Source organism: Duganella sp. sic0402, assembly GCF_019219065.1.
Lineage (GTDB): Bacteria > Pseudomonadota > Gammaproteobacteria > Burkholderiales > Burkholderiaceae_D > Rugamonas.
The window spans coordinates 228,174-285,844 of sequence record NZ_JAHUWK010000005.1 but is presented as its reverse complement, the minus strand read 5'-3'; the positions used below and the strand labels follow the sequence as shown (position 1 = coordinate 285,844).

Annotated in this window: 40 protein-coding genes (2 of these 40 cut by a window edge); 20 read left to right on the top strand and 20 right to left on the bottom strand. The window is 62.9% G+C overall.

Annotation, left to right across the window (positions count from 1 at the left end; all coding sequences use genetic code 11):
* Positions 1 to 1,739, bottom strand: partial view of a hypothetical protein gene (locus tag KW842_RS15180; protein WP_218304938.1) — the 5' portion only. 256 nt of this gene lie to the left of the window's left edge; the window shows 1,739 of its 1,995 coding nt (coding positions 1–1,739); the start codon lies at positions 1,737 to 1,739; the stop codon falls past the left edge of the window.
* Between the two features lie 189 nt (positions 1,740 to 1,928).
* On the opposite strand from KW842_RS15180, the gene KW842_RS15175 reads away from it, so the two are divergent.
* The 5 genes from KW842_RS15175 to KW842_RS15155 all read left to right on the top strand — a co-directional run bounded on the left by KW842_RS15175 (position 1,929) and on the right by KW842_RS15155 (position 9,116).
* Positions 1,929 to 2,282, top strand: a complete 354-nt coding sequence (locus tag KW842_RS15175; RefSeq protein WP_218304937.1) for a YqjD family protein — start codon at positions 1,929 to 1,931, stop codon at positions 2,280 to 2,282.
* Between the two features lie 81 nt (positions 2,283 to 2,363).
* On the top strand, positions 2,364 to 4,784 hold the full coding sequence (locus KW842_RS15170; RefSeq protein ID WP_218304936.1) for a catalase: 2,421 nt from the start codon (positions 2,364 to 2,366) through the stop codon (positions 4,782 to 4,784).
* 82 nt (positions 4,785 to 4,866) lie between these two features.
* Positions 4,867 to 6,489 (top strand): MFS transporter, encoded by a 1,623-nt coding sequence (locus KW842_RS15165; protein WP_218304935.1) that lies wholly within the window; start codon positions 4,867 to 4,869, stop codon positions 6,487 to 6,489.
* Positions 6,490 to 6,492: 3 nt separating this feature from the next.
* Positions 6,493 to 7,716, top strand: a complete 1,224-nt coding sequence (locus KW842_RS15160) for an HlyD family secretion protein (RefSeq protein WP_218304934.1) — start codon at positions 6,493 to 6,495, stop codon at positions 7,714 to 7,716.
* Positions 7,713 to 9,116: an efflux transporter outer membrane subunit gene (locus tag KW842_RS15155; RefSeq protein ID WP_218304933.1), complete on the top strand. Its 1,404-nt coding sequence runs from the start codon at positions 7,713 to 7,715 to the stop codon at positions 9,114 to 9,116. The genes KW842_RS15160 and KW842_RS15155 overlap by 4 nt, the downstream gene beginning before the upstream one ends.
* Here KW842_RS15155 and KW842_RS15150 read toward each other — a convergent pair.
* From KW842_RS15150 to KW842_RS15115, 8 genes are all read right to left on the bottom strand, one after another.
* Positions 9,113 to 9,571 (bottom strand): GyrI-like domain-containing protein, encoded by a 459-nt coding sequence (locus KW842_RS15150; protein WP_218304932.1) that lies wholly within the window; start codon positions 9,569 to 9,571, stop codon positions 9,113 to 9,115. The genes KW842_RS15155 and KW842_RS15150 overlap by 4 nt on opposite strands.
* Positions 9,543 to 12,665 (bottom strand): efflux RND transporter permease subunit, encoded by a 3,123-nt coding sequence (locus KW842_RS15145; protein WP_218304931.1) that lies wholly within the window; start codon positions 12,663 to 12,665, stop codon positions 9,543 to 9,545. Before KW842_RS15145 ends, KW842_RS15150 begins: the two co-directional genes overlap by 29 nt.
* 9 nt (positions 12,666 to 12,674) lie before the next feature.
* Entirely contained in the window at positions 12,675 to 13,784 is a 1,110-nt protein-coding gene (locus KW842_RS15140; RefSeq protein ID WP_218304930.1) for an efflux RND transporter periplasmic adaptor subunit, read from the bottom strand.
* Positions 13,785 to 13,799: 15 nt separating this feature from the next.
* A complete protein-coding gene (locus KW842_RS15135) occupies positions 13,800 to 15,272 on the bottom strand; it encodes a TolC family protein (RefSeq protein WP_218304929.1) in 1,473 nt (490 codons plus the stop codon).
* A complete protein-coding gene (locus KW842_RS15130) occupies positions 15,269 to 15,967 on the bottom strand; it encodes a CerR family C-terminal domain-containing protein (protein ID WP_218304928.1) in 699 nt (232 codons plus the stop codon). Before KW842_RS15130 ends, KW842_RS15135 begins: the two co-directional genes overlap by 4 nt.
* A 289-nt stretch (positions 15,968 to 16,256) precedes the next feature.
* Positions 16,257 to 17,612 (bottom strand): response regulator, encoded by a 1,356-nt coding sequence (locus KW842_RS15125; RefSeq protein WP_218304927.1) that lies wholly within the window; start codon positions 17,610 to 17,612, stop codon positions 16,257 to 16,259.
* A gap of 52 nt (positions 17,613 to 17,664) precedes the next feature.
* A complete protein-coding gene (locus tag KW842_RS15120) occupies positions 17,665 to 18,414 on the bottom strand; it encodes a 2OG-Fe dioxygenase family protein (protein ID WP_218304926.1) in 750 nt (249 codons plus the stop codon).
* Positions 18,415 to 18,419: 5 nt separating this feature from the next.
* The gene (locus KW842_RS15115) at positions 18,420 to 18,878 is read right to left on the bottom strand and encodes a MarR family winged helix-turn-helix transcriptional regulator (protein ID WP_218304925.1); all 459 of its coding nucleotides are present in this window, start codon (positions 18,876 to 18,878) and stop codon (positions 18,420 to 18,422) included.
* Between the two features lie 114 nt (positions 18,879 to 18,992).
* Here KW842_RS15115 and KW842_RS15110 point away from each other — a divergent pair, with 114 nt between their 5' ends.
* Complete coding sequence (locus tag KW842_RS15110) at positions 18,993 to 20,078, top strand: HD-GYP domain-containing protein (RefSeq protein WP_218304924.1); 1,086 nt, start codon at positions 18,993 to 18,995, stop codon at positions 20,076 to 20,078.
* Between the two features lie 3 nt (positions 20,079 to 20,081).
* Entirely contained in the window at positions 20,082 to 21,992 is a 1,911-nt protein-coding gene (locus KW842_RS15105) for a CHASE domain-containing protein (RefSeq protein WP_229223707.1), read from the top strand.
* On the opposite strand, the gene KW842_RS15100 is transcribed toward KW842_RS15105, so the two are convergent.
* Complete coding sequence (locus KW842_RS15100; protein ID WP_218304923.1) at positions 21,977 to 22,798, bottom strand: sugar phosphate isomerase/epimerase; 822 nt, start codon at positions 22,796 to 22,798, stop codon at positions 21,977 to 21,979. The two genes, KW842_RS15105 and KW842_RS15100, sit on opposite strands and share 16 nt — an antisense overlap.
* Positions 22,798 to 23,637, bottom strand: coding sequence for a phytanoyl-CoA dioxygenase family protein (locus KW842_RS15095; protein WP_218304922.1), 840 nt, complete (start codon positions 23,635 to 23,637; stop codon positions 22,798 to 22,800). Before KW842_RS15095 ends, KW842_RS15100 begins: the two co-directional genes overlap by 1 nt.
* A gap of 110 nt (positions 23,638 to 23,747) precedes the next feature.
* Here KW842_RS15095 and KW842_RS15090 point away from each other — a divergent pair, with 110 nt between their 5' ends.
* A complete protein-coding gene (locus tag KW842_RS15090; protein WP_229223706.1) occupies positions 23,748 to 24,689 on the top strand; it encodes a LysR family transcriptional regulator in 942 nt (313 codons plus the stop codon).
* Between the two features lie 146 nt (positions 24,690 to 24,835).
* Here the strand turns inward: KW842_RS15090 and KW842_RS15085 are convergent, their stop codons facing one another.
* On the bottom strand, positions 24,836 to 25,906 hold the full coding sequence (locus tag KW842_RS15085; protein WP_218304921.1) for a hypothetical protein: 1,071 nt from the start codon (positions 25,904 to 25,906) through the stop codon (positions 24,836 to 24,838).
* Positions 25,907 to 26,058: 152 nt separating this feature from the next.
* On the opposite strand from KW842_RS15085, the gene KW842_RS15080 reads away from it, so the two are divergent.
* Positions 26,059 to 26,514 (top strand): hypothetical protein, encoded by a 456-nt coding sequence (locus KW842_RS15080; protein WP_218305031.1) that lies wholly within the window; start codon positions 26,059 to 26,061, stop codon positions 26,512 to 26,514.
* A 99-nt stretch (positions 26,515 to 26,613) separates the two neighbouring features.
* Positions 26,614 to 26,949 carry an apolipophorin gene (locus KW842_RS15075; protein ID WP_229223705.1) on the top strand — a complete coding sequence of 112 codons (336 nt, stop codon included), beginning with the start codon at positions 26,614 to 26,616 and terminating at the stop codon, positions 26,947 to 26,949.
* Here the strand turns inward: KW842_RS15075 and KW842_RS15070 are convergent, their stop codons facing one another.
* The 4 genes from KW842_RS15070 to KW842_RS15055 all read right to left on the bottom strand — a co-directional run bounded on the left by KW842_RS15070 (position 26,950) and on the right by KW842_RS15055 (position 33,405).
* Positions 26,950 to 29,007: a diguanylate cyclase gene (locus tag KW842_RS15070; protein WP_218304919.1), complete on the bottom strand. Its 2,058-nt coding sequence runs from the start codon at positions 29,005 to 29,007 to the stop codon at positions 26,950 to 26,952.
* 171 nt (positions 29,008 to 29,178) lie between these two features.
* Positions 29,179 to 30,969: an ABC transporter ATP-binding protein gene (locus KW842_RS15065; RefSeq protein WP_218305030.1), complete on the bottom strand. Its 1,791-nt coding sequence runs from the start codon at positions 30,967 to 30,969 to the stop codon at positions 29,179 to 29,181.
* Positions 30,959 to 32,713, bottom strand: a complete 1,755-nt coding sequence (locus KW842_RS15060; protein ID WP_218304918.1) for an ABC transporter ATP-binding protein — start codon at positions 32,711 to 32,713, stop codon at positions 30,959 to 30,961. Before KW842_RS15060 ends, KW842_RS15065 begins: the two co-directional genes overlap by 11 nt.
* A gap of 77 nt (positions 32,714 to 32,790) precedes the next feature.
* Complete coding sequence (locus KW842_RS15055; RefSeq protein ID WP_218304917.1) at positions 32,791 to 33,405, bottom strand: phasin family protein; 615 nt, start codon at positions 33,403 to 33,405, stop codon at positions 32,791 to 32,793.
* A 184-nt stretch (positions 33,406 to 33,589) separates the two neighbouring features.
* On the opposite strand from KW842_RS15055, the gene KW842_RS15050 reads away from it, so the two are divergent.
* The 4 genes from KW842_RS15050 to KW842_RS15035 all read left to right on the top strand — a co-directional run bounded on the left by KW842_RS15050 (position 33,590) and on the right by KW842_RS15035 (position 37,663).
* A complete protein-coding gene (locus tag KW842_RS15050) occupies positions 33,590 to 34,864 on the top strand; it encodes an amidohydrolase family protein (RefSeq protein ID WP_218304916.1) in 1,275 nt (424 codons plus the stop codon).
* A gap of 80 nt (positions 34,865 to 34,944) precedes the next feature.
* The gene (locus KW842_RS15045) at positions 34,945 to 35,466 is read left to right on the top strand and encodes a GNAT family N-acetyltransferase (RefSeq protein WP_218304915.1); all 522 of its coding nucleotides are present in this window, start codon (positions 34,945 to 34,947) and stop codon (positions 35,464 to 35,466) included.
* The gene (locus tag KW842_RS15040) at positions 35,463 to 35,975 is read left to right on the top strand and encodes a GNAT family N-acetyltransferase (RefSeq protein ID WP_218304914.1); all 513 of its coding nucleotides are present in this window, start codon (positions 35,463 to 35,465) and stop codon (positions 35,973 to 35,975) included. The genes KW842_RS15045 and KW842_RS15040 overlap by 4 nt, the downstream gene beginning before the upstream one ends.
* Before the next feature lie 71 nt (positions 35,976 to 36,046).
* Positions 36,047 to 37,663 (top strand): methyl-accepting chemotaxis protein, encoded by a 1,617-nt coding sequence (locus KW842_RS15035; RefSeq protein ID WP_218304913.1) that lies wholly within the window; start codon positions 36,047 to 36,049, stop codon positions 37,661 to 37,663.
* Here the strand turns inward: KW842_RS15035 and KW842_RS15030 are convergent.
* Together KW842_RS15030 and KW842_RS15025 are read right to left on the bottom strand one after the other, a co-directional pair.
* Entirely contained in the window at positions 37,653 to 40,838 is a 3,186-nt protein-coding gene (locus tag KW842_RS15030; RefSeq protein WP_218304912.1) for an alpha/beta hydrolase-fold protein, read from the bottom strand. The genes KW842_RS15035 and KW842_RS15030 overlap by 11 nt on opposite strands.
* Positions 40,835 to 42,688 carry a glycoside hydrolase family 13 protein gene (locus KW842_RS15025; RefSeq protein ID WP_218304911.1) on the bottom strand — a complete coding sequence of 618 codons (1,854 nt, stop codon included), beginning with the start codon at positions 42,686 to 42,688 and terminating at the stop codon, positions 40,835 to 40,837. Before KW842_RS15025 ends, KW842_RS15030 begins: the two co-directional genes overlap by 4 nt.
* 509 nt (positions 42,689 to 43,197) lie before the next feature.
* On the opposite strand from KW842_RS15025, the gene KW842_RS15020 reads away from it, so the two are divergent.
* On the top strand, positions 43,198 to 45,933 hold the full coding sequence (locus KW842_RS15020; protein WP_218304910.1) for a TonB-dependent receptor: 2,736 nt from the start codon (positions 43,198 to 43,200) through the stop codon (positions 45,931 to 45,933).
* Positions 45,934 to 46,020: 87 nt separating this feature from the next.
* Positions 46,021 to 48,549, top strand: coding sequence for a prolyl oligopeptidase family serine peptidase (locus KW842_RS15015; protein WP_229223704.1), 2,529 nt, complete (start codon positions 46,021 to 46,023; stop codon positions 48,547 to 48,549).
* Between the two features lie 31 nt (positions 48,550 to 48,580).
* Here KW842_RS15015 and KW842_RS15010 read toward each other — a convergent pair whose 3' ends face one another.
* Entirely contained in the window at positions 48,581 to 50,395 is a 1,815-nt protein-coding gene (locus KW842_RS15010) for a M2 family metallopeptidase (RefSeq protein ID WP_218304908.1), read from the bottom strand.
* 160 nt (positions 50,396 to 50,555) lie between these two features.
* On the opposite strand from KW842_RS15010, the gene KW842_RS15005 reads away from it, so the two are divergent.
* The gene (locus KW842_RS15005) at positions 50,556 to 52,193 is read left to right on the top strand and encodes an ATP-binding domain-containing protein (RefSeq protein WP_218304907.1); all 1,638 of its coding nucleotides are present in this window, start codon (positions 50,556 to 50,558) and stop codon (positions 52,191 to 52,193) included.
* A 58-nt stretch (positions 52,194 to 52,251) separates the two neighbouring features.
* Positions 52,252 to 52,530 carry a hypothetical protein gene (locus KW842_RS15000; protein ID WP_218304906.1) on the top strand — a complete coding sequence of 93 codons (279 nt, stop codon included), beginning with the start codon at positions 52,252 to 52,254 and terminating at the stop codon, positions 52,528 to 52,530.
* A 9-nt stretch (positions 52,531 to 52,539) separates the two neighbouring features.
* On the opposite strand, the gene KW842_RS14995 is transcribed toward KW842_RS15000, so the two are convergent.
* Entirely contained in the window at positions 52,540 to 54,981 is a 2,442-nt protein-coding gene (locus KW842_RS14995) for a TIM-barrel domain-containing protein (RefSeq protein ID WP_218304905.1), read from the bottom strand.
* Positions 54,982 to 55,148: 167 nt separating this feature from the next.
* On the opposite strand from KW842_RS14995, the gene KW842_RS14990 reads away from it, so the two are divergent.
* Positions 55,149 to 56,468, top strand: coding sequence for an MFS transporter (locus KW842_RS14990; RefSeq protein WP_218304904.1), 1,320 nt, complete (start codon positions 55,149 to 55,151; stop codon positions 56,466 to 56,468).
* Positions 56,469 to 56,531: 63 nt separating this feature from the next.
* A protein-coding gene (locus tag KW842_RS14985) for an alpha-D-glucose phosphate-specific phosphoglucomutase (RefSeq protein WP_218304903.1) crosses the window boundary here: on the top strand, positions 56,532 to 57,671 show its 5' portion. It continues 492 nt past the right edge of the window; the window shows 1,140 of its 1,632 coding nt (coding positions 1–1,140); the start codon lies at positions 56,532 to 56,534; the stop codon falls past the right edge of the window.

Sequence of the window (57,671 nt, the reverse complement as noted above, 5' to 3'; positions counted from 1 at the left end):
GCGTTGGCGGCAGCCGCAGCCTGTTGCGCCGCATTGGCAGCTGCGGCATTCGCAGCCGCCAAGCTCGTCGCGGCCTCCTGCGCTGCGCTGGCTTGTTGTGCAGCGACGGCGGCGGCCGTGGTGGCGGCTTCGGCGGAAGTAGCGTTGTTCTGCGCCAGGCGCGCTTGCGCTGCGGCCGCAGTGGCAGCAGCGTTTTGCGCAGCCATCGCATCGGCCGCATTCTGCGCCGCCTGCGCCTGCGCGGCAGCCGATTGTGCGGCAGCGTTGGCGATGGCCACTTGCGCAGCAGCGTTCTGCGCCGCCTGTGCCTGTTGCGCCTGCGTGGCGTTGGCGGGAATACTGACGCTTTGCGCTGCGTTCTGCGCAGCGACCGCCTGCTGCTGCGCCTGCTGCGCGGCAGAGGTGGCGCTGTTCACCGTGACTGTAGCCTGCTGACGCGCAGTCTGCGCCTGCGCCGTCGCTTGCGCCTGCGCGCTGGCGGTCTGCGAATTGAGCTGCTGCGCCTCATCTGCCGCTTGCGCCTGCTCGGCTGTGGCCCGCGCGTTGGCTTGCTGGGCTGCCGTCTGCGCGGTGGTCTGCTGCGCTTCGTCTGCGGCCCGTGCTTCAGCGGCTTCCTGGGCTGCGGCCTGCTGGGCGGCGATGGCTTGTTGCGTGGTTTGCGTGGCCGAGGTTTGCTGCGTTTCTTGCGTCGCGGTCCGCTCGGCATTGGCTGCTTGCGCGCGCTCGGCGGCGGCCTGATTCAGTGCCTGCGTTTGCAGCAGCGACGATACGCCGGCCGCCTGCGCTTGCTGGAAGTTCTGCAACTGCGTGGCCGCTTGCTGAATCTGTGCCTGCTGATCGGTCTGCGCTGCCTGCAGCCGGTCATTCTGCGCCTGCTGCGCTTGTTGCGCCGCCAACTGCTGCTGGTTAACGATAGGCGATGGCGTCTCCGGCTGCTGTGCATTGGTCGCCTGCTCCAGCTGCGCGCGCTGGGCGGCAAGGCGGTCAGCGGCGGTTTCCCGAAGCGGATTCTGCGACAGATTGTCGAACTCCGCACGCGCCAGGTCCAGCCGCGCATTGGCCGCCAAATCAGCTGGCGTCAACGCTGGCTGCTGCACTTGCGTCAACAACTGGAAGGGATTGCTGTTCAAGCCCGCAATCTGCGAACTGCCGGCAGCGCTCAACTGCTCCGCGAACTGCGTGGCCTGCTCGCGGAAATTGTTCAGCGTGTTCTGCAAGGTCTGCGTGGTCTGCTGATTATTCGCATTGAACGCCGCACGCAACAGCTCCGGCTCCAGCGACAAGCCGCCAGTCAGATCCGACAGCAGCGGCGGCTGCAAGGTCACACCAAGCTGCGCCAGATTCTGCGCCTGCGTATTCACGCCATCACTGGTCTGCTGCGTCAAACTGTTGACCAGATTATTCAGCAGCGAAGCCTGCTGCGGCTGGCCCTGATCGAAATCCACCGACGGCAGCAAATTGAACGCATCCACCACATTCTGTACCGCGCTATTCACCGTATCCGCTTGCTGAGCGGGCGTGCCCTGTGCCTGCGCCAGCTGCTGCTGAGCATTCGTCACCGATAGCAGAAAACCCGCCACCGGCGACAGATCAACCTGCACCGACGCAGCAGGCGGCGCATCCAGCGCCGAGCCCACCGCATTGACGGTAGCACTATTGACCGCCGCCGCTTCGGCCGCGCGATTTACCGCTTGCAATTCCGTCGCTGCGGACGGCGTCAGGGATGAAATGGGAAACATGCCGCTCTCCAGGAGTGTCAGAATATGCCTCGGTTGTAGCATGCGCCTGGGACGGCGGCCGCGTCCGTGTGCCACTTCACATAGTAGAGCCATTTTTCACATTGTTAGCTTGCGCACGGTCAAGCGCGGCGGATGCGCCTATCGTGGCAGTTCCTACCCCGAACTCCCAACCAACGAGAGGATCTCATCATGGAAAACAGCATCGACAGCAAAATCAATAACACCCGCGACGGCGTCACCCAAATCGGTAAAGACCTGCGCGCCGACGCGCACGCCACCATCGACAAAGTCGCGCAAAAAGTACCACCAACCACCGACCGCCTGGCCGCACAAGCCCACACCGGCGTCGACAAAGTAGCCGACACCGTCGAAAGCACTTCCGACACGCTGGCTGCGCGCAGCAAGCAAGTCGTTGAAACCTACAAGAACCTCACCGAATCGAGCCGCAACCACGTGCGCGCCAATCCGGTGATCTCGGTACTGGTGGCCGCCGCCGCCGGCTACGGCATCTCCAAGTTGCTGGGTTCACGCAGCAGCAAATAATCCTGTCATGCCCGGCCGGTATCGCTGCGGGGAAGACCGGTAGTGTCCCGTACCGGGCTCTTCGTCTCACTAAGGATATCCATGGCTAACAGTAAAAAAACGCCGGCCTCCGTTTTGGGGGCTGGTTCCGTATTGAGTACCGTCTCGGGACCATCGTCGGCATCCACGCCGGACAATCTCGGCGGCGCCAGCCCGCAAGAGCAAGCCCTCATCAATAAGGTAGCAGGAGGCCAGCAGACCGCTGCAGGAATACCGTTCAACGCCAACAAGGCAGGCGAGCATGGCGAAGCAGCGCGCACGCCGCAACCGGGCAAGACCTGTCCGGTCCCGCATCCCGTGGTGACGGCAAGCACCGTTGCGGAAACCAACGCTTCGCCCAAGGTAGGCAGCGGCGTGCCGCCAGTGGGCGTCTGCCCTGCCGGCCATCTGGACCGCGTGCGCGCCGACGGCGGCGAGCAGCGCCTGACCACCAATCAGGGCGTGCCGGTAGCGGATAACCAGAATTCTTTGAAGATCGGCCTGCGCGGTCCCACCGCGATGGAAGACTTCATCCTGCGCGAGAAACTCACCCACTTCGACCATGAGCGGATTCCGGAACGCGTGGTGCACGCGCGCGGTTCGGCGGCGCATGGCTATTTCGAAGCCTATGAAGACCTGAGCGCCATCACCCGGGCCGCGCCGTTTGCCGCCGCCGGAAAACGCACGCCGGTGTTCGTGCGCTTCTCCACCGTGGCCGGTGAACGCGGTTCGGCTGACACCGTGCGCGATGTGCGCGGCTTCGCCGTCAAGTTCTATACCGATGAAGGCAACTGGGACCTGGTCGGGAATAATATGCCGGTGTTCTTCATCCAGGATGCGATGAAATTCCCCGATCTGGTCCACGCGGTCAAGCCAGAACCGCATCACGCCATGCCCCAGGCATCCAGCGCGCACGACACCTTCTGGGACTTTGTCTCGCTGATGCCGGAATCGACCCACATGCTGATGTGGCAGATGTCCGACCGCGCCATCCCGCGCAGCTACCGCACCATGCAAGGCTTCGGCGTACACACCTTCCGCCTGGTGAATGCGCAGGGCGAATCGGTATTCGTCAAATTCCACTGGAACCCGGTGGGCGGCACGCACTCGCTGGTGTGGGACGAAGCGGCCAAGATCGTCGGCGCCGATCCAGACTTCCACCGCCGCGATCTGTGGGAAGCCATCGAAGCCGGCGCCTATCCGGAATGGGAACTGGGCCTGCAAATCTTCACCGAAGAACAGGCCGAGTCCTTCCCGTTCGACGTGCTGGACGCCACCAAGATCGTGCCGGAAGAACTGGTCCCGCTGCGCATCGTCGGCAAGATGACGCTGAACCGCAACCCGGACAACTTCTTCGCCGAGACCGAGCAGGTGGCCTTCTGCACCGCGCACATCGTGCCCGGTATCGACTTCAGCAACGACCCGCTGCTGCAAGGCCGTATCCACTCCTACCTGGACACGCAGATCAGCCGCCTCGGTGGGCCGAACTTCCACGAGATTCCGGTCAACGCGCCGCTGGCACCGGTGCACAACAATCAGCGCGATGGCATGCATCGCCAGGCCGTGCATCGCGGCCGCGTGGCGTATGAGCCGAATTCGCTGGGTGGCGGCTGTCCGTTCCAGGCTGGCATGGCGGGCTTCACCACCGCCTTCAGCCGCATGCCGCAGCCGCCGGAAGACAAGGTGCGCGGCAAGCCGGAGCTGTTTGCCGACCACTACTCGCAGGCGCGTTTGTTCTGGATCAGCCAGAGCCCGGCCGAGCAGGCGCACATCGTCAACGCCTTCCGCTTTGAACTGACGCGCGTGCAGACGCCGGCGGTGCGGGTGCGGCTGCTGTCGATGCTGGCGAATGTCGATCCTATCCTGGTCGAAGGCGTGGCGCAGGGACTGGGGCTGGAAGTACCGCCGCCGATGCCGCTGGCGATTGATACGCCACCAGCGCATTACGAGCCATCGCCACCGCTGTCGCTGCTGGCGCGTCCTGGCGCCATCGGTCCGAAGACGCGCAAGGTGGCTATCCTGGCTGGGCATGGCGTGGAAGCGGACAGCCTGAAAGCCATCTACACTGATCTTCTGGCTGCGGGCGCCGCGCCGCGTGTGGTGGCGCCGCAACTGGGCCAGCTAGCGGCGACCGACGGCAGCCGGATCGACATCGAGATTTCCATCGATGCCGGTCCGGGCGTGCTGTATGACGCGGTGGTCATCGCCGACGGCGCCACCAGCGCGAACATGCTGGCGAACGACGCCGACGCGCGCGAGTTCGTGCGCCACCAGTATCGCCACTGCAAACCGATCCTGGCCGTCGGCGAGGGCAAGCAGCTGCTGCTGGCGGCCGGCATTCCGCCGGCGCGTCCGGACGGCTCGCCCGACCTGGCCTTGTGGACAGTGGAGGCGGACGCACTGGATGGCACGCTGGCGGCGTTCAAGCAGGCGCTCGGCGATCATCGCAACTTCCAGCGGGAAAACGACGCTGTGGCGGTCTAAAGGAGGCTATCACCATTGAAGTATGCACTGATGGCGGGCATAGTGATATGCTCGCCATAACGCATTTCAGGACTTTAGACGCATGGACGTTTACGCCCCTCAAGCCTGGCAGCCTCACGAGCGTCCTACCTTGCCCGGATCGCCATCCAATCCGCACCACTCGTTCGAGAAGCGGATTGCCTTTCTGGTGGTTGGTTTTATCGTCGCGATTACCGGCGGCCTCGGAAATGCGCTGGTGTCGGTCAACCTGCTGTACGCGCAGGGATCGCTGGGCGTGACCCTGACCGAAATCCAGTGGCTGCCGGCTGCTTACGTGATGACGAATGTCTCGATGAACCTGTTGCTGGTCAAATTCCGCCAGCAGTACGGGCTGCGGCTGTTCACCGAATTATTCCTGGTGTTGTACGCGCTGGTCACCGTGGCGCACTTGTTCGTGCACGGACTGGGTTCGGCCATCGCGGTGCGCGCCGCGCACGGCATGAGCGGCGCGGCGCTGACCACGCTCGGGCTGTATTACACCTTGCAGGCTTTCCCCGCGCAGCATCGCCTGAAAGGCGCGGTGCTGGGCATCGGCTTCTCGCAGCTGGCGACGCCGATGGCGCGGCTGTTCTCCTCGGAGCTGATGGAGATCGCCGAGTGGCGCGGGCTGTACTTCTTTGAACTGGGACTGGCGCTGGTGTCGCTGGCCTGTGTGCTGTGGCTCAAGCTGCCGCCAGGTGATCGCATCAAGGTGTTCGAGAAAATGGACTTCCTCACCTTCGGCCTGTTCGCGCCGGGCGTGGCACTGCTGTCGGCGGTGCTGGCGCTGGGGCGCACCGTGTGGTGGCTGGATGCGCCGTGGGTTGGCTATGCGCTGGCCGGAGCTATCTTACTGATTACCGCCGCGCTGGCGGTTGAGCATAACCGCGCGCGGCCGCTGATCAACACGCGCTGGCTGTCCAACGCCAATATGGCGCGGCTGGCTTTGTCGGTGCTGCTGATCCGCGTGGTGCAGTCGGAGGCCAGCGGCACGGTGGGCTTCATGCAGGCGCTGGGATTGAACAACGACCAGATGATGACCCTGTGGTGGATCGTCATGTTCGGCGCGGTGGCCGGGATGGTGGTCAGCGCGCTGACGATCACGCCGGCGCGCGGCACGGCGCAGTTGCTGTTTTCGCTGGCGGTGATGGCGCTGGGCGCGTATATGGATTCCAATGCCAACAATCTCACCCGTCCGGAGGACGTGTACCTGAGCCAGTTCCTGCTGGGCTTTGGCGGCGCGATGTTTGTCGGGCCGACCTTCATCTCCGGCTTTGGCGCGGTGATCGCGGCGCCGAATAATCTGATCAGCTTCTCGGTCATGTTCAGCATTACGCAAACGCTGGGCAGCCTGCTCGGCACGGCGCTGACTGGCACCTTCCAGGTGTGGCGCGAGAAGTATCATTCCAGCATTCTGGTCGAACACTTGTCGCTGCTGGACCCGCAGGTGGCGGCGCGTATCCAGTCCGGTGGCCTGGCGTCGCTGAGCGCTGCGGCGACGCGCGAGGCTAACATCCTGGCGTATAACGACGTCTTCCTGGGCATTACCGTGCTGGCGCTGCTGACCATGGCGTGGCTGCTGGCGCGCTGGATCTGGACCGAATGCGTGGTGTGCAAATCCCCATTAGGGCCAAACGCGCAGACGGGTATGGCCAATGTCTCTCTTAATAATTCTGGATCTCGCTAAAACATGGATAACAAAACGCCAGACAATGCATCCTCTTCTGACAGCCGCGTTGCGGCAGTGGCCGCAGCGGCGGCGGCAGCTGCGGTAGCGGCCTCCGCACCCACTGCACCGGCGCCGGACCGGCGCGCGCAGATTATCTCGGCCATCGTGTTCTCGCTGGTGGCGCTGGTCGGTGTGCTGATTGTGCTGTATGCGTGGCGGCTGCCTCCGTTCAGCAGCGCCATCGTCTCCACCGAGAATGCGCTGGTGCGCGGACAGGTGACGCTGATCGGCACGCAGCTGCCAGGCTATGTGGTGGATGTGAAGGTGCAGGACTTCCAGTATGTGAAGCAGGGCGACTTGCTGGCACTGATCGATGACCGTATCTATCAGCAGCGCTATGAGCAGGCGCAGGCGCAATTGGCCGCGCAGAAAGCGGCGCTGGAAAACTGGGCGCAGTCGCATCGGTCGGCCGAGGCGGGCGTGCTGCTGAATCAGGCCACGCTGGCCAATGCGCAGGCGCAGGCGGCCAAGTCGCAGGCGGATTTGACGCGGGTGGAGGCGCTGGCGGCGGATGGATCGTTGTCGCAGCGCGAGCAGGATGCGACCAAGGCGGCGCGCACGCAGACCGTGGCGGCGGTTGAGCAGGCGCGTGCGAATCTGGAGATATCGAAGCAGCAGGTGCGGTCGGTATCGGTCAACAAGCAGTCGCTGGCTGCAGCGGTGGCCAGCGCGGAGGCGGCGTTGAAGGCGGCCAAGGTGGATCTGGATAATACCCGCATCACCGCGCCGGAAGATGGCCAGCTGGGACAGGTTACGGTGCGCAAGGGCGCCTACGTGAATACTGGTGCGCAGTTGATGGGATTGGTGCCGAAGCAGCTGTGGGTGATCGCCAATCTGAAAGAGACGCAGATGAACAATGTGCAGGTGGGGCAGCCGGCCACCTTCAAGGTCGATGCGCTGGATGGCGCCAAGCTGACTGGCGTGGTGGAGCGGATATCGCCGGCCACTGGTTCTGAATTCAGCGTGCTGCCGGCGGATAATGCGACCGGTAATTTCGTCAAGATCGCGCAGCGCATTCCGGTGCGGATACGCATCGACCAGGGCCAGGCGAACGCACGTCGCCTCGCGCCGGGGATGTCGGTCATCGTCAGCATCGACACCTCCGTGAGAGTTCGCGAAACCAGCCAAACCGCCGCTCCGGCGCCCGCCACCACCGCGCCTGCCGCCGCCGAGGCCAAGCCATGAGCAGCCGCGTCGCAGCGCGCAATGCGGCTACTGGCGCCGCATTGGCGGCCGCCTTGCTGCTCGCCGGCTGCGCAGCAACCGTCACGCCACCGCCAGCATCCACCTTGCAGATCCCGTCCGCCTGGCGCGCGGCCGTGGAAGGGCAGGGCAGCGGCCCGGTGGCGCAGCAATGGTGGCAGCGTTTCGGCGACCCTGCACTGACCGCGCTAGTCAACAAATCCCTGCAAAACAACGGCGACCTGCGCATTGCCCGCGCCCGCGTAGCACAGTACCGCGCACAGATCGGCGTCGCGGAAGCAGCCCAGAAAGCTACCGCCAGCGTCGATAGCGCCCCATCCCGCGCACGCCAACTGGCCTACACCGGCGCGCCCTACGTCACCAATATCTACCAAGCCGAATTCCAGGCCAGCTATGAAATCGACGCATGGGGACGATTGGCCGCGCTGACCGACGCCGCCACTGCAAGCTATCAGGCGGAACGGGCTAACGCCGACGCGGTTGCGCTCTCCATCGCCGCAACGGCCGCATCGGGCTACCTCAACCTGCGCGGCCTGGACGCGCAACTCGCGCTCACCGAAGCCACGTTGAAATTGCGCGAAGAATCCGCCCGCCTGGCAAAAAAACAGTTCGACGTCGGCTACAGCTCACGCCTTGAATGGCTGCAGGCGCAAGCCGAATACCAAACCACCGCTGAACAAATACCGCAATTGAAGCGGCAGATATTCGAACAGGAAAACGCGCTATCAATCCTCAGCGGCGGCAATCCTGGCCCGATTGAACGCGGTGTTGCATTGGCCGACCTACAAGCACCGGCCGTACCGGAAGGCCTGCCATCCGAACTGCTGCGCCGCCGTCCCGATATCGCCCGCGCTGAATACAACCTGATTGCCATCAACGCCAACCTGCAAGCCACGCGCGACCAACTGCTGCCGTCGTTCAAATTGACAGCGACGGGCGGTGTCCAGAACCTCAAATGGCACGACTTCATTAACGCCCCGACAGCGCTGTGGCGCCTGAGCGGCGTAGCAGCCGCGCCGATCTTCGACGGCGGCCGCGTTCAAAGCCAGACCGACTCCGTGGCCGCACAGCGCGATCAAACCATCTACGCATATGAAAACGCAGTGCGCGCAGCATTCGCCGAAACCGAAAACGGCCTCGGCGCCATCGTGCGCCTGAAAGAGCAAGCCATCCAAAATGATGCGCGCCGCGCCACAGCAGCCGAAACACTGCGCATTGCCCACAACCGCTACCGCAACGGCTACGCCTCCTACCTGGAAGAGCTGGACGCCCAGCGCACGCTATACAGCGCCGACGTCGGGCGCCTACAGCTGAAAACACGAACACTGGTCGCCTCTGTAGACCTCTACCGCGCCATGGGCGGCGGATGGAGCAACCCCTAAATGGTGGGGATGCAGAGTTCGGCGGTGAAGACGCCGGTGGCCGGGTCCATCGCATAATCGGCCGGGTAGCGTTCGAAGCACAGGCCTTCGGCGATCTTGTTTTCCGCCGATAGCTGGCTGAAGAATTCTCCCCAGGCTTTTGGCACGTCGGCGGCGGTGCCCTTGAATGCTGCCACCGCGTAACGGCCGGCAGGCAGGTGCGTTTCTTTTGCCGGCGGCGCGATCTGGTGCTCCGGCGAGATTTCCACGCAAGCGTCGTAGCGGCACTCCGCCGCCGGCGTGGTGCCCGGATCGTCCTGCGCCACGCCGTAGGTGACTTTACCTAACAGTCCGAAGGCCTTCTGCCACGGCGTGAACACTTCTTTCCAGAAGTCGCCCAGCGCCGGCCCGAACGGGCCTTTGTAGCGCAGGTAAGCGACGCGGACTTCAGGCAGGTCTTTGATCTCGTACTGCATGCTCGTCTCCTTGTTGCTCCGGCTGGCGGCGCAGCTTGCGCATCATGCGCTTCAGCCAGTGTTCGAAGTCGTCGACATAAGTGAACACCGCCGGCACCACCAACAGGCTTAATAACGTTGAGGTAATCAGCCCGCCGATCACGGTGATCGCCATCGGTGAACGGAAGCTCGGGTCGGCGCCCCAGCCAAGGGCCAGAGGCATCATGCCCGCGCCCATCGCGATGGTGGTCATCAGGATCGGACGGCTACGTTTGTGGCAGGCATCGACCAGCGCATCGAAACGCTCCATGCCCGCCTGGCGCGCCAGAATAGCATAGTCAACTAACAAGATTGAGTTTTTGGTGACGATACCCATCAGCATAATCAGGCCGATCATCGACGGCATCGACAAGGCGCTACGGGTAATCAGCAGCGCCACGAAGGCGCCGCCGATCGACAGCGGCAGCGCCGCCAGAATCGTCGCCGGCTGCATGAAGTCTTTGAACAGCAGCACCAGCACGCAGTAGATACACAATACGCCGATCAGCATCGCCAGGCCGAAGCTGGCGAACAGCGCGGCCATCTCCTGGGTGTCGCCCAGCTCCGCGATTTTTACCGATGGCGGCAGGTTCTTCAGCGCCGGCAGTGCACGCGCTTCCTCGTTGACTTCACCCAGCGCGCGCTTGCCCAGTTCCACTTCCAGCGTAACGTTGCGGCTGCGGTTCAGGCGGTTGATTTGCGCCGGGCCGCTTTCCATGGTGATCTCCGCGACAGTGGCCAGCAGCACAGGCCCGTTCTTGCCGGGCACCGTCAGGCGGCCGATGGCGTCCAGGTCGGCGCGTACTGCGTCCGGCAGCTTGACGCGGATCGGCACCTGGCGTTCCGGCAGGTTCATCTTGGTCAGGTCGGTGTCGTAGTCGCCAGCGGTGGCCACGCGTACCGTCTGGCCGATCGACGCGGCGGTTACGCCCAGATCAGCGGCCTTGGCGAAGTCCGGCTTGACGATGATTTCCGGACGCACCAGCGAGGCGGTCGAGCGCACATTGCCCACGCCTTGCAGCGTGCGCAGTTCGCGTTCGGCCTTTTGCGCGGCTTCCTTCAGTGCCACCGGATCTTCGCTACGTAACACCAGCTGCATCTTGACGCCGTTGTCCGGTGGACCGACCTTGAAGCGGGCGCCGGGAATAGCGTCCAGCTTGTGGCGGATCTCGGCTTCCAGGTCGGCCATCGATTCTTTACGGTCGGTGCGGTGCACCGTGGTCAGCGTCAGCACGGCGCTGCGTGCCTCGGCTGCTGCGCCAGGCGCGAACGCATCGCCGCTGGAGCCGCCGCCGATGGAACTGAAGATGGATTTGATGCCTTTGATTTCCATCGCCGCTTTGCGCGCACGTTCGGCGACCACGCTGGTTTCCGCCAGTGTAGAACCAGGTGGCAGTTCCAGCGTGATCTGTGTTTGCGAGCGGTCCGCCGCAGGTACGAAACCAGTCGGCAGCAGGCCGGTGAGCATGATCGAACCGATGAAGAAGGCGCCAGCCGCCAACGCGGTAACCAGCCGGTGGCGCAGGCACCAGCGCATCACGGTCATGTAGCGCGACATCAGCCAGCCGTCTTTTTCCTCACGGTGGACGGCGGGCTTGAGCAGGTAGGCGGCCATCATTGGCGTCAGCAGACGCGCTACCACCAGCGAGGCCAGCACCGCGATCACGGCGGTCCAGCCGAACTGTTTGAAGAACAGGCCGGGGATGCCGCTCATGAAGGCGGTCGGCAGGAACACCGCCACCAAGGCGAAGGTGGTGGCGATCACCGCCATGCCGATTTCGTCAGCCGCTTCCATCGCCGCTTCCATCGGTGTTTTACCCATGCGCAGGTGGCGCTCGATGTTTTCGATTTCGACGATGGCGTCGTCCACCAGCACGCCGACCACCAGGGCCAGCGACAGCAGCGTAACGATGTTGAGCGTGTAGCCGAACAGGTAGATACCGAGGAAGGCCGGTAGCACCGACAGCGGCAGCGCGGCGGCGGCCACCAGGGTGGCGCGCCAGTCGCGCAGGAACCACCAGACCACGATCACCGCCAGGATCGCGCCTTCGTACAGCAAGTCCATCGAGCCCTTGAAATCTTCTTCGACCGGATGGGCGTTGTCGATCACCTGTTTCAGTTCAACGCGCGGATTGGTTTTTTGCAGTTCGGCGACAGCTTCGCGCGCCCCCTTGGCGACCGCGGTTTCGCTGGCGCCCTTGGTGCGGAAGATTTCAAAGCCGATCACCGGCACGCCGTCCTGCAACGCCACGGCGCGCGGTTCGGAGACGGTGTCCGTCACAGTGGCCACCTGGTCCAGCCGCACATGGCGGCCATCCAGCAGTGGCAGGTCCATGGCCGACAGTTCGGCGGCCGTCTGCACGGTGGCGATGGTGCGCACCGATTGCTCGGCGCCGCTGACGTCGCCGCGTCCACCCGGCGCTTCTTTCTGCACCAGGCGCAGCTGGCGCGACACATCCAGCGCCGAGACGCGCAAGGCCGCCATGCGGGCATCGTCCAGCTCCACACGGATCTCACGATACACACCGCCGACGCGTTTGACCGCGCCCACGCCAGGCACCGTCAGCAAGCGTTTGGCAACGGTGTTATCGACGAACCAGCTGAGTTCCTGGCTATCGAGTTTTTCACCCGGCGCTTGCGCCGCTGTGGCGGTAAAGGTCAGCACCACGCGGCCGGCGGTGGAGGCCTTGGTCACGCTCGGGTCGCGCAGCTCGGCCGGCATGTCGGCTTTGACGCGCGCCACGGCGTCGCGCACATCGTTGACCGCATCGGAGATGTTTTTCTCCAGGATGAATTCGACGGTGGTGGTCGACACGCCGTCCAGCACCGTGGTGTAGATATTCTTCACGCCTTGCAGCGTGGCCACCGAGTCTTCGATCTTGCGCGAGACTTCGGTTTCCAGCTGCGCCGGCGCACTGCCGTCCAGCGTGGCGGTGACCGTGACGATAGGCAGCTCGATGTCCGGGAAGTCCTGCACCGGATTGGCCTTGTAGGCCATGAGACCCGCCAGCGACAGCAATGCAAACAGCATGATTGCCGGGATCGGGTTCTTGATGGATAGCGCGGAAAAGTTCATGGGCTGTCCTTATTTGGCGACGACGTTGACCAGGTCGCCGTCGTTGAGGAAGCCGGCACCGCGCACCACGATCTGGGTGTTGGCGTCCAGCCCGCCCAGCACTTCGATGCGGTCGCCCAGGCGGCGGCCTGGCTGCACCTTGATCTGGCTGACATGCTTGTCGGCGTTGAGGCGGAACACGAAGCTGAAGCCGTCGCGCACCACGATGGCCTGCTGCGGCACGGTCATCGCCTCCGAGGCGCCCAGCTGGAACTGGCCGCTGGCGAACATGCCGGCCTTGAACGGCGCGTCCTTGCTGCCGGCGTTCTGCGGCAAGTCGACGTACACCAGCGCGGAACGGGTTTGCGGATCGACGGTCGGCGCGACCATGCGTACCTTGCCGGTGACTTCGCTGCCGTTGGCGGCTTTGACCACGGCGCTGATGCCTGGCTTCAGGCTGCGCAGGTCGGCGGCCACCACTTCGGCGCGCCATTCCAGACGGCCCTGGCGGATCATGCGGAACAGTTCCGTACCGGCGCCCGACACCGCGCCGACGGTGGCGCTGCGGGCCGAGATGACGCCGCTGTCCGGCGCCACCACCTTGGTGTATTTCAGGCGCAGCTGCTGGCTGGCCAGCGCCGCCTTGGCGGAGGCGATGCGTGCATTCGCGGTTTGCTCGGCAGTGTTGTACTGGCTGATTTGCTGCGCGCTCAGCGCGCCGGAGTTTTGCAGCGTGCGGGCGCGCGCGGCGTTGGCGACGGCGTCGGCGGCGTTGGCTTCGGCTTCGTGCAGCGCTGCCTGTGCTTGCGCCAGGTCGGCGTTGACGGTGTCGGCCGAGAATACCGCCAGCACTTCGCCGGCCTTGACGACATCGCCGACATTGACCCGTACTTCGGTCAGGCGCAGGCCATTGGATTCACTGGAGACGCTGGCTTCCTGCCAGGCTGCGACGTTGCCGTTGGCGGCCAGCTTGATCGGCAGGCTGGCGTTGCTTGGCTTGGTGATGGTGACGGTCAGTGCGGCTTTCGGCGCTTCGGTTTTCTTTTCGTCGGCGGCTTGCGAGTAGGCGGCAACGCCAGCGGCGGCGACGGCAAATGCTGCGGCCAGGACGTAGGCGAGTGGTTTCAGTTTTGCGTTCATGATGTGTGGAGATAGTTAGTTGGCGGCGGCTGGCGGCGTGTAGCCGCCACCGGCGGCGCGGTACAGTGCGACCCAGGCGGCGCTGCGTTCACGTTGCAGGCTGATGACGGTTTGTTCGGCGGTCAGGCGGGTGCGGCGTGCGTCTTCCAGTTCAAACAGGCTGGCCATGCCGTTTTTGTAGCGCTCGTCGACGGCGTTGTAATTGGCGCGGTAGCCGTCCAGCGCAGTTTGCGCATCGGTGGCGCGGGCGGCGGTGCTGTCCAGGTTGACCAGCGCCTGTTCGGTTTCGCTGACCGCCTGGCGCACCGTGGCGCGATAGCTGATGACTGCGGCGTCATAGCGGGCATTCGCGGAATCGACGTTGGCGCGGCGGCGGCCGGCGTCGAACACAGGCACCGACAAGGCGACCGGGCCGATGGTCCAGGTGTCGGTCTTGGTGTTCTCGCCGCCGGTGCGGAAGTTGGCGATGCCGACCGAGCCGGAAAGCGACAGGCGAGGATAGCGCTGCGCCTGGGCGTTGCCGACATCGGCGCTGGCGGCCGCCACTTCGCGTTCAGCGGTGAACACGTCCGGACGCTGGCTCAGTGTTTGCGCCGGCAGGCTGGCGATCGCCATGGCCGGCGGCGTGAACGATGCATAAGCGGCGGATGCCGGCGTCACGGCTGGCGTGGCGGCCTGCGCGCCGCTGGCGGGCGGTGTGGCGGTGATCGGCGCTGCGCCGGAAGCCAGCTTGCCGCGCAATTCCGGCTCGGCGATGGCGGTCAGCGCGGACAGCACTTTGACATCGACATCGCAGGCGGCGCGTTGTGCGATGTAGCGGCTGTTGCCGTCGGCCGCGCTGGCGCGCGCCAGCGCCAGGCTGGCTGGCGACTGGAAGCCAGCGGTGGCGCTCAGCTCCGTCAGGCGCGAGGTGTCTGCGCGCGATGTTGCGTCCTGCTTCGCTACTGCCAGCAGTTGTTCGCAGGCGCGCAGACCGTAATACTGGTTGGCGACTTCCGCCGCCACCGACACGCGCGCGTCGTGCCAGCCGGCGTGCGCGCTGTCGAGGCGCGCTTGCGCCGCATCGCGCGCGGCGCGGTTGGCGCCGAAGATGTCGATTTCCCAGGATGCGTTCAGCGCTGCTTGCGAGGTGGTGCCCATCGGCAGCGCCGACTGCTGGTTGGAGCGGTTCACCGATGCCGCCGCATCCACATTCGGCGCCAGCGCGGCGCCGGCCGCCACGCGTTCGGCGCGCGACTGTGCGATGCGCGACGCTGCAGAAGCCACAGTCGGGCTGACCGCCTGCGCCGATTCAATCAGCTGCACCAGCAGGCTGTCCGATTGGCCGCGCCACCAGCTGGCGAGATCGGCCTGGCTGCCGTTGTGCGGCAATGGCGCCTGCCACTGTGCGGGCGCCAATGAATCCACTTGCTGCGCCGGTCCCTGCACGGCGCAGCCGCCCAGCGTCGCCGCGACGGCCAACGCCGTCGCGCGTAAAAAGATACTCATGCTTTCCCTTGTTGAAGTTTGATTTTTTCTGCCAGCACCAGCGTCTCCGCAAACCCGGTCAGATGCTCGACCCAGGCGGCGATTGCCTCCGGGCTGGACATCAGACTGGGGGTGATCGCGTTGACCACATCGCGCCCGATCAGCATTTGCACGCACATGGCCGCGATGGCGTAGGCCAGCAGGTGCACGCGTTCATCCGGCGCAGGCAGATCCAGATGACGGCACAGCACACCGGCCAGCGCCATGTGCTCTGGCTTGATGTTGTTCTGGATTTCCTGCTGCCAGAAGCCGGTTGGCTCCAGCATTTCGCGGTAGAACAGCTTGAGCAGCACCTCGGCGTCGGCGCCCGCCATCAACGGCGCCGTCATTTGCCGGTAGAAGCCGTGCAGCGATTCGCGCAGCGTGAAGTGCGGCTGGTCGAACATGGCGATGTTGTTTTCGACCGGCGTGCAGATGGCGCTGAAGCAGGCCTGGTACAAGCCAGCCTTGTCGCCGAAGTAGTAGCTGATGGCGGCCACATTGGCGCCTGCCGCCTGGGCGATTTCCCGCGTCGAGGTCTTGGAGTAGCCCTGTTCGCCGAACAGCCGCATGGCCGCGTGCAGCAGGCGCTCGCGCGATTGCTCGCCGTCGGAACGGGGCTTGCGCGCGTCGTCGGCTGGCTGGCTGGGATCGTGGTGGGTAGGTTTAGCGTTCATGGCCGGATTACATCACACAATTCAAACAAATGATATAACTAAATCGCTTGTTTAATTTATTGCTGAAACAAGCGTTACAGCCTATGTAGACGTTAGCCGGATGAAAATATTGCAGTGCGAAGAAGAAATACAGGCAAAAAAAAACCCGCGACCAGACGGTGCGGGTTGAATTCCAATGTTCAGCGAACGGATTGGAGGAGACAGTTCAAACTATACCCCTCTTTATGTTGCAGTGCAATACCGTAGAATTACGTTGTTATTATAGTCATCTTCTGAATTGATTAAACCGTCATTTCGCCGGCAGCGCCAGCGTGAAGGTGCTGCCGCGGCCGAAGTCGCTCTTGAAGAACAGCGACCCACCGATCAGGTTGGCGAGGTTCTGGCACAGGTACAGGCCCAGGCCGGCGCCCTCGGCGTGGCGGGTCGAGGTCGAGTCCAGCTGCGAGAAGGCCTGGAACAGCTTGGCCTGGTCTTCCTCGCGGATGCCGGCACCGCTGTCGGCCACCGAGAATTCGATCAGGTTCGGGCTGCCGTTTTCGCCCGGCTTTTCCGCCAGCGTCACGCGCACCGTGCCGCTCTCGGTGAACTTGATGGCGTTGTTGCCGAGGTTGAGCAGAATTTGCGTCAGCGCGCGGCGGTCGGTTTCCAGCACGATGGCGGGATTGGCCAGCTCCATTTCCAGCGCCAGGTTTTTCTGTACCGCCAGCGGACGCAGCGTGTCCACCACATCCTTGACGATGTCCTGGCACTGCACCGTCTCCAGTTCCAGCGTGACCTTGCCCGCTTCGATCTTGGCGACATCGAGGATGTCGTTGATCAGCGAGAGCAGGTGGCGGGCGCTGGTGCGGATGGTGTTCAGCTGCTTGTCCTGCTCCGGCGTCAGCGGGCCGGGCAGCTTCATCAGCAGCGCGCCGGTGAAGCCGATGATGGCGTTCAGCGGCGTACGCAGCTCGTGTGACATATTGGCGATGAAGGCCGATTTCATGCGGCTCGCTTCCGCCAGCTCCAGATTCTTCAGCGCGATTTCGCGGTTGATGGTTTCCAGCTCGCCGGCGTGGTGCGCCAGCCGCATATTCAGTTCGATCACCTGGCGCTCGCGCGACTGCAGTTCGCTGTTGACCTGCACCGCCTGCTCGTAGGTAGAAATCAGCAGGTCGAGAATCTGCTGGCGGTCGGCGTTGATGAAGTGCTTTTGCTCGCCCAGATACAGAGCGATGCCGATCTCCATGTTCTGGTTCTTGCGCAGCTTCTGGTTCATCAGCATGTGGCCGATGCGGTTCAGCAGATAGTCTTCCGCATACGGCTTGCGGATGAAGTTATCCGCGCCGCATTCGATGCCGCGGATGATGTCCTTCGGGTCCATCAGCGAAGTCACCAGGATCACCGGGATGTCGCGCAGCTCCGGGTCGGCCTTGATGGCGCGGCACAGCGTGTAGCCGTCCATCTCCGGCATGACGATGTCGGACAGCACCAGGTGCGGCTTGTGTTCGCGGATCGCCTCCAGCGCCAGACGGCCGTTCGGCGCCACCCGCGCGCCATAGCGCATCGACTGTATCAATCGGCGCAAGCGTTCCGCCTGGGTGGGGCTGTCTTCGACTATCAGTATTTCTATTTCATCGGGCTGTATTTCGTAGCTGGTGTCCACAGACCCCCTCCTGGTGCATAGTTAGCTGCATAAACTATATCGGATTACACCCTCAAGGGGAAGTTTCCTGTCCCTGAAAACCGCCAGCGCGCCAGGTTAGAACCAAGGTGTCGCGGTGTCCGTGTTGCGCCAGCGGCTGGATCGGTGTGGATTCATGAATGACAGTTGCGTCATCCAGCAACAGCATGGTCCACGGCGCGGTCATGGTGAAGCGCTTGCCGTTCGGTCCTTCGGCTTCGAACACGCGGGTTTCGCCGCCTTTGATGCCGTCGCGCGCGATCAGGATGACGGCGACAAAATCGACGCCATCGCGGTGCGCGCCTTCCGGCGTCGGGCGGCCAATGCCGTCGGTGGTGTCGATGCGGAACTGGTGCGCCTCAACATACCACGGCGCGCTGTTTTCGCGTGCCGCGCTGCACAACTGGCCGATGGCGGTGATCAGCGCCGGCCACGCTGGCTGCGCAACCGTGTCCGGCTGCACCGGCTCGAACAGGCGATGCATGCCGCCGTGCAGCGCGTTGTACTCCAGCGGCTGCCAGTGCGCGCGGTGCGGCGTTTGCGTCAGCTCGCGGCCCTGCTGCACAAAGCAGGAATGGCGGCGGCGGCGATAGCGGCCGCCATCCTTCAGGTAGTTGTCCGGCGCCAGCGCATCCCAGCTGGGGATCAGGGCGTTCAGCGTGTCCAGCGGCAGGCCGGCCAGCGTGGCCAGGTCTTGCGGTTGCAGCAGCGCGTAGCCATCGCTGCGCAGCGCTGCTGCGGCCTCGCGCAGCGGCGTGTAGATGGGTGTGGCGGTGTTGGTCATCGCGTTCAACCAGCTGCCGACATCAGGCTGGCGCGCAACTGGTCCAGCTCCTGCTTCATGCCGACCACCTGGTCCAGCGTGCACTGCGTGGCTTGCAGGATGGAAGGCGGCAGCTTGGCGGCTTCGTGGCGCAGCGCGTCGCCGTGCGGCGTCAGCTTGATGATCACCTGGCGCTCGTCGCTGGCGGCGCGGGTGCGGGTCAGCAGTTCGGCCGCTTCCATGCGTTTCAGCAGCGGCGTCAGCGTGGCTGAGTCGAGGAACAGGCGTTCGCCGACTTCCGACACGGTCAGTTCGTTTTTCTCCCACAATACCATCATGACCAGGTATTGTGAGTAGGTCAGGCCGAGGCCGCGCAACAGCTTGCGGTACAGCTTGCTCATCGCCAGCGAAGTGGAATACAGCGCGAAGCAGAGCTGGGCGTCCAGCTGCGGGACGGCGGAATTGGTTTGAGTTTGAGTATCCATGTCCTCAGTATAGGTAGCGTACTATATAATTGCAAGCTAGGCGGAGAAAATAGTTTCATCCGGCAAATATGCTCGGTTATGATGTTGGTAAGAATAACGCGGGAGTAGCGGCAGATGAATGTCAAAAAGGCCATCGTATTGCTCGTCGACGAGGCTGCGGACAAGCTGATCCAGATGAATAGCATGCTGGAAGGGCAGTACGAGGTGCGCTTGGCCAATAGCGGACGCGCCGCGCTGGACCTCATGCAGCATGTGCCGCGGCCGCATCTGGTGGTGCTGGACGCCGGACTGTCGGTGCTCGATGGCTATAGCGTCTGCCAGCAGCTCAAGTCTAGCCCGGACACCGCCGACATCCCGGTCATTTTGTTACAACAGCAAGCGGACGAGCAGCGCGCCTTTGAACACGGCGCCGCCGACGTGGTGGCCAAGCCGGTCATCGCCGAGGTGCTGCGCGCGCGCGTCGACACCCATCTGCAATTGCGTCACTCGCGCGAGCTGCTGAAGCAGCAGCGCAATCTGCTGGAGCACCTGGTGGAAGAGGTGACCACGGAACTGAGCCAGATGCTGGACGCGATGATCTGGGCGCTGGCCTCGCTGGCCGAAACGCGCGAATACGAAACCGCCAACCACCTGCGCCGCGTGCAGCACTATATGTTCGCGCTGGCGCTGCAGCTGCAATCGCACAAGCGCTTCGAGGAAGAGCTGAGCGACGCGAATATCAAGGCCTTGTTCAAGGCGGCGCCGCTGCACGACATCGGCAAGGTGTCGATACCGGATGCGATCCTGCTCAAGCCTGACCGCCTGACCGACGCCGAATTCGAAGTGATGAAGATGCACACCGTGTACGGCCGCGACGCCATCGCCAATGTCGAGAACGCGCTGGGCTATACCAACACCTTCCTGCGCTATGCGCGCGAAATCGCGTATTCGCACCAGGAGAAGTACGACGGCTCCGGCTATCCGCAAGGACTGGCGGGCGATGCGATCCCGATGTCGGCACGGCTGATGGCGGTGGCCGATGTGTATGACGCGCTGATTTCCAAGCGCGTCTACAAGCCGGCGTTCACCCACGAAACCGCGATGGAGATGATACGGCAGGGCAGCGGCGAGCACTTCGATCCCGATGTGGTTGACGCGATGCTGACGGTGGAGGAGGAGTTCATGGCCATCGCCAACCGTTACAGCGACCACGCCGGATAAATCATGCACGGGCGCGGCTACCTGGCTTTCTTTGTCGGGATATGCCTGACAGCCTGGACCTGCTATTTTGTGATGGAGGAGCAGCAGAAGCTGCAAGTCCGCGCCGGCTTTCAGCGCGACACCGAACGGGTGGCGCGCGATACCCAGACCCGCTTGCAGATCTACGCCGATTCGCTGCACGGCATGCGCGGCATGTACGCGGTCAACGACCGCATCGACCGCGACCACTTCCACCGTTTCGTCAGCCAGCTGAAGATCGACAAGCGCTATCCCGGCTATCAAGCCTTGCAGTTTGTGCGCATGGTGCCGGAGGCTAATCTGCCGGCGTTTATCGAAGGCGTGCGGCGCGAGGGCTATCCCGGCTTCCATGTGCACCCGGCCAGCCGCCGCCCGCTGCATTACATCATCGAATACACCGAGCCGATGAAAGGCAATGAGAACGCCTTCGGCCTCGACCTGTCCGCGCTGCCGCCGCACCTGAAGGCGCTGGAGCTGGGGCGCGACAGTGGCGAGATCGTCGCCACCGAGCGCATCACGCTGGCGCAGGACGCCAGCGGCGAGCCTGGCTTTGTCGCACGCGCGCCGGTGTACCGCAACGGCACGCCGCTGGACACCACGGCGCAGCGGCGCGAGGCGCTGGTGGGCTTTGTGGCGATCGTGTTCCGCGTGAATGCCTTGATGCGCGAGGTGATCGATCCTGCGTTGCTGGAGCATCTGCATGTGCGCATCGAGGATGGCGGCTTCCAGAACGGCAAGGTGCCGCTGCCCGGCTCCGACACGCTGCTCTACGACAGCGACGGCAGGGTGGAGACGCATCAGCCGCGCGCTGACACTGTGCCTGGGCTGACGGCGCAAACCGTACTGCCGGTAGGGCAGCGCAACTGGATCATCAAGTTTGAAGGACGTTCGGGCGCACGCTACGGCCGCTCGCAACTGCCGGTGGTGCTGATCGGCGTGGTGGGCGTGATCATCAGCGCGCTGATCGCGGCGCTGCTGGTGGCCAACCGCCGCGAGACGGACACGCGGCAGGGACTGGAAATCAGCCTGAAAGAACTGGAACACCAGAAAAGCCAGGCGGAGCAGGCGCGCAACGATTTGTCGCGCGTGGTGGCGACGCTGAAGCAGGCGCAGACCAATCTGCAAACCTCGGAGAAGATGGCGTCGCTGGGGGCGCTGGTGGCCGGTGTGGCGCACGAGCTGAATACGCCGATCGGCAACAGCCTGCTGACGGCCACCTCGCTGGGCGACATGGTGCGCGATTTTGAGCGGCGCATGAAAGAGGGCGGCGGCTTGAAGCGCTCGGCGCTGGACGCCTTGCTGGCCGACGCTGCCAAGGCCTGCGACATCATGAGCGGTTCGCTGACGCGCGCCGGCGACCTGATCACCTCATTCAAGCAGGTGGCGGTGGATCAGGCCAGTGGCCAGCGCCGCCGCTTCCGGCTGGACGAGGTGCTGCACGATACGCTGGCTACCTATGCGGCGCAGCTGCGCCGCGCGGCGTGCGCGGTGACGGTGGATGTGCCCGCGGACCTGATGTTCGATTCCTATCCGGGCAGCGTCAGCCAGGTGCTCAGCAACCTGATCGCCAATGCGCTGCTACATGGCTTCGACGGACGCGAAAGCGGCATGCTGACGATCAGCGCGCGGCGCGAGGGACGGGATCTGGTGGTGCTGCAATTGAAGGACAACGGCGTCGGCATGACCGAGGTGGTGCTGCACAAGATATTCGATCCCTTCTTCACTACCAAGATGGGGCAGGGCGGCTCAGGGCTGGGGATGAATATCGTCTATAACATCGTCACCGGTGTGCTGCGCGGGACGATACGCGTGGAGTCGGTGCCGGCGGCAGGCACCAGCGTGCTGCTGGTGCTGCCGCTGTCGCCGGCCAGGGATACGGCTCAGGCGTCGGCGTAGCGCTGGCGCAGCAGGGCCAGCATGGCGACGTTGAGTTCCCAGGCGTTCGATACTTCCTTCTGCGTGTAGGGCAGGGTTTGCGTGTACGGGACCGGGCCGAATTCCGGCGTCAGCGTCATGTGCTGGGCACCGGCGGCGCGGCGCAGGCGTATCACTTCATCCCACCACGACAGGTGCGCTTCCAGCGCGGCCTGCGATTCCGGCGCGCGGAAGTCGGCCACTTGCGGGCCTTGCGCGTGGCCGACGCGGGCGTGGATGTGCCGCACGCGCGGCAGCGTTGCGGCCAGCGTTTCGGGCTGGTCTTCCAGCAGCGACTCGCAGGCGCAGCACCAGTGCGACAGGTCGGCGGTCAGTTGCAGGTCCGGCAGCTGGCGCAGATAGGGCAGCAGCAGCATCGGGTGGCCGCTGAAACGGCTGCGATGGATCTCGTGGTAGATCGGCACGCCGTGCTGGCGCGAGATATCTGCCGCGAGGTCCAGCAGTTCGCGGTTCTGCTCCGGCGTGAAGTAGTCCTTGCCGGTGTGCGAATTGACGTGCAGCGGCTTGGCTGCGCAGGCGTTGTGCAGCAATTCGGCCAGCGCTGTTTTGTGCGGCTCAAAAGTCGGATGGAACACCGTCTCCCATTGCGCGACGATCAGGCCCAGGCCGGCGTCGGCGATCTGGCGGGTCCAGGCGTCGCGCTCGGCGGCGTCCAGCGGCAGCGACATTTCGATGCCATCGAAACCGGCGGCCTTGACGCGTTCGATGAATACCGGCGCCGGCAGCTCATTATTTCCCCACTGGGCGGCGAAAATCTGAATCCGCATTACAGGAAGCCTCGCACCGGCAGCTTGTCGTCGCGCTGTATCCAGTTCTGCGGTGAGTAGCGGGTCGCGCCATCGGTGACGTGCAGCGTGTAGGCGTGGCGCGACACCGGCGAGCGGTTCGGCGCGCTGTAGTGCGGCAGCAGGCCGTGGAAGCACACCAGGCTGCCGGCCTTGCATTCCAGCGGCACGGCGCTGCTGTTGTCCGGCCATGCCAGATCGCTGAGTTTTTCCATGCGCACGTCATCGCCATTGCGCAGGAAGCGTTCGCGCATCGGGCCGCGATGGCCGCCCGGTTCCGCCCACATGCAGCCATTGTCCAGCGTGGCGTCTTCCAGCGCGAACCAGAAGGTGGTGACGCTGACCGGATCGGTGTCGAAATACGTGGCGTCCTGGTGCCAGCGCACTTCGCCGCCAATGCCAGGCTGCTTGAAGATGTACATCGACTGCCAGACCTTGGGATCGCTCAGGCCCAGCTCGCGCGCCAGTTCTTCCAGGCGCGGATCTGCGGTGAAGGCGCGGAAGGCCGGGTCCAGGTCGTGCATGGCGTGGCCGATCTTGTTGATCGACAGTTGCTTGGCCTGTTTCAGCTGGCCGTCCGCGCCGAAGGCTTCTTCTTCAAAGAAACAGCGGATGGTGTTGTCGGACCCGAGGAAGTAATCGTCGGTGGTTTTTTCCTGCTCGATGGTGCTGAAAATGCCGGATTGGGCGCTCGGGTCGAAATCGTTGACAATCTCCGCAGCGCGGGCGCGCAGCTTGGCGATCTCCTCGTCGCTCTTGAAACCGGGGATGACGAGGTAGCCATCGCGTTGGTATTGTTGCTTTTGTGCGTCTGTCAGCATTTCTGGCTCCATGGCGGGATATTTGATGTAGCGCATTTTACGGGGCTGCGCCGGGCCTCACAATCCGCAAAAGGTTGACACATTGTCGCCAAAATGGCGACAATCACCCCATGGACCAGTTACGGGCGATGGAAATTTTTGTGGAAGTGGCAAGGCAGCGCAGTTTCAGCGAGGCTGGACGGCGGCTGGGCCTGACGCGCGCCATGGTCAGCAAGCACATCCTGCAGCTGGAGGAAAAGCTGGGTGCGCGGCTGCTGCATCGCTCGACACGCGAAGTCAGCCTGACCGATGTCGGCCAGGCCTATCTGGCGCCGTGTATGGCGACCGTGTCACAGGCGCAGGAAGCGGCGCGGGTGGTGGCGCAAGTTGGCGATGACCTGGCGGGACCGCTGCGGATACAGGCGCCGTCGAGCTTCGGCAGCGAATGGCTGGCCGGTGCGGTGGCGCGCTTCGCGTTGCTGCATCCCTTGCTGGAACCGATGCTGTTTGTCGATGACGCCTTGCTTGATCCGATCGAGCATGGCTTTGACCTGACGATACGGGTGGGCGGCATACCGGACGTGCACGCATTGGCGATGCGTCCGCTGGCGCCATGCCGCGGTGTGCTGTGCGCGTCACCGGCCTATGTGGCGCGGCATGGCATGCCGACGACGCCGCAGGAATTGCAGCAGCACCGCTGCCTGCACTTCAGCCACCTGACCGATGGCACCCAATGGCATTTCACGCGCGGCGACGAACAGCAATCGGTACGCGTGCCGGCGGCCTTCACCGCCAACAACGGCCTGGTGTTGCAGCAGGCGGCGCAGCAGGGACTGGGCATCGTCTACAACACCACCTTCCTCGCCTGGCGCAGCCTGATGGAAGGCACGCTGGTGCCGGTGCTGAGCGACTGGCAGCTGCCGTTGAACTACCTCAGCGCCCTATACCCCGTCAGCCGCCAGCCATCCCCCAAAGTGCGCGCCCTGATCGACTTCCTGGTCGCCGAATACCATCCCATCCCGCCATGGGATGGCGCGCTGAACGACAGTGGCTTGCTCACCTCGCTGAATTAACGCATCTGCAACAATACGTAGAGATTCGCGAGGCAATTGCACTTTTGCCTCTTCCTTTGTCGGCGGCATGTGCTCAGTGTATTAAATCAGCGCTGCCTCACAAGCTTGTTCAAGTGCTTTTCGTCGCACCGTTGCGATGCATCAAATTATGGTCGTTCAGCTTCAATAGCGGCGATATCCCAGGCGCCGTTACGGTAGATGCGGTCGTCGCCGAGGTAGACGCCGTCGGTGACGGCGAAGACGTCGATGTGGTAGCGGGCGTCTTTGCGCTTGAGTTGCGGCTTGGTGTAGACGCCGTGCTTGGCGCCCAGCGACAGGTGGATGCCGCACATGCGTTCGTAGGTGCCGATGTCGTCCACCATGCAGTCGCGCGAAAAGGCGCGGTTCATGCCGAAGCCCAGTTCGCGCAGCCACACTTCACCCTCGTGCTCGCGGATGATGGACAGCATCTGCTCAAATTCCGGCGTGCTGTCTTCGGTGGCCACCACGCGGCCTTGGTCGACGATGATGGTGATCGGCGCCGCTGGTTTGTTGACCAGGAATTTGGTATCGCCAAACACGAAGATGCGCGCCCGGCCACTGACCGCTTCCAGATCCTGCGCCTCGGTGAACACTTCGCCCAGCGGGAACTGCCCGCCGATATTCTGCATGCCGCTGTAGTCGCCGATATTCAGCTTGGCCGATTCAAATGGCGAGTCGAACACCAGTTGCGCGCCATCACCGCTGTCAACCATGCCGCGCTGGGCGCTGTCGATACGTTCCTTCAGCGCATGGCCCACGCCGCGGTAATAAGAAGGATCATAAGCCAGCGAATCGATATAGTGCAGCCCCTGTTCACCCGGCATGCGCGACAGGTGCACATGCTCGATCACTTTCAGCCCGCGCTTGAACAGTTCGATGCGGATGCGGTAGGCGTCCATGCGGAAGCTGGTCGATTGCACCAGCACCACCAGGTCACCCGCCTGCATGCGCTCGAAGGTAGCCAGGATCTGCTCCGGCGTGGTGGCGTCGAAGTCGATGAACTGCGCATCCGGCGCGGCGCGGCGGTAGGCTTCGGTCAGCGCGCGATTCAGGTCGGTGCGGGTGTCGTAGACGATCAGCGCCGCGTGCGGGGCGCGGTGTCCGATGGCGATGCTCAGGGTGTCGCGCAGATTGCGTTCGGCGGTATCGACGGCGGCTTCGGAAATGGCCCCGAAACGGGAGAGGGAGGACGTCATGGTGCGGCGGTATAAAGGGTCAGCCCGCATTATAAGGTAGTTGCCGGGCACGCCACGGTGCGGCGTATTCTTCTTGTAATGGACAAAGGAGCGATATAGAATTCAAAAAATAGCCTAGCAGCAACTCCATGGCGATAATTACAGGAAGCATGATGACCAGAGTGATGGGACAGGATTTGCCGCTGGAACGACCGGACGCCACCGGGCGCGCAGCGTTGTTTGTGCCGACGGCAGCGATCAAGGCCGATGTGCTGGAAACAGTCCGCATGGGCGCAGCCATTGTCGGTTATGGCAATCATGACCGAACGCTCACCATTTACTACGAAAGCAACCGCTTCAACGAAGCCAACCTGGTCAAATGGGAACAGAAAGCGCGCAAGGCGTTTGAACGGCTGGCGGAAAACCTGCCCACCGTGTCCAAGCTGGTCAGCAAGCCGGAGAACTTCGAGCAGGTGGGCTATATCAGCAGCAAGGGCATCCTGATCCGCCGCATGGAAAAACTACAGGATTGGCTGCAAAAATCCGATGCCATGGATGGCGCGCCGGAATCCGAAACCGTGGTTTTCACGCCACCACCCCCGCCGAAGAAGATCGTCGAGAACCTGTAAGGCTGGTTGCTGCAAGTCCCATTCCCATCAAAACGTGCGCTGTGGCCGAGCGGGTAGATGTATGCTCTTGGAAAGAACTCATTCTTTCAGGAGATGATCATGATGATACGTTATGTCGCGGTGACCCTGGCTACGCTGGCGCTGCTGGGCGGTTGCCAGAAGAAGGCCGATCCGAGCGAAGCCGGTCCGGCCGAGCGTGCCGGCCGTAAGCTGGACCAGGCCACCGAGCAGGCTGGCGCGCGGCTGGATAACGCCGCCAAACAAGCCAACCAGCAACTCAGCGAAGCGGCCAAGGAAACTAGCCAGCGCCTCGATCAGGCGGCCGACAAGGCCGGCGAGACCTTGAACCAGGCGAGCAAGGAAGCCGGCCGCAAGCTGGAGCGCGCCGGCGAGAAGATGCAGACCTCGGCCGAAGAACGCGAGACCAAGAAGTAATCAGTGCTGGCGCGCCGCCTGGCGGATGGAGACGACGTTGTCGTGCTCCGTCGGCGTCGGCGGATGCGCGCCAGGTTCGCCGCCCAGCACCACGCTCAAATCCACGAAGCCGGAGCGCCACGCACGTTCCAGGTCCTGTTCGATGACGTCCATCGAGGTCAGGTGGAAGTTCTCGAATCCGCGCACGCCGTAAGCACGATTGCGGCCATGTGCCTTGGCCAGGTACAGCGCCATGTCGACCAGGTTGACCGCGCGTTCCCACGGCAGCGGCTCGCCGCCCGGTATCAGCGGGAAGGGCGAGAAGCCGACCGACACATTCACTGATATCTGCTGCTCCTGGTATTTCAGCGATTGCGACGAAATGCTCAGCAAGATCCGCCGCGCGATTTCATCTACGCCGTGGCGCGGGATCGCCGGCAGGAAGGCCAGGAATTCCTCGCCGCCCCAGCGCACGATCATGTCAGTCTCGCGTAGCGCGATGCGCAGGTTTTCGGCGATCATCTTCAGCACCGCATCGCCGGCTGCGTGGCCGTAGTTGTCGTTGATATGCTTGAAGTGGTCGACGTCGAGCAGGAATAGCGCGCCGACGATATCGTCCGAGCGCTGCTGCGTATTCAGGCTGCGCATGAAGTCCTGGAAGTGGCGGCGGTTGTACAGCGATGTCAGTGGATCAAGCGTCGACTGCGCTTTCAGCTCCAGGTTCTTCACCTCCAGCTGCGCATTGGTATGCCGCACTTTGCGGTACAGCAGGCCGACCACCGCAGCCGCCAGCGCGAACACCAGCGCCAGTAGCCACCATACGCGCTGCTGCAGGCGGCGGTTGTCGATCTCCGCGCCCTTGACCAGATTCTCATGGCTCAGCAGCTCGATCTGGCGCTGCTTCTTTTCGCCTTCGTATTTTTCCTGTAGCTCCAGCATGGCTTGCTGGCGGCGTTTTTCAAACAGCTCGTTGGAGATATCGCGTTCGCGATGATAGGCGGCCACCGCGCCGCGCAGATCACCGGCGCGCTCCAGCGCTTCGCCATATTCGCGTAGCGCCACCTGCAGGTCGGGCTTGTTGTTCTCCTGCTCGTAGCGCGCCAGGCCCAGTTCATACTGCTTCTTGCCCTCTTCCAGCCGGCCCATGCCGAGGTAGGCCTGGCCCAGGTTGAGGCGTGCGGTGGCTTCGGTGGATTTGTCGCTGGTCTTCTGCGCCGACAGCAGCGACTCTTGCGCATACTGCACCGCGCGGGCAAAGTCGTGCTGCTTCAGGTAGCTGTCCGACAGGTTGACCAGCGTGACGCCGACCATCCGTTCCGCGCCCATCTTGCGTTCCAGGACCAGGTTTTCCTGTAGCACGCGTAGGGCGCGCTGCGGCTGGCCGGAGTCGATGGCCAGGCCGTACTCGGTGTTCTTGGCCATTGCCATGCGGCCGGGCGAATTGAGTTTTTCGGTTTCGCCCAACAGCTCGGCCAGCGTTTCGGCGGCGTTGTCGTATTCCTTCATCTGGGTGTGCAGCTTGGCCAGTGCGTTCAGCGCCGCCACCAGGCTGATACGGTCGCCGGCTGGCAGGCGCGCCATTTCCACCGCGTGCTGTAGCCGCTGTAGCGCGGAAGGGAAGTTGCCCTGCTCGGCGTAAGTCTGGCCGGCGGTGATCGTGGCCTGCACTTTGAGCGCATTGTCGCGCGTGGTCAGCGCCAGCTTTTCCGCTTCGAACGCCAGCCGGTGCGCGGCGTCGATGTCGGCTTGCGCAAACAGCACATAGGTCTTTGCCAGCATGCCCTTGGCGATGATGGCCTCATCATGCAGCGATTTGCCGAAGGCGATCACCTGGTCGGCGGCTTCCAGCGCCACATCATTCTGCCCCAGCCGCATGCGGGTGGCGCTCATCTGGGTCAGGAATTCGGCGCGGGTGTAGGTGGAGGCCGCCGGCAGCTCGGGCTGCAGTTTTTGCAGCTGGGCCAGCGCCTTGTCGGGAACGAAGCGGCTTTGTTCGCGGATGTCGAGGATGCGTTCGTCCAGCGTCGACTGGGCCAGCGCCCATGCGGGCGCCAGCGTCAACGCAATGGCCGCCACCATGGTGCGATGTGTTGTTTGCCACCACCCGCTGTTTCTTGATCCTGCCAACTTGACGCCCTCGCGAATTGCACCGCAATCTCCAGACAATTATAGGCCTGTTGCAATCAAGAAAGCCCAGCGGGCTGCGATTTTTCAGTAAAACCGCACAGTTTTTAGTGGCTTTTAAGCACTTTATGCGGCCAGTTGCTGCAAAAGATATAGACGTTGATACAAGCCGCCATCAATTTGCATCAGCTGCTCGTGCGCGCCGGTTTCCGTAATGCGGCCGTGGTTCAGCACAATAATGCGGCTGGCGTCGCGGATGGTGGACAGGCGGTGCGCGATGGCGATCACCGTCACCTTGCCGCGCAGCTCATCCAGCGCGGTTTGCACGATCTGCTCGGTTTGCGAATCGATGTGGGAAGTTGCTTCGTCCAGCAGCAGGATGCGCGGCGTGCCGGCCAGCGCGCGGGCGATCGCGATCAGCTGCTTCTGGCCGACTGACAGCCGCGAGCCGCCTTCACCCAGCGGCGTGTCGTATCCCTGGCCCAGCGCCGTGATGAAATCGTGGGCGTGGGCGGCGCGCGCGGCGGTTTCGATCTGCTCTTGCGTCAGGCCGCGTCCCATGTCGATGTTCTCGCGCGCGGACGCGGCCAGCAGGAACGGGTCTTGCGGCACCAGGCCGACTTCGGCGCGGAAGCGTTCGTTGTCGATATCGTCCAGCGGCACGCCGTGCATCAGGATGCTGCCATGCTCGGCCGGATAGAAGCGCAGCAGCAGCGACAGCAGCGTCGATTTTCCGCTGCCGGTGTGGCCGACGATGCCGACGAAATCGCCTTGCGGTATCTCCAGCGACAGGTCGTGCAGCACCGGCTGGCCAGGGTTGTAAGCGAAGTTGAGGTGGCGGATGGCGACGGCGGGCGCGCTGCTGTCATTGGCTGCGCTGGCGCGCGCGGCCTGGCCGCTGTGTTCCTGCGCTGCGCCTTCGTTCAGCAAGGTCGCCACGCGCGCGGTGGCCACCACCGATTGCTGCAACTGGCTGAATTGCATGGTGATCTGGATCAGCGGTTCGATCACGCGCGCCAGGTAGCTGATGAAGGCGTACAGCACGCCGACTTCGGTGGCGGTCATCTCGCGCTGGCCGAACAGGAAAATCACCGCCGCCAGCAGCAGGATGTTGAACAGGTCGAGCGCGGGCCGCAGCAGCCAGGCGTTGGCGCGCAGCTCGGCCAGCCGCGCCGTGTAGTGATTTTCATTGGTAGCAGCGAAGCGCTGGCCGAAACGCTGCTCGGCGTTGCTGGCCTGGAGCACGCTCATGCCGCCGATGGATTCCGCCATCTGGCCATTGATCTCGCTGCGCAGCGCGCGCGCGCGCGTCACCGCCGGCGCACTCCAGCGCTGGTACAGCCAGACGATCAGCAGCACTGCCGGCAGCAGCGCCAGCACGATCAGCATCAGCCGCCAGTCGAGGAAGGCCATGGCGCAGACGGTGCCGATCAGCACGATGGTGGAATCGAGCATGACGAACAGCACCTGGATGTACAGGCTTTTGACCGCCTCGGTGTCGTTGGTGACGCGCGACACCAGCTGGCCGGTGATGGCGCGGTCGAAGAAGGACATCGGCAACAGCAGCACATGGGTGTAGACCATTTCGCGCAGGCGCATCACTGAGCGCATGGCCAGGCCGGACAGGCGCACCAGTTGCAGGTAGCGCAGGCCGCTGGCGATCCAGCCGGTTAGCACCAGGCCGGCCAGCAGGCCCGCCATGCGCGGCCAGTCGAGATGGTGCGGCAGCAGGTGTTCGTCGATCAGCGCCTTGCCCATGATGGGGCCCAGCACTTCCAGCAGCGCGGCGAGGATCAGCCACAGCACGGCCCACGACAGGTGGTGCTGGTCCGGCCGCGCGGCGCGGTGCAGTAGCGTGAACGCCTGCCGCATCTGGCCGGTGGTGGACGCCGCGTCAGGTTTCGATTCAGGCTTCATCAAGACTTGCTTCCAATTGTTGATAGCGCCACTGGCTGGCATACCAGCCGTCCAGCGCGAGCAGCTGTTCGTGGCTGCCGGTTTCGGTGATGCGGCCGTCGCGCAGCACGATAATCAGGTCGGCGCTGACCACGGAGCTGAGGCGGTGGCTGGCGATGACGGCGCTGCGGCCGCTGCGTTGCGCACGCAGTTCCTCCAGGTGTTGCAGGATGCGTGTCTCGGTGCCGGTATCGACGGCGGACAGCGCGTCATCCAGCAGCAGCAAGTCGTTATCAGCCAGCAGCGCGCGGGCGATGGCGACCCGCTGGCGCTGGCCGCCTGACAGCGTGATGCCTTTTTCGCCGACCTGGGTATCGTAGCCATCAGCGAACAGCAGGATGTCGTCGTGGATGGCGGCCAGGCTGGCGGCGTGTTCAATCTGCGCGCGCGTGGCGCCGGGTTTGGCCAGCGCGATATTGTCGGCGATCGACGCCGAGAACAGGAAGGACTCCTGCGGCACCCAGCTGATGGCGGCGCGCAGCGCGTGCAGCGTGTACTGGTCGAGCGCGTGGCCGCTCCACTGGGCGCTGCCGTGTTGTGGTGTCAACTGGCGCAGCAGCACCCGCAGCAAGGTGGACTTGCCGCTACCGGTCGGGCCGACCAGGCCGAGCGTCTGGCCTGGTTTCAGCTCCAGCGAAATGTCATTGATGGCGGGCGCGGATGGACCCGAATAGGCGTAGCTGACATCGCGCAGCGTGATCGGGCCGGCTGGCACCTCAGTCAGCGTGCCATGATCCTCAACCGCCAGCGGCGCTTCCAGCATTGGATGCAGGCGCTGCCAGGCGGCGCGGCCGCGTTCGATCAGCGACAGCACCCAGCCGGCGGCGAACATTGGCCAGATCAGCTGGCCCAGGTACATGGTGAACGCGGTCAGCGAACCGACGGTCAGTTGCTCATGCCAGATCAGGTAGCCGCCCAGGCCCAGCGTCAGGCCGCTGGCGGCGGTCAGCGTCAGGCCGACGGCGGGTTCGTAGGCGGCTTCCCAGACTTGCGCGCGCAGGCTGGCGTCGGCGGCCTGGCCGGCCAGGGTGGAGAACTGCCGGGCGCTGCGCTGCTCCAGCCCCAGCGCGCGCAAGGTGCGCACGCCAGACAGGGTTTCCTGCACATGGTCGTTGAGCGCGCTGAACCGCTTGAGCGAATCGGTGGAGGCGGTGTGGATATGGCCGGAGATATACCAGAACGCCCAGCCCATCAGCGGGAAGGGCAGCAGGGCGATGCAGGCCAGGCGCCAGTCGACGCCGAGCAGCATCACGCCCAGCACCATCACCAAGGTGAGCGCGCCGTCGAAACCGGCCAGCATGGCCTCGCCGGCGGCCATTTCGATGGCGTCGATATCGTTGGTGGCCAGCGCCATCAGGTCCCCGGTGCGCTGGCGCTGGTAGAAGGCCGGGCCTTGCAGCGTCATGCGGGTGTACAGGCGGGTGCGCAGCGACACGCCCAGCTGGTAGGCGGCGCCGTACAGGATCTGCCGCCAGGCGACGCGCAGGAAGTAAATGCCGAGACCGATCAGCAGCAGCGCGCCGATTTCCATCAGTAGCGCGTTGCCGGACAAGGTGTGGTTGGCCAAGCCGTCGATCATGGCGCCGACTTTGCGCGGCACCCAGACACTCAGGGTCGCCACGCCGGCCAGCATGACGCCGGACACCAAATAGGCACGGCTGTGCTGGCGGACGAAACCGCCAATCAGCCGGGAGAGTTTAGACATGCATGTTGCCTCGAAAAGCGTGTAGCCCGCTAGGATACAGCATGCACAAAAAAGACGGGGCCGGATGGCCCCCGTGTTTATTTCTTGGCCTTGGGCGCGGCTTTGACGGCTTTGGTTTCAGGCACCGGGAAGGAAGGCTTTGCCTCGACTTTGACTTCGATGAAGTCTTCCTGCTCAGGAATCGGCGCGGCGAGTGGCTTGGCTTTTGGCGCTTTGGGCACCGCTGCCGCGATGGTGGCGGCGACTGGTTCGTTGGCGGCGGTGACGGCGGCGCTGACCGCTGCCGCCAGCGCTGGCGGCGTGGCTTTGGTGGCTGCCGCTACCGCTGCCGGTGCCTTGGCGGCGACCTCGCTCACTTGCTTGAAGCTGCTCTGCGTACTCTTGATCAGCGCATTTTGGGCGGTCGAGGCGATGCTGTACAGCTCGCGGCCATAGGACAGCAGCGCGTCAAAGCTGCCCGGCTGCGCTTGCGCTGCGCCCAGGCTGAACAATTCTTTCGGGTCCTTGATCGCCAGTAACTGCTTGGCGGCGGCGGACGATTTTTCAACCGATGCCTTGGTGGTGCTGATATTGAGCGCGATGACTTTCTCTGCGCTATCGACTGCCGTGCTGGCCAGAGTGTTTAGAATCTGAAATTGTGCTTCCAGTTGCGATTTCGTCACTGCGGAAAATTGCTCGGTAATCGAAGACATGGTTTCTCCTGAGATTATGATGCAACGCAATAAAGCCATTTTAGCCAGCATTGTTGGCGATGGAAAGTTATTTTTTCCACCATGTGCATGCAAAAAGGTTCTATCAATTAATGCGATGCAACAATTGGAGTATTTTGTTGAATATGCCTACAATTGTCCTTACTTCAAATCAACGGGAGTGCAGATGGATGTCGTGATACGCAACGCCAACCTGGCGGACGGACAACAGGGCGTGGACGTCGCCATCGCCGATGGCCGGATCGCCGCTGTCGGCCCGCGCTTGCCGGTGCAGGCGGCGCAGGAAATCGACGCCGCCGGCGATTTGCTGAGCGCACCTTTCGTTGACGCGCACTTCCACATGGACGCCACGCTGAGCTACGGCCTGCCGCGCGTGAACGCTTCCGGCACGCTGCTGGAAGGCATCTCGCTATGGGGCGAGCTGAAACCGCAACTGACCCAGCAGGCGCTGATCGACCGCGCGCTGCAATACTGCGACTGGGCGGCGGCGCGCGGCCTGCTGGCGATCCGCTCGCATGTCGATGTCTGCGATGACCGCCTGCTGGCGGTGGAGGCGCTGTTGGAGGTCAAGCGCCTGGTTGCGCCTTACCTGGATCTGCAACTGGTGGCGTTTCCGCAGGACGGCGTGCTGCGCGCGCCCAACGCGCTGCTGAACCTGAAGCGCGCCATCGGCATGGGCGTCGATGTAGTGGGCGGCATTCCGCACTTCGAGCGCACCATGGCCGATGGCGCCGAGTCGGTGCGTATCCTGTGCGAGTACGCCGCCGACCAAGGACTGATGGTGGACATGCACTGCGACGAGTCCGACGATCCGCTGTCGCGCCACATCGAAACGCTGGCTTACCAGAGCAACCGGCTGGGCCTGCATGGCCGCGTGACGGGCTCGCACCTGACCTCCATGCACTCGATGGACAACTACTACGTCAGCAAGCTGCTGCCGCTGATGCACGAGGCGGGCGTCAACGCCATCGCCAATCCGCTGATCAATATCACTTTGCAAGGCCGTCACGACAGCTATCCGAAGCGGCGCGGCATGACCCGCGTGCCGGAGCTGCTGGCGGCCGGCATACCAGTCGCCTTCGGTCACGACTGCGTGATGGACCCGTGGTACAGCCTGGGCTCGGGCGATATGCTGGAAGTCGCGCACATGGGTCTGCATGTGGCGCAGATGACTGGCCAGGAGGGGATGGGCGATTGCTTCCGCGCCGTCACCAGCACCCCGGCCGCCATCCTCGGCCTGCAAGGCTATGGTGTCGCGCCCGGCTGCCACGCCGACCTGGTGCTGCTGGACGCGGCCGATCCGGTGGAGGCGATCCGCCTGCGTGCCGCGCGCCGACTGGTGATGCGCAGAGGAAAAATTATTGCGGAATCGCCGCGCGCGCATGCACGCCTGAGCCTGCCGGGCCGTCCCGGGAGCGTCAATTTCCGGCTGAATCGCTGAGCCTCAGTCAGCAATCCTGGCTGGACTTGGCCCTGGAAATACATGACAATTGGACACTGTTAAATCCGCTTGGAGTTGCCTTGAAAGAAATCGCCATCCGATCCGCCACGGAAGCCGACTTTGCCGCCATGTGGGAAATATTTCAGGAACTGATTGCCAGCGGCGACACCTATTATTTTGCCGCTGATACCAGCCGCGAAGATTGCCATGCCTACTGGTTCGGTCCGGGCATCCAGAGTTTTGTCGCCGTGCTCAACGGTGAGCGCCTGGTTGGCATGTATCGGCTGATTCCCAATCAGCTCGACCGTGGCAATCACGTCGCCAGTGCATCCTTCATGGTCAGCCCGGCGGCGCAGGGCATCGGCGTTGGCAAGCTGCTGGGCGGCGACTGCCTGGAGCGCGCCCGCGCACAGGGCTATCTGGCAATGCAGTTCAATTACGTGGTCAGCTCGAATATGCCGGCCGTGCTGCTGTGGAAAAAGCTGGGCTTCTCCATCGTCGGCACCTTGCCGCGCGCCTACCGCCACCAGTATCTCGGCTATGTGGATGTCTACGTGATGTACCAATTGCTGGAAGATCCAACCCACTGGCCGGACGCATGAAGATACTGGAAACCGAGCGCCTGAGCCTGCGCACCATCACGCCCGACGACGCCGCCTTTTACTACGAACTGGTCAACGACCCCACCTGGCTGGAGCATATCGGCGACAAGGGCATCCGCAGTGTGGAAGGCGCGCGCACAGCCATCATCGACGGCCCGTGCGTCATGCAGGAACGGCATGGCCATTCGCTGTATGTGATGGAGCGCAAGAGCGACGGCAAGCCGCTGGGCTTGTGCGGCCTGATCAAGCGCGACAGCCTGCCCGATGTGGATATCGGCTACGCCATCCGCCCGGCTTATTTCGGCCAGGGCTATACCTACGAAGCCGCTGCCGCCGTGGTCGGCTATGCCCGCGACGTGCTCGGCATCAGGCGCCTGATGGGGATTACCAATCCGGCCAATACGGTGTCGATCAATCTGCTGGCAAAGCTGGGACTGACGTTTATTGAACACAAAACGCTGCCGCCTGATAATCGTCCTACCAACATTTACGCCCGCCAGTTGTCGTAATTTCCGCTTCCGATTGGCATTTTCGCGCCTTGCGTGCATGATGGCTTATCACCATCGCCGGGGAAGAAACGATGAAACTTGCCGATCTCAAAATAGGCGTGCGCCTGGGACTGCTGGGCGCTTTCTTTTTTGTCGCATTGGCGATTGTTGCCACCGCCGGCTGGCGCGCGCTGGACAGCAGCAATCTGCGCAGCGCCGACGCGATGGCGCGCGCGGCCGCACTTAGCCAGGCCATCGATACGGCGCGCAGCGCGCAGGTGGAGTTCAAGATCCAGGTCCAGGAGTGGAAGAATATTCTGATACGCGGTAACGATCCCGCCCAACTGGACCGCTACAGCAAGGCCTTTGTCAAAGGCGGCGAAGCCACGCGCGGCGAACTGCAAAAACTGGATGGCCTGCTGGGCAAGCTGGACTTGAAAACACCATTGGTCGGCGAAGCCATCGCCACGCAGAACGAGCTGGTAACGCGCTACATGGACGCGCTGAAAAAATACGATCCCGCTAATCCGGAAAGCGCGCATGTGGTGGATGCGCTGGTCAAAGGCATGGACCGGGAGCCGACCAAGAAGATCGACGACATCGTCGACTTCATCGGCAAGGAGTCGGCACGGCTGACGGCGGCGATGGAGGAGGAAAACCGTACCGCACACCACCAGACCATGATCGCCATGGGGATTACCTTGCTGATTACCGTGGCAGTGGGCTGCGTGACCGTGATGTCGCTGATACGCAGCATCACCCGCCCGCTGGATGAGGCAGTGGTGATGGCGCATACGGTGGCCGCCGGTGATCTGAGCAGCGAGGTGCGGGTCAGCACCAGGGACGAAATCGGCGAACTGTTGGGGGCGCTGAAATCAATGCAGCATAAGCTGGGCAGCATCGTCGGCAAGGTGCGCTCGGGGACGGAAACCATTCATCATGCGGCGACCGAAATCGCCGCTGGTAATCTGGACCTGTCGGGGCGCACCGAGGAGCAGGCCAGTTCGCTGGAGCAGACCGCCGCCGCCATGGTGGAGCTGACCACTACCGTGCAGCAGAATAACGCCAATGCCACCGAAGCCTGCAAGCTGGCGGATGCCGCATCGACGGTTGCGGCCAAGGGCGGCGATGCGGTGGCGCAGATGATGCACACCATGGGCGAGATCAACGACAGCTCGCGCAAGATTGTCGACATCATCGGCGTCATCGACGGCATCGCGTTCCAGACCAATATTCTCGCCTTGAACGCAGCGGTCGAAGCGGCGCGTGCGGGTGAGCAGGGGCGCGGCTTTGCGGTGGTGGCGTCGGAAGTGCGCAACCTGGCGCAGCGTTCGGCAGCAGCGGCGCGCGAGATCAAGGAGCTGATCGGCACCTCGGTGGGCCGGGTGGAAGAGGGCAGCCGCCTGGTTGGCCAGGCGGGCGAAACGATGAACGAAGTGGTGGCCAGCGTGCAGCGGGTGACGGCGATTATCGGCGAAATCTCGGTGGCCAGTGTCGAGCAGCGCGACGGCATCGAGCAGATCAGCATCGCCATCAGTCAGATGGATAGCGTGACCCAGCAGAATGCCGCGCTGGTGGAAGAAGCGGCGGCCGCCGCCGATTCGCTGGAGCAGCAGGCGGCCGGTTTACGCGAGGCGGTCAGCATCTTCAAATTGCAGGATCAGCCGGCCGTGCGGCCTGCGCGCAGCCGGCTGCTGCTTACTTCCTGAAGAACCAGATCAGCGGCAGCTGCACGCGGGCGGCCCATGACTTTTCGTTGTGGGCGCCGCCTTCGGCCTCGTGGTAGTAGAGCTGATAGCCTTTGGCCTTCATGGCGTCGCGCATCTTGCGTGTGTCTTCGAGGCCATCGTTGTCGGTGCCGGCGTCGATGTAGAACTTCACCGGAGGTGCTTCCGGCAACTGGCGGATGAACATCTGCTCATTCCACCAGAACGAGCTGGACACGCCGCCCGCCATGGAGAACACCTGCGGATATTTCTGCGCAATGTAGACCGAGGCAATCCCGCCCAGCGAGGAACCCATGATGGCGGTGTGCTCGCGATCTTTCAGTGTGCGCAGGTTGGCGTCGGCCCATGGCTTGACGGTATCGACGATGAAGGCGGCGTAAGCGTCGAGCTTGCCGCCGCCATATTGCTTGTCGCAGCAGGGCGTGTATTCATCGACGCGCTGCGCACCGGCGTTGTCGATGCCAACCACGATGATCGGTTGGATGGCGCCGCTGGCGATCAGCTTGTCCAGGTTGGCGCCCATCTTCCAGGCCGCGCCGAAGGCTGCGGTTTTCGGATCGAACAGGTTCTGGCCGTCGTGCATGTACAGCACTGGATAGCGCTGCTGCGGCTGATCCTCATAGCCGGGTGGCAGGTAAATGCGCAGCTTGCGTGTGCCCGCGTTGTCAACGATGCGCAGCGTTCCGGTGGCGACAGCCTTGCTTGGCGCTTCGCTTTTCGGCACGGGCATGACACGCACGCCGTGTATGTCGAACTGGTTGGACGCGCCTTTGACGCCGCCCGTGTCGCTGTAGGTGGCGTTGTTCTTCATGTAGCTCATGTTGTAGAAGTCCTCCAGCTGCAGCGTGTAGCTGCCCGGCTGAAGATTGGCGCGTAGCGGCGTGGAATACTTGGCGCCTTCTTCCGCAGGGGAGTGCGGCAGCTGCACCACGCCGTTGGCGACCGTGTTGCCCTTGCTGTCTTTCAGCGCCGCCCATTTGACGCCGCCGCTAACGCCCAGGTTGATCTGGTGGGCAGTGTTGCGGTACTTGATCTGCACCGCGTAGCTGCCTTCACGCTCGATGCTGAGCTGCTGTGCAAAGGTATCGCTGGGCACGCCCCACGCCGGGCGTGATACGTCGATTTCCTGGCCCTGGTTCAGGCATGCCGGCATGCTGTGATGGCTGCGGTTGCCGGAGCTGGTGTACACGGCTTCCACCGCGTAGCACAGATTGCCGGCGGCGACGGTCTTGCGGTCAGCCCAGGTGGCGGCCGAGATGCGTGCGCCGGCCAGCTGGCCGTTGCGGTAGACGTTGTAGACGACGCCCTTGCCGCCGCCTTCGATGTTCAGCGTCGGATAACCATGGCTGCCGCGCGCCAGTTTGGCGATGCGCGGCTCGGCCGGCGCGTAGACGGCGGCGTCCGGCGCCAGCGGCTGTGCGCTGACGCTGCGCTTGGCCTGCTGGCCCGGCAGCAGTTTGCCCAGGCGGATCTCGATGCTGTTCTGGTCCGCCATCGCATCCCACGCCAGCTTGGCGGTAGCCGGCTTGCCATTCAGCGTGATGCTGTCGATCGCGTAGTAGCCATTGCCATTTGCCGCCGCAGGCAGTTGCACGCGCACGGTGATCTGCTTGCCGCGCAGCGCCAGTTTGTTGAGCGTGATCGCATCGCTGCCGGCGAATGCCTCGCGCCGCAGCCGGGCGGTGATGAATGGGTGCAGCGCAATGCCGTCATTGGTGGTCTGCACGCCAAACACGCCGCCAACCACCATGCCCAGATAGCCACCCACTGACCATAGCTGGCGGCGCGAGTTGACCACCGGGCCACTCAGTTTTCCGTCATCCAGCATCGGCTGGCCGGACAGCCATTCCAGATTCTCCATATTGGACAGGTTGGTGGCCGCGCCGCGCATCAAGGTCGCATAAGCCGCATCGGCCACGGCGACATTGCCGCCGATGATGGCCGCCTTCAAACCATAGGCGGTAACGAAAGGCCACATGGCGCGATTATGGTACACGGCGGTATTGGCTTGCTGCGGCCAGATTACGGGCGCGCCCAGCGGGCCATGCGGATAGTGCGCCAGTATGCTCTGCGCCTGGCGCTGGTCGGCAATGCCGGTGACGATGGCCAGCGATTGTCCCAGCCAGTCGTATTTGTACATGGCTGCGCCGTCGAAGTGGCCGGCGGTGACGCTGCTGTACATGCCGCTGTCGGCTTGCCAGAAGCGTTTGTTGATGGCGGCTTTCAGATTGGCGGCCCAGCCGTTGTAACGTGCCGCAGCAGTGGCGTCGCCTTGTTCGGCGGCGAGTTGCGCAGCCAGCGTCAGCGCCTTGTAGTGGGCCGCGTTGGTGGACAGCGCCTTGGAGGTCGCCATGAAGGATAGCTCGCCCGGCATCCAGGCAGCGTAGCTTTGTTCGCGCCAGTCGAGGAAGGATGCTTCGCCGTTGTACAAGCCATCGGCGGCGTCCCAGATGGCGATGCGGTCATTCTCCAGCGTGTTGCGCAAGGCGCGCAGCGCTTTCTCGGCAAAGACGCGGCGCTGCTCCGGCGGCAGCGCCTTCAGTGCTTCATCGGCGCCGAAGGCCCAGGTCACGCGGTCAGTGCTGACCGGCCAGCTGCCGCCGCTGCCGGTGTCCTGCACGATCTGATAGCCGTTGTCCGTGCTGACAGCATGCGTGCCAGCCTGGATGCCGTCGCGGTAGCCGGCCAGCTTGAATTCCAGCGAGTTGCGCGTGCGCTGCGGGTCCAGCATGCCGAGGCCCAGGCCGGCGGCATAGGACAGGTCGCGGGTCCATACGTAGTGCCACAATTCGCCGGTTTCAAAGCAGTCGCAGGGGATGGCGTTGCCGCCGTTGTAGCTGCTGTCGCGGATCTCGCTGACGGAGTCCATTTTCATTTCCGCGCCGGCCAGCGCGAACAGCGCGTCGAAGGCCAGGTTGCCGCTGCGGACAGTCGGCAGGGGGGCAGATTCCGCATAGCGGATTTCCTGCTTGCCGCCTTCGCGTACGCGCATGGTGGTCGATTGCGTATAGCTGCGCAGCGCCGCGCTGGCATCCGGCGTCGCGTAGCGGACGGTTTCCTGTTTGCCGTCCCAGGTTGGATAGCTGGCGGTGCTTGTCGTGGCGGCGTGCGCGCCGAGTGCGAGCAAAGGCAGCAGGGCGATAGGGTACTTCTTCATTCGATCTCCAGTATCAGCGCGGAACGCGCCGGCAATGTAACTTGTCCATCCAGCGATACGCGCTGGCCGCCGATGACATCCACGCCCGCGCGCGCACCGTTCAGCATTTCCTGAAAGCGTTCGGTCGGCAGCGTGGTGTCGCTGCGGTTCTTGTTCAGCGCCACCATCACTTTTTTGGCGCCGTCGTAGCGGAAGTAGACGTAGGTATTTTGTTCCGGTCCGAAGTGCATCAGCTTCCCGTGGTGAATCACGCTGGCGGTCTTGCGCCAGTTGAGCAGCTTGCGGATATACGCTTGCGCGGCTGCCTGCTGCTGCGTCAATCCTGCGCCGGTGAAGGCGTTCACCTTGTCGCCAGACCAGCCGCCGGGGAAGTCGTGGCGATACGAGGCGTCGTCGCGGCCCCTGGTGGTGCTGGTCATCTGGATTTCGGTACCGGCATAGAATTGCGGAATGCGCGGCAGTGTCGCCACCAGCGCCATCGCCATGCGGAACAGGTCCTGGTCCGCGTCCAGCGCGCTGTAGATGCGCGACAGGTCATGGTTGCCTTCAAACAGAACCAGCTTGCCCGCGTCCGGATAAAGGTAATCCTGCGACAGCGTTTCGTACAAGGTAGTCAGGCTTTGCTCCGCACCATCCGGCGCCACCAGCGCGCGGCGCAAGGCGTCGTTGAGCGGGAAGTCCATCATGCTTGGCATGTGCGAGACGTAGCCGTCGAAGTTCTGCTTGCCGCGCTGCCAGTGCGCCACCACCGGTATCAGCGGACTCCACTCTTCCCCCACAAGATTCAGCTCCGGATACTCGGCCATCACCGCGCCGGACCAGCGGCTGAGGAAGCCGGTGTTGGAGTAGCCGTAGGTGTCCACACGCAGGCCGGACAGCCCGGCATATTCGATCCACCAGATGCTGTTCTGGATCAGGTAATTGGCCACATAGGGATTGGCCTGGTTCAGATCCGGCATGCCTTGCACGAACCAGCCCTGGGTGAAGTTGCGCTTGTCCTGTTCCGACGCATAGGGGTCCTGCACCGCCACGCGATGGTGCGCGGTCGGTACGTACTTGCCCTGGTAGGTCAGCCAGTCCTGCATCGGCATATCCTGCATCCACCAGTGCTTGCTGCCGATGTGGTTCAGCACCACGTCCTGTATCACGCCGATGCCTTTGGCGCGCGCCTGTGTCGCCAGTTGGCGGAAGCTCTCGTTGCTGCCGTAGCGCGGATCGATGCGGTAATGGTCGGTGGACGCGTAGCCGTGGTAAGAGCCGTGCGGCATATTCGATTCCAGCAGCGGCGTAGGCCACAGCTGCGTAAAGCCCATCGCCGCCACATAGTCGAGGTGATTGATGATGCCCTGGATGTCGCCGCCGTGACGTCCGGAGCCGTCTGCGCGATCCAGCTTGTCGGCGTAGCCGGCCACGCTGTCGTTGGCCGGATCGCCGTTGGCGTAGCGGTCGGGCATCACCTGGTAGATGGCGTCGGTGCTGTTGAAGCCCGCGCGCTGCGCCGAGCCTTGCGCGCGCGCCAGCAGCGCGTAGTTGTAGCGCAGGGTGGTCGCGCCGCGCTGGAACAGCAGCTGCAACTGGCCGGGCTTGGCGTCCGGCGCGATCTCCAGGTCGATGAACAGGTAGTTGCGGTTGGCCACGCGGGACACCTTCGCAATGCGCGCGCCCGGATAATCCAGCGCCGGCTCCAGATCGGCAATCTGCGGACCGTGCACCATCAGTTGCAGCCTGGTGTTGTGCATGCCGGCCCACCAGAGCGGCGGTTCCATGTGGTCGATGCGGTAGGGTTGCGGTGCGGCGCAGGCCAGCGTGGGCAGCAGGGCGAGCAGGGCCGTCAGCGAGGCTTTAATCATGCAGTCTCCAGTTAAAGTAGTCGTACTACAGGCCCGTATTTTTCGCATGGCCGGGCTTAGTTCTTTGATTTTTCAAGAGAATACTCTGAAAACTCTGTCATTTCAAACGACGGCAGCTTGCCTGAATTTAGTCGAAATACATCCGCAAGGTCATTTTCCTTCAGATTACCTTTCAGCTGAGAAATTCCGGCGGAATTGCGGCCCGGCATCCCAGCACAGCCTGATATTTGCTTTCATAAAAGCCCATATTTCCGGCGTAAACTGTAGTTCTACTACAAGTTGGTGAGGCGAATCCTGTAGCCTAAATACAACGAGAACCGCGTTATCTCAGCTGAGGCCCCATGGATAGCGCCTCTCAATCCGTAGTGTCAGGGAAGTTTAATTGACACCGAATCTAGTTTTAGTACAGAATTCTTGGCAGAACGTCTTTAGAACGTCGTTATTCCTTGGTTCCCGTGTAGTTGCAACTCTTGCGGGACTTAAATTTGTGTCATGAGAGGGGACATTAAATGAACATCTTCGCAAGTACGCGTCGCCACACCGCATTCCCACTGAAACCTGTCGCCGCCGGCTGCGCTTTGCTGATTGCTGCCGCCGCCGCGCCAGCCTTTGCGCAAACCGCTGCTGCGGAAGCGCCAGCCGCAGAAGAACCTAAAGTCATGTCGGTGACCGTGGCCGGTATCCGCCGCGGTATCGAAGACGCGATCTCGGTCAAGAAAGACGCCAGCTCCATCGTTGAAGCGATTTCGGCCGAAGACATCGGCAAACTGCCGGACGTGTCGATCGCTGAATCGATCTCGCGCCTGCCAGGCCTGGCCGCCCAGCGCGTTGCCGGCCGTGCGCAAGTGATCTCGGTCCGAGGCCTGTCGCCGGACTTCGCCACCACCCTGCTGAACGGCCGCGAGCAAGTCTCCACCGGCGACAACCGCAGCGTGGAATTCGACCAGTATCCATCGGAACTGATGGCTGGCGTGACCGTCTACAAAACCCCGGACGCCAGCCTGGTCGGCCAGGGCCTGTCGGGCACCATCGACATGCAAACCGTGCGTCCACTGAACTTCAGCGGCCGTACCGTGGCGCTGAACGCCCGTGGCGAGAAGAACTCGCTGGGCAAGATCGCCAACGCCAAGGACACCGGCACCCGCTTCAGCGCCAGCTATATCGACCAGTTCGCCAACCGCACGATCGGTATCGCGCTGGGCTACGCCCGCCTGGAAACCCCGATCCTGTCGAACGAAACCGGCTTGTACGAGCCATGGAAGCGCGACGCGCGCACTGGCCTGCCTAGCGGCACCTTCGCTGCCGACGGCATCAAGGCTGTGGCCCGCAGCGGCCGCAACGAACGCGACGGCCTGATGGGCGTGCTGCAATACCGTCCTAACAAGCAATGGACCAGCATCGTGGACGTGTACGCTTCGCGCTTCAAGGCCGAAGAAACCGCCAACCAGCTGGAGATTTCGCTGTCGCAGGGCGAGTCCAACTACAACCCGATCACCGTCAGCAACGGCACCATCGCCAGCGGCACGATGAACGATGTGCGTCCTCTGGTGCGCGGCATGTACAACAAGCGCAAGGATGACATCCGCGCTATCGGCTGGAGCAATGAATTCAAGACGCAGGACTTCACCGTCTTCGCCGACCTGAGCTACTCCAGCGCCAAGCGCGATGAGCTGAACCTGGAAAACAATCTGCAGTACAGCAACGGCGGCGCTTCGGCACTGCTGGACAAGGTCAATCTGGTGTACGGCAATGGCGCCTACTCGCGCCTGACTACCGGCCTGGACTACAGCAATCCGGCCAATCTCTACATCGGCAACACCATCTATGGTTCCGGCTATGGCAAGACCCCTAGCGTGGAAGATGAACTGAAGAGCGCCAAGCTGTCGATCAACGTGCCGATCTCCGGCTCGTGGGAAAAAGCGTTCTCCAGTGTTGATTTCGGCGTCAATTACGCTGACCGCAGCAAGAACAAGAAACAGCCAGAAGGCGGGATCAATCTGGTCGGCTCGCCTGTCTCGGTGCCGGGCAACCTGCAATACGGCACCACCAGCCTGGCCTTCGCCGGCGCCGGTTCGATTCCAACCTGGAATGTGCCAGCCCTGGTCAGCCAGTATATGTCCTTCGTGCCAGTCGATAACCTCGACTACCTGATCGGCAAGAGCTGGGAAGTCAGCGAAAAAGTTGCGACCACCTATGCCAAGGCCAATATTGATGCTGAGCTGAGCCCTTCGGTCAGCCTGCGCGGTAACATCGGCGTGCAGATCCAGCACACCAACCAGTCGTCGGATTCGCGTTACTTCGACCGTACTGTGTCGCCTGGCGTGGTCAAGCCTATCCACGATGGCAAGAGCTACACCGACGTGCTGCCGAGCGTGAATCTGGCGTTCGGCTTCGACAACCAGCAGACCGTGCGCCTGGCGCTGGCCAAGCAACTGGCCCGTCCACGCGTCGACCAGCTGCGTTCCGCGCTGGACCTGTACATCGACAACACCAAGCGTGAACCAGGCGCCAGCGGCGGCAACGCCAAGCTGGACCCATGGCGCGCCAAGGCCTTCGATATCTCGTACGAGAAGTACTTCGACAAGAAGGCGTACTTCGCCGCAGCGGCGTTCTTCAAGAAGCTGGACACCTATATCTTCACCCAGGGCCGTCCATTCGACTTCGCGAACTTCCTGCCGAACACCTACCCAGAGGGCACCCTGCCACCGCTGACCAGCACCGGCACCTACAATGCCGCGTACAACGGCAATGGCGGCAATCTGAAGGGTGTGGAGCTGTCGGGCTCGCTGCCGCTGAACATGCTGACCAAGTCGCTGGACGGCTTCGGCGTGAGCGCCAGCACCACCTACACCGAAAGCAAGATCACCATCGAAGATCCAAGCGGCAGCATCGGCCAGAACATCCCGCTGCCTGGCCTGTCGAAGCGCACCACCAATCTGACCGTGTACTACGAGAAGAATGGCTTTGAAACCCGTGTCAGCCAACGTCGCCGTTCCGACTTCGTGGGTGAGATCGGCAACTTCGCCAACGACCGCGCGCTGCGCTATGTGGTGGGTGAAAACGTGATCGACTTCCAGATCGGCTACACCTTCGAAACCGGCGCGATGAAGGGCCTGGGCCTGGTAGTGCAAGTGAATAACCTGCGCAATGCCGCCTACGAGACTTACAACGGCGACCGCGCACAGCAGCTGGAGTACGCGAAATACGGCCGCACCGTGCTGGCCGGCCTGAACTACAAGTTCTAAGCAATTTCGCTTAAGATAGAGCGGCGTCCTTCGGGGCGCCGCTTTTTTTTTAACCACGGAGAAACCACAATGCAGGGAAAACATCTCTTGCGCGGGCTTGTCAGCGCCACGCTCGCGGTAGGCATGACCACCGCGATGGCCGCGCCTACACCGGCAGTACCCACTGCTGCAGCCGCCAGCGTCTACAGCCAGCCGCCGAAGGAAATCCTCGATGTGATGCGCGCCTCGCCGCCGCCATCGCCTTCGCTCAGCCCGACCCGCGACAAGCTGATGCTGGTCACCATGCAGGATTATCCGTCGATCGCCAAAGTCGCGACGCCGTTCCTGCGCCTGGCCGGTGTGCGCATCGAACCGGGCAACCGCAGTCAGCACGATACGCCGGGTGGTTATGGCATTCCGCCGTGCGTCAGCGCGATCGATCTGGTGCAGGTTGCCGATGGCAAGCAGACCGCCGTCAAGCTGCCGGCCGACGCTTGCCCGCGCCGTCCTGTATGGAGCGCCGACGGCCAGCGCTTCGCTTTTGAGAACATCACTAACGAAGCGGTCGAGCTGTGGATCGGCGACGCCAAAACCGGCGCCGTGCGCCGCCTGCCTGGCGTGCGCCTGAACCAGATGTTCGGCGACCAGATGCAATGGATGCCGGACCAGAAAACGCTGCTGGTCAAACAGGTGTCGGCGCGCACAGGCCCGCCGGTCGCGCCGCCAGGTTCGGACGGTCCAGGCATTCAGGAATCGCTGGGTGAAAAAGGCCAGAGCAGCACCTATGAAAACCGCGACACGCTGCGCAACCGTCACGATGAAGAGCTGTTCAACTATTACGGCACCTCGCAACTGGCGCTGGTGGATGCCGCGACCGGCAAGATCACCCCGGTCGGCAAGCCTGGCCTGTACGAAGAACTGAGCGTGGCGCCGGATGGCCGCCATGTGGTGGTGACGGAAATCCGTCCACCGTATTCGTATGTGACCACCTTCGACCGCTTCCCGAAACAGATCGACCTGTGGGACCTGGCGCAGCGTCCGGCCAAGGACGCCAATCCTATCGTACGTCAGATCGCCGCGCTGCCGCTGGCCGACCGTGTGCCGAACCGCGGCGTGCCGACCGGCCCGCGCAACTTCACCTGGCGTCCGACCGATGCGGCCACGCTGGTGTGGGCGGAAGCGCTGGATGGCGGCGATCCGAAAGTGCAGGCGGCTGAACGCGACAAGCTGATGCTGCTGAAAGCCCCATTCACCGGCACGCCGGTGGAAATCACCCGCACCGAGCAGCGCTACGCCGGCCTGTCGTGGAGCGAGCAGCCGGGCGTGGCGATGCTGAGCGACTACGATGTCAACCGCAAATGGCGCCGCACCTGGCAGCTGAATGTCGACGACGCGAAAAATTCGCGCCGCCTGATCTGGGATATGTCGGTCGACGAGAAGTACAGCAATCCTGGCTCGCCGGTGCATCGCCGCCTGGCAAATGGCTACTCGGTGATCCGCGTTGATGGAGACAGTATCTTCCTGTCCGGCGCCGGTTCCTCGCCGGATGGCGATCGCCCCTTCCTGGACAAGTTCGACCTGAAGACGCAGAAGGGGGAGCGCCTGTTCCGCAGCGGCAAAACCTCGTATGAGCAATTCATCGGCTTCGCAGGCAAAGACACCAGCCGTCTGCTGACCTGGTATCAATCAGCGGAAGAAACGCCGAACGCCTTCGTGCGTACGCTGGGCGCCGCTACCACCGCAGAAACGGGCGAGCCAGGCTATGCGTCGACCAGCGTGGCGCTGACCCGCCTGACCGATCCTGTGCCGCAAGTGCGCGAGATCAAGAAGCGCCTTGTGAAGTACAAGCGCGCCGATGGCCTGGAGCTGTCGTTTACGCTGTACACGCCGCCGGGCTATAAAGAGGGCACGCGCCTGCCGACCATCCTGAATGCCTATCCGCTGGACTATGCGGATGCATCCAAGGCTGGCCAGACCACCGGCTCGCAAGCCACCTTCACCCGCCTGCGCCAGTATCGCTTGCTGCTGCTGTCGGGCTACGCCATCATCGACAGCGCCGCCTTCCCTATCGTTGGCGATCCGCGCAAGGCGTATGACACGTACACCGAGCAGCTGGTGGCTAACGCCAAGGCGGCAGTGGACGAAGCGGTGCGCCTGGGCGTGACCGATCCGAATCGTGTCGGCGTGACTGGCCACAGCCACGGTGCGCTGATGACGGCCAACCTGCTGGCGCACTCGGATCTGTTCCGCGCTGGTGCGGCCACCAGCGGCTCGTATAACAAGTCGCTGACGCCTTTCGGTTTCCAGAACGAGCGCCGCTCGGTGTGGGAAGCGCCGGATGTGTACACCAAGGCTTCGACCTTCTTCTATGCTGACAAGCTGAAGACGCCCCTGCTGATCGTGCACGGCGCGGACGACGCCAATCCGGGCACGACGCCGCTGCAATCGACCAAGCTGTATGAGGCGATCCGTGGCAATGGTGGTGTGACGCGTCTGGTGATGCTGCCGCACGAGCCGCACTGGTACGCCGCGCGCGAGTCGAACGAACAGCTGGTGTATGAGATGCTGCGCTGGTTTGATAAGTACGTGAAAAACGCACCGGCCACCGCAGTGTCGGCCGATGCGTCCGCGAAGTAATCCTTATGAAGTAAGGCTTACTGAGTAAGGCTTACTTCTTTTCGGCGGCAGCCAAAGCTGCGTTCTGCTGGTCCAGCCAGGTCTTCAGCGGAGCGAAGTATTCAAGCAGCGCGTTGCCGTCGATTTTATCTTCGCCGGAGATGGCCTTCAGCGCCTCCGGCCATGGCTTGCTGGCGCCCATTTCCAGCAACTGCTGAAGCTTGGCGCCGGCCTTGGCGTTGCCGTAGACGGAGCAGCGGTTCAATGGACCGCTGTAGCCGGCCTCGCGGCACAGCGCGCGGTGGAACTGGAATTGCAGCATATCGGCCAGGAAGTAGCGCGCGTAAGCCACATCGGCTGCCACGTGGTACTTGGCGCCGGCGTCAAAGCCCTTGGCGTCGTCACCCGGTGCGGGACGCTTCATGCCCATGTACTGCTCGCGCAGCTGCCACCAGCGCTTGTCATAGTCGGCCGGCTTGGTCTTGCCCGAGTAGACATCCCAGCGCCATTTATCCACCGAATACGCAAACGGCAGTATCGCCACCTTGCTCAGCGCGCGCTGCAGCAGTTGCGGGATGTCGGCGGTGACGTCCGGCTCCTGGTCCATCAGGCCGATCTGCTTCAGGTAGGCGGGCGTGATCGACAGCGCCACCGTGTCGCCGATGGCTTCGTGGAAGCCGTCATTGGCGCCGTTGCGGAACAGGAAAGGCTGCTTGGTGTAGCCGAGGAAGTAGTAGACGTGGCCCAGCTCGTGGTGGATCACGGTGAAGTCTTCTGCGGTCGGGGTGATGCACATCTTGATGCGCACATCGTCCTTCTCGTTGATCGGCCATGCGGACGCGTGGCACACCACATCGCGGTCGCGCGGCTTGGTCAGCAGCGAGCGCTCCCAGAACGACTGCGGCAGCTTCTGCATGCCCAGCGAGGTGTAGAAGCCTTCGGCGTACTGGGTCATCTGCCTGGCGTCGGTCTTGCGCTGCTCCAGCACCTTGCTCAGATCATAGCTGGTGGCCTCTGTGGCCGGCTTCAGGATCGGATACAGATTGGTCCAGCTCTGGCTCCACATATTGCCGAACAGGTGGGACGGAATCGGGCCAGTCAGCGGGACGACATCCGCGCCGTAGGTGGCGCGCAGCTTGTGGCGGGTGTAAGTGTGCAGCGAATCGTACAGCGGCTTGACCTGCTGCCACAGGCGCTCCATCTCGGCCGAGAAAGCTTCCGGCGGCATATCGTACTGCGAGCGCCACATCGCGCCGGTATCGGCGAAGCCCATCTGCTTGGCACCCTTGTTGGACAAGGCGACATATTCGGTGTACTTCTGCTTGTAGTCCTGCGCCTGGACGTGCCAGCCCAGCCACATCTCTTTTAGTTTGGCCTCATCGCGGCTGGTGGCCAGCACCTTTTCCATTTCGCCCAGCGCCATGCAGTCGCCGGTTTTCGGGCAGTACTTGGCCTTGCCATAAGCACCGTTCAAGGCCGCTTGCAGCGTCGCGTACTGTTCGCGTTCCTTTGGATCGGCGAAGACCACGGTCTGCTGCAACAGCATCAGCTTGCGCGCGGCATCCGGCGCCAGCTTCAGCCCATTAAAGCGGCGCGCGCCGATGGCCGCCTCGCCGGAAGCGCTCAAATAGCGCTCGGCGAAATACGAGGCGATGGCTTCGGTATCATCAGTGATAAAGTTCGAGCCGACCCAGGCGGCGCGGGCCTGTTCGTTATTCAGCTTATTCAGCCTGGCTTCGGTATCGGCCAAAAAGCGCTCGGCTTCGGCGGCGGTAGGTTTTGCGGCGGAGGCGGCCAGCGCGGTAGCGCCGGTGGCGGCAAGCGTGGCCGCCAGCAGCGTGCTGATAATTTTTGGTGTCACAGACATCTCCCTGGTATGTTGGTACGGCAGCGCACCATCATACCCCCGAAACCGGGGTCAGTTCTGCCAAACGTACACAAGCTCGGCTGTGAGAGCCGACTAGTGTTGGGTTCGTGTACGATAGGCAGAACTGACCCTATATTTTGACCCCATATTTTTAGATGACATGGCTTATCTTCATCCTACCGGCTGGCAAGAGATGTCGGCGACTGGCGCGGCGGCGCGTGAGATTGAGACGCTGGCTTACCTGAATGCGACGCTGGCGGAATCGCCCTATCATATCTATCACGGCGTGCACTGGACTAATGTGGAGAAGGGCTTTTCGGCCTTCGACCAGGTCGACTTTGTGATTGTCGCGCCGAATGGGCGGGTGCTGCTGATTGAGCAGATCGCCGGCTTTCTGAATGAAACGCCGGATGGCCTGGTGAAGCAGTACGCCGGCAAGCCGCGCCGCGTGGCGCAGCACATCATGCGTTCGATCCGTGTGCTGACCGAACGTTTCGGCGCCGAGCTGTCGATCGATTATGTGCTGTACTGCCCGGACTACATTGTGCGCGATCCGCACTTGGCCGGACTCGATCCGCGCCACATCATCGACGCCAACAGCAAGCACAAGCTGGCGCAGATGGTGCGCGATGTGCTGCCGGTGGACGATCCCAAGCCGGACGCGCAATTTGATAAAGTCTCCCGCTTTCTCGGCAATATGCTTAGCTTGCGCCCCGACCCCAGCGCGATGATCGGCAACGCCGCGCGCATGGTGGCGCGGCTGTCGGGCGGCCTGGCGACCTGGGCGCACCGGCTGGAGTTTGCGCCGTTCCGCCTGCGTGTGGTCGGTACCGCCGGCAGCGGCAAGACGCAGCTGGCGCTGTCGGAGTACACCGCTGCCATCGACGCCGGTCTGTGCCCGCTGTATGTCTGCTATAACCGGCCGCTGGCCGATCATATTAGCCAACTGGTTCCGCCGGGGGGGCGCGTCACCAGTTTCCATTCGCTCAGCGATGCGTTCGCGCGCGAGCACGGCCAGATACCCAACTACGCCGCGCCCCATGTATGGGAACAGATTGAAGCACAGATGAGCGCCGAGCCGCTGCCGACGGACTGGCAGTACGATGTGCTGATCGTCGACGAGGGCCAGGACTTTTCGGTGGTGTGGCGCGATATCTTGCTGCGCATGCTCAAAGATGGCGGCCGGGCAATCTGGCTGGAAGATCCGAATCAAAACCTGTACGGCCGCGACAGCGTGCCTTTGCCCGGCTGGGTGACGCTGCATTCCGACACCAACTACCGCAGTCCACGGCAGATCGTCGATATCCTGGCGTCCATCGGAGCAACACAAGTTCCCGTGGAGGCAGGCAGCCCGTTCAAGGGCGCCGACATCGAGGAGCTGAGCTATCCGCATGGCGATCACGAGGCGATGCTGGCGCAAACCCGGCGTGCGGTGACGCTATGCCTGGGCGCCGGTTTCTCACGGCACGATATCGCGATTGCCTCGTTCCGCGGCCGCGAGCATTCGCTGATACTTCACCTTGACCAACTGAGCGATGTGCATACACTGAAGTCCTTCACCGGCGAATACGATTTGTTTGGCAATCCTCAGTATCGCGAGGGCGGCCTGCTGGCGGAATCGGTATACCGCTTCAAGGGACAGTCCGCGCCGGCCATCATCTTCACCGAGATCGATTTTGAACAGATGGATCAACTGGTGCTGCGCAAGCTGTTTGTCGGCATGACGCGCGCCCGGCTGAAGCTGGTGCTGGTGCTCAGTGAACGAGCTCAGCAGCAGTTGCTGGACCGGGTTGGATGAGAGGATTGTTGTAGCGAAGTCAGCTCAGCTGATTTGCAGTTGTTATCGAGGATAATTCATGCGTAATATGCAAGAACAGCCTTGGGGAGCGACAGCGATGGGTAACCTGGATGCAGGTGATTTGGTACGCGCCACTGGATCTGATATCGAAATGCTGGTCATCGGGCGCGCCGATGACCCTGTGCGCGAGCGGGGCACGCAGCCCTCCGTGTTCTGCGTCTGGGAGCGGGCGCACTATCTCAACGAGGAAGTGTTCCTCATCAGCGAGCTGGAACTGGTGCGCAAGGAGCGCCGACGGGGAATCCGCAATGGCGAGCTGAATTTCCCGTCGAGCTGACGTGGCCTTTTACAGCGCGATGTCGATGGCGCGGCTGGCCTCAGCACTGGCCGGCAGTTGCACCGTCAGCAGCTTGCCTGCCGCATCCCACGCGAACACTGCGACCTTGCCATCCACCCGCACCGACGCAGGCGCAGCGCCTATATTGTGCACGCTCAGCGCAATCTCACGCTCCGGCCGCTGATACTGCCGGCCCACTTCCGACACCACACGTAGCGACAGCGCCTTGCCTTGCAGCGTGCTGCTGAAACTCAGCAGTTCGTACTTGCCTTGTTCATAGGCTTGCGCGGTCAGGCCGTCGTCGTCATACAGCTTGCCAGCGCCGGCGTGTACCGAAGCGTCATGCCAGTAGTGCAGCTCGATGCTCCGGGTGTTGTAGTCGCGCGTGGTCTGCACGACTTTGCTCATCGGGATGAAGGCGCCCGCGCGGACATAGACCGGCACGTGGTCCGCCGTCAGGGCGATGGCGCGGGTGGCCCCGCCAGCCTGCTTTTCACCGGTGTAGAAATCGAACCACGCGCTGCGTGCAGGGAAGTACACATCTGCGGTCTTCTGGCCTTGCTTCAGCACCGGCGTGACCAGCAGGTCTTTGCCCCACAAATAGGTAGACGACATGGCGCGCACCCTGGCGTTGCCCGGCTCCTCGTACAGCATCGGGCGCATCAGCGGCAAGCCTTGCTGGTTGTTGTCGAAGCCGAGTGTGTAGTTGTAAGGCAGCAGGCGATAGCGCAGGCGGATTGCCTCGCGCGCCAGCGCCTTGGTTTTCGCTTCGCGGTAGACAGGCTCGGACGGCACTTCTTCCTGCGCATGCGGACGGAACACCGGCTGGAACACGCCGTATTGCAGCCAGCGCTGATACAGCTCATCGTCCAGTACCGGATTGGCGAAGCCGCCCAGGTCCGAATGCATATAGCCCAGGCCCTGCATCCCCATCTGCAGCGAAATCTCCGGCTGCGATTGTAGTCCATCCCAGCCGCGATTAACGTCGCCTGACCACGGCAGGATGCCGTAGCGCTGCGTGCCCGAATAGCCGGCGCGCATCAGGATGAAGGGGCGCTCGTTAGGGAAGTCGCGCTGATAGCCTTCCGACACCAGGCCGGCCCATTGATGACCATAGATGTTGTGCAGTTGATCGGCAGTGCCGGTGGCGTGACGCAGTTCGGTCGGATGCACTTCCGGCTCGCCCAGATCGCCCCAGACGCCAGTGACGCCTTGCTGGCGCAGGCTTTTGTAAATGTCCCAGTACCAGTCCTTGCCTTGCTTGCTGAAGATGTCGATCAGGCCGGTATGGCCGAAGAAGAAGTCATAGGCCAATGGCTTGCCATCCGGCCCGGTGGCCAGCACTTTTTTGTCGACCGCTTCCTGCCAGCGCTGCGAGGTGTCCACCACAAACGGTTCGGTGATTACCACCGTCTGCACGCCCTTGCTGCGGAAGTCGGCGATCATCGCTTCGGGGTGGGGGAAGTTGTCCTTGTCCCAGGCCAGGTTGCCCATCGTGCCTTTGACTTCCTTGCCGAACCAGTACAGGTCGAACACGATCGCATCCAGCGGGATGTCGTCGGCGATGAACTTGTTCACCGTGTCGCGCGCTTGCTGCTCATTGCGATAGCCGAAGCGCATGGCGAAATTGCCGAAGGCCCAGCGTGGGGGTAAAGGCTGCTTGCCGGTCAGGCTGGTATAGTTGCCGATCACGTCTTCCCAGCTGTCGCCGGCGATCACCTGATAGGTCTTGCGTCCACCGATGGCTTCATAGGTCAGGCTGTTGTTCTTCTTGCTGTCGAAGTCCAGATAGCCGGTCTGCGGATTGTCGAAGTGGATGGCGTACATTTTCGACGACAGCGCGATTGGCATGGTGTAGCCCATCAACTCCGAACGGTCGCCGTAGCCGTAGTGCGCCTTGTTATACAGCGTGAATTTGTGGCCGCGCCGATCCATGCCGACGGCGCGTGAACCGGCGCCGTACAAGGCTTCGTTTTTATCCAGTGCAAACTCGATGGCTTCCAGTTCGCGCGCTGCGCCTTTGTTGATATCCTTGCTGCCGGTCGCCACGTCGTCCTTGACGCGAATGTAGCCGCGCTTCTCGGCCACCAGCGGCTTGCCCTTATATGCGTAGGCGATGCGGAAAGGCGATTTGGTAATGGTGACGACCAGCCCAGGTGTGGCATATTCGATGCTGCCGCCTTTTTGTTTCAGCGTCGTTTTCACGGCGGCCGGCGCCAGCACCACTGCGTGCGATGCCGGATCGGTGCTTTCGCCGGACGGCACGAAGGTGGTTTCGATGATGCCGGCGGAGTAGGGCTTGATCAGGTAGCTGCCGTCGCTGGTGCGGACTTCCAAGTGGCCGTCGCGCTCGGTGACGCTGTCGAACTTGCGGTCGGCGTTTTGTGCCTGCGCGCCGTGGCTGGCCAGCAAGGCGGCAGCGGCCAGTGTTGCAAATGAGTTAATGGACATGAACGGAGTCTCAGTGGGGTCTTGGGTTTTGTTGTTTGGCTACATTTGACACCATAGCCGGGCCTCTGAACAGGCTTTTCCCTTTATTTTACTAGGAAGTTCTTGAGATTGACACGCATAGGTCAGCGTGTTATTTTGCTACAAATTTTAAAATCGGGACGCGCAGCATGCACTCTTCCAGCAACAAGCCCATCCTGTCGTTCTGGCAGCTGTGGAATATGAGCCTTGGTTTCTTCGGCATTCAATTTGGCTTCGCTCTGCAAAACGCCAATGTCAGCCGGATTTTCTCCACGCTGGGCGCCAATCCCGATGATCTGTCGCTGTTCTGGCTGGCCGCGCCGGTCACCGGTTTGCTGGTGCAGCCCATCATCGGCTACCTGAGCGACAACACCTGGCACCCGACCTGGGGCCGCCGCCGTCCCTTCTTCTTCATCGGCGCCTTGCTGGCGTCGATCGCGCTGTTCCTGATGCCGAATTCCTCGTCACTGTGGATGGCGGTGGTGGTGCTGTGGCTGCTGGATGGCGCCATCAACGTGTCGATGGAACCGTTCCGCGCCTTTGTCGGCGACAAGCTTGGCCCGCGCCAGCAGACCGCCGGCTTTGCGATGCAAACCTTCTTCATCGGCTGGGGTGCGGTGATCGCGTCGCTGCTGCCGACTATCTTCACCCACTTTGGGGTCAGCAATGTGCCGGTCGATGGGGCGATTCCAGACACCGTGCGCTACTCGTTCTACGCCGGCGGCGTCGTGTACTTCCTGGCCGTGCTGTGGACTGTGCTGACCGCGAAAGAACTGCCGCCGGTAGACCTGGCCGCGTTTCGCGCCGAGCAGCAGCGCAGCAAGGGCTTGTTCAACGGACTGAAAGAAATCTTCGGCGGCTTCGCCAAAATGCCGAAGACCATGGTGCAGCTGGCAGTCGTGCAGTTCTTCACCTGGATCGCGCTGTTCGCGATGTGGATATACACCACCAACGCCGTCAGCGAAAACGTGTTCGGCACCACCGACGCGCAATCGGCCGCGTTCCAGGAAGCTGGCAACCATGTCGGCGTGATGTTCGCCGTGTACGGCGGCGTGTCGGCGCTGGCGGCGTTCATCCTGCCTGTGTTCGCACGTCATACCAGCCGTAAGTTCGTGCACCTGGTCTGCCTGATTATCGGTGGCGTCAGCCTGTTCAGCATCTATGCGATACACGATCTGGATACGCTGTTCTATCCGATGATCGGCGTTGGTATCGCCTGGGCCAGCATCCTGACCATGCCGTATGCGATTCTGGCCGGCTCGCTGCCGGCGGACCGCATGGGTTACTACATGGGTGTGTTTAACTTCTTCATTGTGATCCCGCAGATCGTCAGTGGCCTGGTGCTGGGTTTTGTGACCAAACACTGGTTCGCCGGCCATAGCGTCAAGACGCTGATGCTGGGCGGCGTATGCATGATCGTCGCAGGTGCGTTGACGCTCATAGTGCGCGACGAAGCGGAACCTGTCTGATGTAATATTGTTCGCGAGACAAGGAATCCAGGTCTAACGCCTATCTACCTTTGCGGAGCGAACATGAGCATCAATACGGTCAACACTACTGTCTTCCCCGGTCAGCGGCCGGGCACTTCGGGCCTGCGCAAGAAAGTCACGCTCTTCCAGCAGGCCCATTACCTCGAAAATTTTGTGCAAAGCGTGTTCGATACGCTGGGCGATTGCAGCGGCAAGACGCTGGTGCTCGGCGGCGATGGCCGCTTCCATAATCGCGCCGCTGTGCAAACCATTCTGCGCATGGCGGCGGCGCACGGCTTCGCCAAAGTACTGGTCGGGCAGGGCGGCATTCTGTCCACGCCCGCCGTCAGCTGCGTGATCCGCAAGCATGGCGCGCTGGGCGGCGTCGTGCTGTCGGCCAGCCATAACCCCGGTGGCCCGGACGGCGATTTCGGCATCAAGTACAACATCGCCAATGGCGGCCCGGCACCGGAAAATGTTACCGAGGCGATTTTCCATCGCACTGAAACTATCAGCCAATATCGTATCAGCGATGCGGCGGATATCGACCTGAATCGCCTTGGCGCCGCGCGTATCGAGGACATGGATGTCGAGGTGATCGATTCCGTCGCCGACTATGCGGAGCTGATGCAGCAGCTGTTCGATTTTGACGCCATCCGCAAGCTGTTCGCCGGCGGCTTCCGCATGTGCTTCGATGGCATGCACGCGGTGTCCGGCCCGTACGCCAAGGCGATTATCGAAGGCCAGCTGGGCGCGCCGGCCGGCACCGTCATCAACGCCGTGCCGCTGGAAGATTTCGGCGGCCATCACCCTGATCCGAATCCGGTTAACGCCGCGCAGCTGATCGAGATCATGGCGGCCGATGATGCACCGGATTTCGGCGCCGCCTCTGATGGCGATGGCGACCGCAATATGATACTCGGCCGTAAATTCGATGTCACGCCATCCGACAGCCTTGCCGTGCTGGCCGCGCATGCGACCGTGGCGCCGGGCTACCGCGCCGGCCTGAAAGGCATCGCGCGTTCGATGCCGACGTCGCAGGCGGCCGATCGCGTGGCCAAGGCGCTGGGCATCCCTTGCTTTGAAACGCCGACCGGCTGGAAATTCTTCGGCAACCTGCTGGATGCGGGCAAGGCCACGCTGTGCGGCGAAGAGAGCTATGGCACCGGCTCGGATCACATCCGCGAAAAGGACGGCGTGTGG

Bases quoted from the DNA above. Each gene is read 5' to 3' on its own strand.
- KW842_RS15025 (WP_218304911.1), bottom strand. From the start codon at position 42,688: ATGATTAAAGCCTCGCTGACGGCCCTGCTCGCCCTGCTGCCCACGCTG.
- KW842_RS15035 (WP_218304913.1), top strand. From the start codon at position 36,047: ATGAAACTTGCCGATCTCAAAATAGGCGTGCGCCTGGGACTGCTGGGC.
- KW842_RS15060 (WP_218304918.1), bottom strand. From the start codon at position 32,713: ATGTCTAAACTCTCCCGGCTGATTGGCGGTTTCGTCCGCCAGCACAGC.
- KW842_RS15120 (WP_218304926.1), bottom strand. From the start codon at position 18,414: ATGACCAACACCGCCACACCCATCTACACGCCGCTGCGCGAGGCCGCA.
- KW842_RS15105 (WP_229223707.1), top strand. From the start codon at position 20,082: ATGCACGGGCGCGGCTACCTGGCTTTCTTTGTCGGGATATGCCTGACA.
- KW842_RS15150 (WP_218304932.1), bottom strand. From the start codon at position 9,571: ATGCAGTACGAGATCAAAGACCTGCCTGAAGTCCGCGTCGCTTACCTG.
- KW842_RS15160 (WP_218304934.1), top strand. From the start codon at position 6,493: ATGGATAACAAAACGCCAGACAATGCATCCTCTTCTGACAGCCGCGTT.
- KW842_RS15110 (WP_218304924.1), top strand. From the start codon at position 18,993: ATGAATGTCAAAAAGGCCATCGTATTGCTCGTCGACGAGGCTGCGGAC.
- KW842_RS15090 (WP_229223706.1), top strand. From the start codon at position 23,748: ATGGACCAGTTACGGGCGATGGAAATTTTTGTGGAAGTGGCAAGGCAG.
- KW842_RS15085 (WP_218304921.1), bottom strand. From the start codon at position 25,906: ATGACGTCCTCCCTCTCCCGTTTCGGGGCCATTTCCGAAGCCGCCGTC.
- KW842_RS15140 (WP_218304930.1), bottom strand. From the start codon at position 13,784: ATGAACGCAAAACTGAAACCACTCGCCTACGTCCTGGCCGCAGCATTT.
- KW842_RS15100 (WP_218304923.1), bottom strand. From the start codon at position 22,798: ATGCGGATTCAGATTTTCGCCGCCCAGTGGGGAAATAATGAGCTGCCG.
- KW842_RS15010 (WP_218304908.1), bottom strand. From the start codon at position 50,395: ATGTCTGTGACACCAAAAATTATCAGCACGCTGCTGGCGGCCACGCTT.
- KW842_RS14990 (WP_218304904.1), top strand. From the start codon at position 55,149: ATGCACTCTTCCAGCAACAAGCCCATCCTGTCGTTCTGGCAGCTGTGG.
- KW842_RS14995 (WP_218304905.1), bottom strand. From the start codon at position 54,981: ATGTCCATTAACTCATTTGCAACACTGGCCGCTGCCGCCTTGCTGGCC.
- KW842_RS15000 (WP_218304906.1), top strand. From the start codon at position 52,252: ATGCGTAATATGCAAGAACAGCCTTGGGGAGCGACAGCGATGGGTAAC.
- KW842_RS15165 (WP_218304935.1), top strand. From the start codon at position 4,867: ATGGACGTTTACGCCCCTCAAGCCTGGCAGCCTCACGAGCGTCCTACC.
- KW842_RS15135 (WP_218304929.1), bottom strand. From the start codon at position 15,272: ATGAGTATCTTTTTACGCGCGACGGCGTTGGCCGTCGCGGCGACGCTG.
- KW842_RS15155 (WP_218304933.1), top strand. From the start codon at position 7,713: ATGAGCAGCCGCGTCGCAGCGCGCAATGCGGCTACTGGCGCCGCATTG.
- KW842_RS15170 (WP_218304936.1), top strand. From the start codon at position 2,364: ATGGCTAACAGTAAAAAAACGCCGGCCTCCGTTTTGGGGGCTGGTTCC.
- KW842_RS15020 (WP_218304910.1), top strand. From the start codon at position 43,198: ATGAACATCTTCGCAAGTACGCGTCGCCACACCGCATTCCCACTGAAA.
- KW842_RS15070 (WP_218304919.1), bottom strand. From the start codon at position 29,007: ATGGTGGCGGCCATTGCGTTGACGCTGGCGCCCGCATGGGCGCTGGCC.
- KW842_RS15095 (WP_218304922.1), bottom strand. From the start codon at position 23,637: ATGCTGACAGACGCACAAAAGCAACAATACCAACGCGATGGCTACCTC.
- KW842_RS15145 (WP_218304931.1), bottom strand. From the start codon at position 12,665: ATGAACTTTTCCGCGCTATCCATCAAGAACCCGATCCCGGCAATCATG.
- KW842_RS15130 (WP_218304928.1), bottom strand. From the start codon at position 15,967: ATGAACGCTAAACCTACCCACCACGATCCCAGCCAGCCAGCCGACGAC.
- KW842_RS15055 (WP_218304917.1), bottom strand. From the start codon at position 33,405: ATGTCTTCGATTACCGAGCAATTTTCCGCAGTGACGAAATCGCAACTG.
- KW842_RS15030 (WP_218304912.1), bottom strand. From the start codon at position 40,838: ATGAAGAAGTACCCTATCGCCCTGCTGCCTTTGCTCGCACTCGGCGCG.
- KW842_RS15075 (WP_229223705.1), top strand. From the start codon at position 26,614: ATGATGATACGTTATGTCGCGGTGACCCTGGCTACGCTGGCGCTGCTG.
- KW842_RS15040 (WP_218304914.1), top strand. From the start codon at position 35,463: ATGAAGATACTGGAAACCGAGCGCCTGAGCCTGCGCACCATCACGCCC.
- KW842_RS15005 (WP_218304907.1), top strand. From the start codon at position 50,556: ATGGCTTATCTTCATCCTACCGGCTGGCAAGAGATGTCGGCGACTGGC.
- KW842_RS15065 (WP_218305030.1), bottom strand. From the start codon at position 30,969: ATGAAGCCTGAATCGAAACCTGACGCGGCGTCCACCACCGGCCAGATG.
- KW842_RS15115 (WP_218304925.1), bottom strand. From the start codon at position 18,878: ATGGATACTCAAACTCAAACCAATTCCGCCGTCCCGCAGCTGGACGCC.
- KW842_RS15080 (WP_218305031.1), top strand. From the start codon at position 26,059: ATGACCAGAGTGATGGGACAGGATTTGCCGCTGGAACGACCGGACGCC.
- KW842_RS15050 (WP_218304916.1), top strand. From the start codon at position 33,590: ATGGATGTCGTGATACGCAACGCCAACCTGGCGGACGGACAACAGGGC.
- KW842_RS15175 (WP_218304937.1), top strand. From the start codon at position 1,929: ATGGAAAACAGCATCGACAGCAAAATCAATAACACCCGCGACGGCGTC.